The organism is Pedobacter sp. GR22-6, assembly GCF_037402555.1.
GTDB lineage: Bacteria > Bacteroidota > Bacteroidia > Sphingobacteriales > Sphingobacteriaceae > Pedobacter.
In genome coordinates this window covers 115343-173013 of sequence record NZ_JBBEUC010000007.1, presented here as the reverse complement: position 1 = coordinate 173013, position 57671 = coordinate 115343, and the positions used below count along the sequence as shown (strand labels likewise).

Annotated in this window: 49 protein-coding genes (2 of these 49 running past the window's edge); 30 read left to right on the top strand and 19 right to left on the bottom strand. The window is 41.9% G+C overall.

Annotated features, from left to right (window positions below; genetic code table 11):
* From WAE59_RS24705 to nhaA, 8 genes are all read left to right on the top strand, one after another.
* Nucleotides 1–402, top strand: the final stretch of a protein-coding gene (locus WAE59_RS24705) for a TlpA family protein disulfide reductase (protein WP_337858686.1). It extends 894 nt beyond the left edge of the window; the window shows 402 of its 1296 coding nt (coding positions 895–1296); its start codon lies beyond the left edge, outside the window; the stop codon is at nt 400–402.
* A 967-nt stretch (nt 403–1369) separates the two neighbouring features.
* Nucleotides 1370–1969 carry an RNA polymerase sigma factor gene (locus WAE59_RS24700; RefSeq protein WP_337858685.1) on the top strand — a complete coding sequence of 200 codons (600 nt, stop codon included), beginning with the start codon at nt 1370–1372 and terminating at the stop codon, nt 1967–1969.
* A gap of 72 nt (nt 1970–2041) precedes the next feature.
* Nucleotides 2042–3244 (top strand): FecR family protein, encoded by a 1203-nt coding sequence (locus WAE59_RS24695; RefSeq protein ID WP_337858684.1) that lies wholly within the window; start codon nt 2042–2044, stop codon nt 3242–3244.
* 286 nt (nt 3245–3530) lie between these two features.
* Complete coding sequence (locus WAE59_RS24690; RefSeq protein ID WP_337858683.1) at nt 3531–7019, top strand: SusC/RagA family TonB-linked outer membrane protein; 3489 nt, start codon at nt 3531–3533, stop codon at nt 7017–7019.
* Between the two features lie 10 nt (nt 7020–7029).
* Entirely contained in the window at nt 7030–8433 is a 1404-nt protein-coding gene (locus tag WAE59_RS24685) for a RagB/SusD family nutrient uptake outer membrane protein (RefSeq protein WP_337858682.1), read from the top strand.
* A gap of 10 nt (nt 8434–8443) precedes the next feature.
* Complete coding sequence (locus WAE59_RS24680) at nt 8444–9541, top strand: TlpA family protein disulfide reductase (RefSeq protein WP_337858681.1); 1098 nt, start codon at nt 8444–8446, stop codon at nt 9539–9541.
* A gap of 95 nt (nt 9542–9636) precedes the next feature.
* Nucleotides 9637–12054: a sugar-binding domain-containing protein gene (locus WAE59_RS24675; RefSeq protein WP_337858680.1), complete on the top strand. Its 2418-nt coding sequence runs from the start codon at nt 9637–9639 to the stop codon at nt 12052–12054.
* A 139-nt stretch (nt 12055–12193) separates the two neighbouring features.
* On the top strand, nt 12194–13378 hold the full coding sequence (gene nhaA, locus WAE59_RS24670; protein WP_337858679.1) for a Na+/H+ antiporter NhaA: 1185 nt from the start codon (nt 12194–12196) through the stop codon (nt 13376–13378).
* A gap of 418 nt (nt 13379–13796) precedes the next feature.
* On the opposite strand, the gene WAE59_RS24665 is transcribed toward nhaA, so the two are convergent.
* Nucleotides 13797–16427, bottom strand: coding sequence for an AAA family ATPase (locus WAE59_RS24665; RefSeq protein ID WP_337858678.1), 2631 nt, complete (start codon nt 16425–16427; stop codon nt 13797–13799).
* 214 nt (nt 16428–16641) lie between these two features.
* On the opposite strand from WAE59_RS24665, the gene WAE59_RS24660 reads away from it, so the two are divergent.
* Nucleotides 16642–17253 (top strand): ATP-binding protein, encoded by a 612-nt coding sequence (locus WAE59_RS24660; RefSeq protein ID WP_337858677.1) that lies wholly within the window; start codon nt 16642–16644, stop codon nt 17251–17253.
* Nucleotides 17254–17278: 25 nt separating this feature from the next.
* Nucleotides 17279–17449, top strand: a complete 171-nt coding sequence (locus WAE59_RS24655) for a hypothetical protein (protein ID WP_337858676.1) — start codon at nt 17279–17281, stop codon at nt 17447–17449.
* 370 nt (nt 17450–17819) lie between these two features.
* Here the strand turns inward: WAE59_RS24655 and WAE59_RS24650 are convergent, their stop codons facing one another.
* Nucleotides 17820–18389, bottom strand: a complete 570-nt coding sequence (locus WAE59_RS24650; RefSeq protein ID WP_337858675.1) for a sigma-70 family RNA polymerase sigma factor — start codon at nt 18387–18389, stop codon at nt 17820–17822.
* A gap of 442 nt (nt 18390–18831) precedes the next feature.
* Here WAE59_RS24650 and WAE59_RS24645 point away from each other — a divergent pair, with 442 nt between their 5' ends.
* Nucleotides 18832–19194: a hypothetical protein gene (locus WAE59_RS24645; protein ID WP_337858674.1), complete on the top strand. Its 363-nt coding sequence runs from the start codon at nt 18832–18834 to the stop codon at nt 19192–19194.
* A gap of 83 nt (nt 19195–19277) precedes the next feature.
* Here the strand turns inward: WAE59_RS24645 and WAE59_RS24640 are convergent, their stop codons facing one another.
* Complete coding sequence (locus WAE59_RS24640; protein WP_337858673.1) at nt 19278–19901, bottom strand: hypothetical protein; 624 nt, start codon at nt 19899–19901, stop codon at nt 19278–19280.
* 564 nt (nt 19902–20465) lie between these two features.
* Here WAE59_RS24640 and WAE59_RS24635 point away from each other — a divergent pair.
* The 6 genes from WAE59_RS24635 to WAE59_RS24610 all read left to right on the top strand — a co-directional run bounded on the left by WAE59_RS24635 (nt 20466) and on the right by WAE59_RS24610 (nt 27605).
* Nucleotides 20466–21272 (top strand): type IV toxin-antitoxin system AbiEi family antitoxin domain-containing protein, encoded by an 807-nt coding sequence (locus WAE59_RS24635; protein ID WP_337858672.1) that lies wholly within the window; start codon nt 20466–20468, stop codon nt 21270–21272.
* 108 nt (nt 21273–21380) lie between these two features.
* Complete coding sequence (locus tag WAE59_RS24630) at nt 21381–22055, top strand: nucleotidyl transferase AbiEii/AbiGii toxin family protein (protein WP_337858671.1); 675 nt, start codon at nt 21381–21383, stop codon at nt 22053–22055.
* A gap of 1 nt (nt 22056) precedes the next feature.
* Entirely contained in the window at nt 22057–23694 is a 1638-nt protein-coding gene (locus tag WAE59_RS24625; RefSeq protein WP_337858670.1) for a restriction endonuclease subunit S, read from the top strand.
* The gene (locus WAE59_RS24620; protein ID WP_337858669.1) at nt 23691–25292 is read left to right on the top strand and encodes an AAA family ATPase; all 1602 of its coding nucleotides are present in this window, start codon (nt 23691–23693) and stop codon (nt 25290–25292) included. The genes WAE59_RS24625 and WAE59_RS24620 overlap by 4 nt, the downstream gene beginning before the upstream one ends.
* Nucleotides 25276–26118 carry a hypothetical protein gene (locus WAE59_RS24615; RefSeq protein ID WP_337858668.1) on the top strand — a complete coding sequence of 281 codons (843 nt, stop codon included), beginning with the start codon at nt 25276–25278 and terminating at the stop codon, nt 26116–26118. Before WAE59_RS24620 ends, WAE59_RS24615 begins: the two co-directional genes overlap by 17 nt.
* 32 nt (nt 26119–26150) lie before the next feature.
* Complete coding sequence (locus WAE59_RS24610; RefSeq protein WP_337858667.1) at nt 26151–27605, top strand: type I restriction-modification system subunit M; 1455 nt, start codon at nt 26151–26153, stop codon at nt 27603–27605.
* A gap of 138 nt (nt 27606–27743) precedes the next feature.
* Here the strand turns inward: WAE59_RS24610 and WAE59_RS24605 are convergent, their stop codons facing one another.
* Nucleotides 27744–28979: an IS256 family transposase gene (locus WAE59_RS24605; protein WP_337858666.1), complete on the bottom strand. Its 1236-nt coding sequence runs from the start codon at nt 28977–28979 to the stop codon at nt 27744–27746.
* Nucleotides 28980–29254: 275 nt separating this feature from the next.
* On the opposite strand from WAE59_RS24605, the gene WAE59_RS24600 reads away from it, so the two are divergent.
* Nucleotides 29255–29437, top strand: coding sequence for a hypothetical protein (locus WAE59_RS24600; protein ID WP_337858665.1), 183 nt, complete (start codon nt 29255–29257; stop codon nt 29435–29437).
* Nucleotides 29438–29477: 40 nt separating this feature from the next.
* Here the strand turns inward: WAE59_RS24600 and WAE59_RS24595 are convergent, their stop codons facing one another.
* Nucleotides 29478–29939: a hypothetical protein gene (locus WAE59_RS24595; RefSeq protein WP_337858664.1), complete on the bottom strand. Its 462-nt coding sequence runs from the start codon at nt 29937–29939 to the stop codon at nt 29478–29480.
* A gap of 53 nt (nt 29940–29992) precedes the next feature.
* On the opposite strand from WAE59_RS24595, the gene WAE59_RS24590 reads away from it, so the two are divergent.
* Nucleotides 29993–30223: a hypothetical protein gene (locus WAE59_RS24590; RefSeq protein ID WP_337858663.1), complete on the top strand. Its 231-nt coding sequence runs from the start codon at nt 29993–29995 to the stop codon at nt 30221–30223.
* 316 nt (nt 30224–30539) lie between these two features.
* Here WAE59_RS24590 and WAE59_RS24585 read toward each other — a convergent pair whose 3' ends face one another.
* Nucleotides 30540–31001, bottom strand: coding sequence for a JAB domain-containing protein (locus WAE59_RS24585; protein ID WP_337858662.1), 462 nt, complete (start codon nt 30999–31001; stop codon nt 30540–30542).
* On the opposite strand from WAE59_RS24585, the gene WAE59_RS24580 reads away from it, so the two are divergent.
* The 3 genes from WAE59_RS24580 (at nt 30996) to WAE59_RS25905 (ending at nt 32171) form a co-directional block, all read left to right on the top strand.
* Nucleotides 30996–31199, top strand: coding sequence for a hypothetical protein (locus tag WAE59_RS24580; RefSeq protein WP_337858661.1), 204 nt, complete (start codon nt 30996–30998; stop codon nt 31197–31199). The two genes, WAE59_RS24585 and WAE59_RS24580, sit on opposite strands and share 6 nt — an antisense overlap.
* A gap of 46 nt (nt 31200–31245) precedes the next feature.
* On the top strand, nt 31246–31848 hold the full coding sequence (locus WAE59_RS24575; RefSeq protein ID WP_337858660.1) for a hypothetical protein: 603 nt from the start codon (nt 31246–31248) through the stop codon (nt 31846–31848).
* A 107-nt stretch (nt 31849–31955) separates the two neighbouring features.
* On the top strand, nt 31956–32171 hold the full coding sequence (locus tag WAE59_RS25905; protein ID WP_443147274.1) for an HlyD family efflux transporter periplasmic adaptor subunit: 216 nt from the start codon (nt 31956–31958) through the stop codon (nt 32169–32171).
* A 190-nt stretch (nt 32172–32361) separates the two neighbouring features.
* Here WAE59_RS25905 and WAE59_RS24570 read toward each other — a convergent pair whose 3' ends face one another.
* A complete protein-coding gene (locus WAE59_RS24570) occupies nt 32362–32493 on the bottom strand; it encodes a hypothetical protein (RefSeq protein ID WP_337858659.1) in 132 nt (43 codons plus the stop codon).
* A 133-nt stretch (nt 32494–32626) separates the two neighbouring features.
* On the opposite strand from WAE59_RS24570, the gene WAE59_RS24565 reads away from it, so the two are divergent.
* A complete protein-coding gene (locus tag WAE59_RS24565; protein WP_337858658.1) occupies nt 32627–33166 on the top strand; it encodes a hypothetical protein in 540 nt (179 codons plus the stop codon).
* Nucleotides 33167–34727: 1561 nt separating this feature from the next.
* Here the strand turns inward: WAE59_RS24565 and WAE59_RS24560 are convergent.
* The 4 genes from WAE59_RS24560 to WAE59_RS24545 form a co-directional block, all read right to left on the bottom strand.
* Complete coding sequence (locus WAE59_RS24560; RefSeq protein ID WP_337858657.1) at nt 34728–35771, bottom strand: NAD(P)-dependent alcohol dehydrogenase; 1044 nt, start codon at nt 35769–35771, stop codon at nt 34728–34730.
* A gap of 44 nt (nt 35772–35815) precedes the next feature.
* Entirely contained in the window at nt 35816–36427 is a 612-nt protein-coding gene (locus tag WAE59_RS24555; protein WP_337858656.1) for a cupin domain-containing protein, read from the bottom strand.
* 112 nt (nt 36428–36539) lie between these two features.
* On the bottom strand, nt 36540–36749 hold the full coding sequence (locus WAE59_RS24550; protein ID WP_337858655.1) for a hypothetical protein: 210 nt from the start codon (nt 36747–36749) through the stop codon (nt 36540–36542).
* Nucleotides 36750–36806: 57 nt separating this feature from the next.
* Nucleotides 36807–39164: a TonB-dependent receptor gene (locus WAE59_RS24545; RefSeq protein WP_337858654.1), complete on the bottom strand. Its 2358-nt coding sequence runs from the start codon at nt 39162–39164 to the stop codon at nt 36807–36809.
* 121 nt (nt 39165–39285) lie between these two features.
* Here WAE59_RS24545 and WAE59_RS24540 point away from each other — a divergent pair, with 121 nt between their 5' ends.
* The 5 genes from WAE59_RS24540 (at nt 39286) to WAE59_RS24520 (ending at nt 47145) form a co-directional block, all read left to right on the top strand.
* Entirely contained in the window at nt 39286–39840 is a 555-nt protein-coding gene (locus tag WAE59_RS24540) for an RNA polymerase sigma factor (protein WP_337858653.1), read from the top strand.
* Nucleotides 39841–39993: 153 nt separating this feature from the next.
* Nucleotides 39994–41058 (top strand): FecR family protein, encoded by a 1065-nt coding sequence (locus WAE59_RS24535; protein ID WP_337858652.1) that lies wholly within the window; start codon nt 39994–39996, stop codon nt 41056–41058.
* Nucleotides 41059–41239: 181 nt separating this feature from the next.
* On the top strand, nt 41240–44518 hold the full coding sequence (locus tag WAE59_RS24530) for a SusC/RagA family TonB-linked outer membrane protein (protein ID WP_337858651.1): 3279 nt from the start codon (nt 41240–41242) through the stop codon (nt 44516–44518).
* A 20-nt stretch (nt 44519–44538) separates the two neighbouring features.
* Nucleotides 44539–46137: a SusD/RagB family nutrient-binding outer membrane lipoprotein gene (locus tag WAE59_RS24525; protein ID WP_337858650.1), complete on the top strand. Its 1599-nt coding sequence runs from the start codon at nt 44539–44541 to the stop codon at nt 46135–46137.
* A 117-nt stretch (nt 46138–46254) separates the two neighbouring features.
* Nucleotides 46255–47145: a pirin family protein gene (locus tag WAE59_RS24520; protein WP_337858649.1), complete on the top strand. Its 891-nt coding sequence runs from the start codon at nt 46255–46257 to the stop codon at nt 47143–47145.
* On the opposite strand, the gene WAE59_RS24515 is transcribed toward WAE59_RS24520, so the two are convergent.
* Both WAE59_RS24515 and WAE59_RS24510 read right to left on the bottom strand, forming a co-directional pair.
* Entirely contained in the window at nt 47142–48032 is an 891-nt protein-coding gene (locus WAE59_RS24515; RefSeq protein WP_337858648.1) for a sterol desaturase family protein, read from the bottom strand. The two genes, WAE59_RS24520 and WAE59_RS24515, sit on opposite strands and share 4 nt — an antisense overlap.
* Nucleotides 48033–48112: 80 nt before the next feature.
* Nucleotides 48113–49228 (bottom strand): metallophosphoesterase family protein, encoded by a 1116-nt coding sequence (locus tag WAE59_RS24510; RefSeq protein WP_337858647.1) that lies wholly within the window; start codon nt 49226–49228, stop codon nt 48113–48115.
* A gap of 105 nt (nt 49229–49333) precedes the next feature.
* On the opposite strand from WAE59_RS24510, the gene WAE59_RS24505 reads away from it, so the two are divergent.
* On the top strand, nt 49334–51379 hold the full coding sequence (locus tag WAE59_RS24505; protein ID WP_337858646.1) for a M13 family metallopeptidase: 2046 nt from the start codon (nt 49334–49336) through the stop codon (nt 51377–51379).
* Between the two features lie 3 nt (nt 51380–51382).
* On the opposite strand, the gene WAE59_RS24500 is transcribed toward WAE59_RS24505, so the two are convergent.
* From WAE59_RS24500 to recJ, 4 genes are all read right to left on the bottom strand, one after another.
* Complete coding sequence (locus WAE59_RS24500) at nt 51383–51811, bottom strand: CBS domain-containing protein (protein ID WP_337858645.1); 429 nt, start codon at nt 51809–51811, stop codon at nt 51383–51385.
* A gap of 125 nt (nt 51812–51936) precedes the next feature.
* A complete protein-coding gene (locus WAE59_RS24495; RefSeq protein WP_337858644.1) occupies nt 51937–53448 on the bottom strand; it encodes a GH3 auxin-responsive promoter family protein in 1512 nt (503 codons plus the stop codon).
* 18 nt (nt 53449–53466) lie between these two features.
* Nucleotides 53467–54201 (bottom strand): LPS export ABC transporter ATP-binding protein, encoded by a 735-nt coding sequence (lptB, locus tag WAE59_RS24490; RefSeq protein WP_337858643.1) that lies wholly within the window; start codon nt 54199–54201, stop codon nt 53467–53469.
* Nucleotides 54202–54244: 43 nt separating this feature from the next.
* The gene (gene recJ, locus WAE59_RS24485) at nt 54245–55945 is read right to left on the bottom strand and encodes a single-stranded-DNA-specific exonuclease RecJ (RefSeq protein ID WP_337858642.1); all 1701 of its coding nucleotides are present in this window, start codon (nt 55943–55945) and stop codon (nt 54245–54247) included.
* 115 nt (nt 55946–56060) lie between these two features.
* On the opposite strand from recJ, the gene WAE59_RS24480 reads away from it, so the two are divergent.
* A complete protein-coding gene (locus WAE59_RS24480; RefSeq protein WP_337858641.1) occupies nt 56061–56825 on the top strand; it encodes an MBL fold metallo-hydrolase in 765 nt (254 codons plus the stop codon).
* Nucleotides 56826–56827: 2 nt separating this feature from the next.
* Here the strand turns inward: WAE59_RS24480 and WAE59_RS24475 are convergent, their stop codons facing one another.
* A complete protein-coding gene (locus WAE59_RS24475) occupies nt 56828–57229 on the bottom strand; it encodes a response regulator (protein ID WP_337858640.1) in 402 nt (133 codons plus the stop codon).
* 145 nt (nt 57230–57374) lie between these two features.
* Nucleotides 57375–57671 carry the 3' portion of a YceI family protein gene (locus tag WAE59_RS24470; protein ID WP_337858639.1) on the bottom strand. It continues 291 nt past the right edge of the window, so 297 of the gene's 588 nt are visible here — the last part of the coding sequence; the start codon falls outside the window, past its right edge — the gene reads right to left on this strand; it ends in the stop codon at nt 57375–57377.

The following is a 57671-nucleotide window of genomic DNA, read 5'->3' as shown; positions in this document are numbered from 1 at the left end:
GGCAATATCATTAATCTGACGGATTTAAATGGCAAAATAGTTGTACTTGATTTTTGGGCTACATGGTGCGGACCCTGTAAAGCGGCGTTTCCTGCAATGCAAGCGATGGTAGATAAATATAAAGGTGATCCTAATGTCCGGTTCTTTTTTATCGATACCTATGAGCGGGGGGACAGTAAAGAGAAGAATGCCAGTGATTATATTAACGGGAAAAAATATACATTTACAGTGCTGATGGATAATTTTAATGAGGTAGCCCAGGCATACAAGGCTAAAAACATCCCTGCGAAATTTGTAATAGACAGAAATGGAAAACTCCGTTTCAAAGCTGCAGGTTTCAGCTCTGATGCGGACCTAATGGAGGAAATTGAAGCAATGGTTACCTTAGCTAAGGAAAAATAAATATGCACTCACTAGTTGATCTCGAGCGTATTTGAGATTATTAAATTTAGATAGGAGGCGGGTAAATTGAAGGATGGTGGTATTAAGGACTGATTGATCTGATCTCAGGTTCACCTCGCTAAAGCACTGAGTCGGATTTTATAGTAATTGTGTAACCTTTCTCTCAATGTTTCATCTCAATAACAACATTATTGAAGGCAATAGCGTATTGCAAAATAACAACGTATAATATATAATGTTGCCATAAAACATCAAAGGCAGTGAATTTTTCACTGCCTTTGTGCCAAACCTGACATGAAATGTGCACGATTGTACATTTGAATATACTTATTGTTTATCAGATATTTAGACGATGAGTCACTGGAGAGGTCCGATAATACAATAAAACGAAGAAATCAACGGTGCCGTGTTTGACAAGCTAAATGTATTCGACATTAGACCCTGCCTCAGACTGTGGAAAATACGAAGATTAGCCAACGCTAATAGAGAAATGAAGATAGGATCGAACTCCTCAATTTGTTTTGTTTAACGCCGAAATTATGTGAAATTTTATCTCGATCCAGTAGATTTTCTTAACCACTCTGCAATGGTTTTAGGCCGACGTCCGAAGACCGTTTTCACATCATCTCTAATCTTATTTTGGCTGGATTAATACCGGCAGCATTCACCTCTATTGGGCCTCAAAATTCTGATCTCTTGGGGGGGTAGACACCAGTTGCCGCATCAAATGGTATACAACCCATACCTGACAGTTTTTTGATCTCTCTGAGAGGGCGTGATTATTGCAAGACGGTTGAATCCCAAAAAACTGGCTGAGAATTGATCAGGTTGTTAAGGTGAAATATACTGAGACAGTGATTTTTCAATGTCTCTTTTTCTTTAGATATTTTGCAGATAAGTGCTCAAAACATGTACATTTGATATCTCACATCCCTGAGTGTCATAATTAACCAAATAAAAGCCATTAGTGGGAGCAACGGAGAAATATACAGATGAGCAATTGAAGTTTTCACTCGAACAGGAAGATCTTGCTGCATTCGAATTTCTTTTCAAAAGATATTATCCTCAATTAGTTTATTTCGCTGACAAGTTCATCAACAATATACAGGAGGCAGAGGATGTAGTGATGGAGCTGTTTTCAAAACTTTGGCTCAAAAAGGTATTTTGCACTGAAATCGGAAACCTGTCGTCCTTTTTGTATCGCAGTGTCCGCAATGCATGCCTCGATTATTTACGTAAAGCTTCACGTTCACCGTTGCTGCTTCAGGAAGTGGGAGATGCGTTATCAGTGGAAGATGATATCATGGAAGGGGAAGAGGTTTTTGCCCGGCTCCTACAGCTCGTTTTGGAACATATCGAAAGTTTGCCCAGTCAATGTAGAAGGGTTTTCAAATTAATTTATATTCAAGGGAAGACTACCAGTGAGGTGGCGGAGATATTAGGTTTATCTGTACAAGCGGTCAGAAATCACAAAGCGCGGGGTCTAAGCCTGCTTAGGTCAAGGATAAAACCAACCCATTTACTATCAATAGTGCTGATGCAGATAGAAATCATGCATAAGTTTTAATTTTTTTTAAAAAAATCTCAATTCATTGGGTTGTTTCTGAATTTCTAACGTCTTACTGGAAATAGACTAATCATGAAGCAGATTCCTGAACATATAGCTCATTTACTTTTTCTGCATTTGAATGATGCGCTGAAGCCGGAACAACAGATCGTGTTTGATCGATGGCTTTCTGAGTCGCCTTACAATGAGGCGATCCTGGACCGAGCTCAGAAGGAAAATCTTTCTGAAGAATTGAAAAGACTAAAATCGATCGATAAGGAGAAAGGGTGGGGAAAGCTATTGCAGGCTATTGGTGAGAAGCAAATTCCTAGAAGTCAATCGAGGATGCAGAAAGTTAAATTTAGAATGTTTGTTGGCTGGGCTACAGCTGCTGTGCTGTTCCTTTGTCTTTCCTATTTCATTTACCAAGACTTATTGCCAAAAACCGTGAGCAAGGTTCTAAGTGGTGATATTTCGATGGATCTTAAGCCGGGAACTCAGGGTGCTGTTCTAACGCTTTCAAATGGTCAGAAGGTATTGCTGGACAGTTTGAAGAGTGGGGAAGTTACTGTAATACAAGGACAGAAAGCTAAGCTTGTAAATGGTGTACTAGCTTATGAATCCGGAGCTGGGGCACCTGTCTTTAATGTGGTGAGCACGCCTAACAGCCGGCAGTATCATTTGATCCTCCCCGATGGCACAAAAGTATGGTTGAATTCGGCCAGTTCAATACGTTTCCCTACCAGATTTGTATCTGGCGAAAGGAGAGTAGAGGTCAGTGGAGAAGCTTACTTTGAGGTTATGAAAGACAGCAGACAGCCTTTCCGAATTATAACCAGGGACAAGGTAGAAGTGCTGGTATTGGGAACCCATTTCAATCTGAATAGTTATGAAAATGAAGCCAAGGTGAGTACCACGCTTCTTGAAGGTTCTGTGCGCGTCCAGCACAATACTGACGAGGTTACCATTAGGCCAGGTCAGCAGGCACAGGTAAGTACATTGAACTCCCAAGGAAAGTCAAGTATACGTACGTTTAATGATGTCAACCTAGAGAAGGCCATTGCCTGGAAAAACGGGCTGTTCAATTTTGAGGGTGCGGAACTGCAGGAAGTGATGCGCCAGTTGGAGCGATGGTACGGCATTGAGGTGCGCTATGAAGGTCTGGTACCCAAAGTGAAATTCTTTGGAGAAATCAGTAGGAACGAAAATCTTTCTGATGTCTTGAAGGCATTGGAGGAATCACATATCCATTTCAGGTTAGAAGCAGAAAGGAGGTTAATTGTCTTAGCAAATTAACTGTTGAGCGTTAGCATCGCCCGTGTATGTAGTCAGAGATCCGGAAGTGTTTAGACCACTCCCGGAATATTGGTCCGATACAAACGTCATTACACATTATACTAAACCAAACTATTTCAAAAGTATGCAAAAAAAAACTACTTTGGCCCAACCAGCCCATCCATTTTTCCGACCTCAAGGGTCAGGAACATTAATCTTAGGGATTATTAGATTGCTGATGATCATTCCTTTGATGTTCTGTTTCGAAGCAGCTACATCGCAAACTATCAATCTTAAAGCAAAGGACATGCCTTTACCAAAGGTCATTTCCACAATTAAAAAGCAAACGGGTTATTCTGTATTCGGAAACATAGAGCTTTTGAAGCAGGCTAGTCCGGTGACGATAACAGCGAAAAATATGCCTTTGTCAGAATTCCTAACTGCGGTCTTTAGTGACCAACCTTTAAACTTTCGTGTGGCAAATCGTACCATATTCTTATCTGAAAAAGTAAAGACTGAGAAGCCCTATCAAGATTCCAATCCACAGGAGCAGAAAAAAACGATCACAGGGCAAGTACTAGATTCACTAGGTAAACCCTTGGCTGGAGCAACGGTAAGCGTCAGAGACAGAAAGCAGACTGGCTTCACTGATGTTGAGGGTAAATTTCGTCAGGAAGTTTATGACAATGATGTAATGGTGATTTCCTATTTGGGTTACCGCAACTATTTGCACATCATCAATAGCAAGAATCTGTCTGCAAGTACACCGATAATGATTAAACTTAGCCCGGATGTCAGCCAGTTGAATCAGGTTAACGTAACCATTAATACCGGTTACCAAAATATAGATCGGGCACGCAGTGCAGGTTCGGTGGCTAAGCCTGATATGGCCATTTACAATGACCGTGTGGGTACGATGAATGTGATTCAACGTCTGGATGGATTGATCCCTGGCTTGACCATCAATAATGCTCCTAATGCTGACCAATTTCAGATCCGTGGACTAACTACGGTAGGTAGTACCATCAATATTGGTGGCTTTGCCGTGCCCACCACGAGTCGATCTCCGCTCTTCGTTGTGGACGGGGTGCCCTATGAAGACATCAACCTGATCAACCCAAATGATGTCATGGATGTTAACGTATTAAAAGATGCCACCTCGGCATCGATCTGGGGTACAAGAGCAGCTAATGGAGTGATTGTCATCACGACAAAAAGTGGCAAGAAGGGCGGTAAACTGAAAATTGATTACAATACTTTTGTACGATTCCAGGCTAAGCCGGACTTGAACTATCTGCCAGTGTTGAATAGCCGCGACTATATTCAGTCCGCAAGGGAAACTTTTGATGCATCCCTGGTTCCCTGGGCAACGATTAATGGAGGCACTTCACCAATTGTAGCTCCTCACGAACTAGCTTTGTATGACCTTAGCAGAAATCTAAGCACTCCAGATGCTACAAATGCCAAACTGGATAGCATGTCGAAGCTCTCGAATTTAGACCAGATGTCGAGGTTATTTTACGCCAATAGTTTAGTCACCAATCATTCTCTGGCGCTAAGTGGAGGTGCCGATAAGTATAGTTATTATGGTTCGTTTAATTACACCGGTAACAGGGGAAATGGCAATCGTCCTGGTAATAACAGTGATATATTTAAGTTGAACCTGCGTCAGGACTTCAAATTTAATCAACATATTCAGGCTTATTTAGTTACTGATGTAACCAATAGCAATTCTAAATCTACACCCCTGCCAACATTTGATTCCAGATTTACACCTTATCAAATGTTCCAGGATGCTTCTGGTAACAATCTTGATCTCTCCTGGAGATACCTAACTGACGAATTGCGGGCCTCTACAGAATCAAAAGGTAAAATTGGTCTCAGCTATGTTCCGCTTGATGAGGCGGGATTTGGATATACTAATGCCAATGCTCTATCGGTGAGGCTGAATTCAGGACTAACGGTCAATATTCTTAAAGGATTGCGCTTTGAAGGAACTTACAGTTATGTCAGGGGAAAGAACGATACGCGGCAATTTGAAGATCAGAAAGCATTTTTGGTCAGGCGGGAAGTGTTGAGTTATGCAACCTACAACCAGGCTTCTAGTGCGGTGACTTATAATTTCCCAAATACTGGCGGCCGTTTAACGACGACAAATAGTTCACGCGAAGACTGGACCATCAGGAATCAACTCAGCTACAATAAGAACTGGCTGGACAATAAACACCAGGTGACTGTTTTGGCTGGAAATGAGGCTCAATCTTCAACAGTGAAAAATACGAATCAATTGACCAGAGGATTTAATGATGACCTGAATACGCTCCAGCTGATCGACTATAAAGCGCTCACAACGGGGATATCAGGTGTGATATATCCTACAACTGGTGGTGTCAATAGTTACTTTCCGGATTTACTATCGGTTCAGGGTATTGATACCAGATCACTTTCCTATTATGCTAACCTGGCCTATTCATTTCTGGAAAAATATGGGGTGAATGCAAGTTGGAGAATTGATCAGTCTAACTTGTTTGGTAAAGACAGATCTGCACAGAATAAACCTGTTTGGAGTGTCGGAGCACTATGGAATGCAAATAGGGAAAGTTGGCTGAACGATTTGGATTGGCTTAACGAACTTCGCTTAAGAACCACTTATGGTATTACCGGGAATTCTCCATCTCCAGGTACAGCTGCCTCTACAGATATTTTGCTGGCGAGTGCCCCTTCAGGCTTTTCAGTTCCTGGAGGAACCATCTATAGGATCAATAGCCCTGCAAATAAAAGGTTGACTTGGGAATTGACAAAAACCAAAAACCTGGGGATGGATTTTAGGGTGATAAAAAGCCGGATCAGTGGATCTTTGGATTTATATTGGAAGAAAACAGAAGGCCTGTTGGATCAATTACTAGTCAACCCCTTCGCGGCTGCAACATCCGCGACCATTTTTGGTAATGCGGGTGAATTGAGGAACAGGGGTGTCGAACTATCGCTAACCACCATCAATCTGAGTACTTCCGATTTTACCTGGAGAACATTAATCAATGGTGCGTATAATACCAATAAGATCACCAAGTCATATGCTGCCGCCTCTAATAGTGGTGCTGTTCGCAGTACTGCGACTGTCGTACAGGGTTTTTCATCTTATCCATTATTCGCCTATGATTTCGAAGGTTTGGATGCAATGGGCGATCCACTGATCCGTCTAAGCGATGGTCAGGTTGTTAAAACACCTAATATCACTAAACCGACCGATATCTTATTTATGGGTACTACCCAGCCCAAATGGTCAGGTGGATTCAACAATACTTTCAGGTATAAGTCTCTGGATCTTCAGGTAAACATTGTTTTTAATGCTGGTCATGTCATGCGTCGGGATGTGAATAGCCGTTACACTGGGGTAAATGCCCAGAACAATAATTTTCATGCGGAATTTAAGGATAGATGGAAACAGGCTGGTGATGAAAATTTCACAAATGTACCTTCTTTCGTTCCAGTATCGAGTTTGAACACATCCCGAAGATCTACTTTCTATTACATGCTGGGCGATGTGAATGTAGTGGATGCTTCTTTTGCTAAAGTCAGGGATCTTACTTTAAGTTACACTTTGCCTATTGCTTTTTTAAATAGGTTCCACATTAATCAATTCCGTGTCTTTACTCAGGTTGGCAATATTATGCTTTGGAAAGCAAATGATGAAGGGATCGATCCAGAATTCCAGACCGTTGGAAGTTTCGGTGGAGCCAGAACATTGAGAACTGGCCAAAATACATTTTCAGTCGGAGCTAATGTTTCATTTTAATAATTGAGTTATGAGAATTTCAAAAATATACCTGCTAGGATTATTGATTACTGTGATAAATGCTTCCTGCGGAAAGGATTTTTTAGAGGTGGCGCCAAAAGGAAGTTTGATCGCCAGTCGTACCGTTGAGTATGAGAATATGATGTACAATTCCCTGGCACTAGGTGCTGATGTTCCAACGGTCGCTTTAGGGGATGATGCTGCCATGTTGAGTACCTATTTTGAGTCCTCTCCATTACGTCTCCAACGCATCTTTCGCTGGGACAAGGATTTCTATGAACCTGAGCAGACTGCTGCTGAACTTCAGTCACCCATCTCCAGTATCTACATCTATAACAAAATCATCAATGAGGTGATGGATTCCAAAGAGGGTGATGAAGCTTATAAATTGAGAATTCGTGCGGAGGCTAAAGCATCACGTGCATATTTTAACATGTTACTGATCAATTATTATGGAAAACCTTTCAACCCCGCAACTGCTGCTACCGATCCGGGAATTCCCTTGGTTAAAGAGGCAGACGTTTCCGCCACATCATTCGGTAGGGTATCTGTCAAAGAGGTTTATGATAACATGATTTCAGACTTAACTGATGCAATTCCAATGATACCTGTTAATCAACCGCACCGTCAACGCATGACTAAGGCAGCTGCAGAATTCACGCTGGCGAAGTTATATTGGTATCAAGGCGACTATACTGCGGCACTCAACTGGATTAAAGAGGGTAAAGCGCATCTGCCAACAAGTTTCGAAGTGGGAATCTATGACTACAACGTGACCTATGCTGTGCCCACCTGGACAGTTACTTCGGGATTTAACAATATTGAGAGTCTTTTGGCCAGAACAAGTTTGAGCTTTTGGGTCAATACCTCTAACAGTGTCTTACTAGCTCCCTGGGCCTTCGATTTATATACTGCTTCGGACAAAAGGCTTAAGTCATTTTCTTCAGTACCTTACCAGGGAACAGGTACTTTTCCAGCGCGATTGAACAGAAGGACTGGGCCATTCGGTGCACAGGTATCCCAGGGAGTAAATTTGGCGGATGTAGAGTTGATGAAGGCAGAATGTGAGGCAAGATTAGGTCAGTTAGCTGAGTCGAAGGCTACGCTACTGGCTTTTAGACTTAAACGGATGTCCAATACTGAGGCCCCTGTAAATGTTGCGCAAAAAGACGATTTGATTCGCTTTGTGATCGAGGAACGGGTTAGGGAGTTTGCATTATATGGCCTTAGGTGGTTTGATATGCGTAGACTTTCCAATGACCCACTTTTCCAGTCGGCTACTTATAAGCACATAGTTTTCGATGGAAGTACAGGTCTTGCTAAAGATACCTATACACTTGAAAAGGACCGCCTGACTTTGCGCTTTCCATTAAACGTGATGTCTGCGAATCCAGGCATGCAAAATAATCCATAACTATAAATTAATGATGATGAAAAATAGCTTATATACGCTGATCTTATTGTGCTTTAGCACTATGTTAAAGGCACAAGATAAACTGGAATTGAGTTTTGGAGACCCCGCTCCGGCACTGAGGTATTCTAAATGGATTCAGGGAACGCCGGTAACCTCATTAACCGGCGACAAAATCTATGTATTGGAATTTTGGGCGACCTGGTGTAAACCCTGTATCGAAGCGATGCCACATTTGTCTGACCTTGCAGAAAAATATGCTGATCGGATGAAAGTAATTGGTGTTAATGTATTCGAACGAACTAGCGGACAAACTTATGAGTCTTCTTTGCCGTCTGTAGAAACGTTTTTAAAGCAAAATGCAGATAAAATGAGGTTCGATGTAATTGCAGATAACAATGCTCGCGAAATGTCAAATAATTGGTTACAAAAAGCACATGTCGTTGGCATCCCTGCAACCATCATTGTAAAAGAAAATCAGGTTCTTTGGATAGGTCACCCGGCTTTCTTAGATAAGGTGTTGATAGAAATATTTGAAAATAAGTATGATTTGAAACGTAGGAAACAGGAGTACGAAGAAGGTATGCTCAGTTCTATGAGAGTGAGAGGGATTTACGATACAAATATGAAGAAGATTGACGATGCACTGGCTAAAAAGGATTACAAGGCTTCAATCTTAGCTGCCGACGAAGCGATCAAATCTGATACCAGCGCCGCTTTCCAATATAGACTCAAAAAGCTACAAGTGTTACTGGTTCAGGCAGATAAAAAAGCGGTTGAAATTATGTTGAAGGAGACTGCAAAATATGATCAAAGCCAGGGATTGGCACTGGCAGGATATATTTCCCATCAGGATAATTTGCCAAGAGAGTATGCTTTGACGGCTATCGAGATTATCGATAAATCCAAGACTGCTAATGCCTACTACCTCGACCTAATGGCGACTATGCAAAGTAAATTAGGTGATTACAAGGGAGCACTGGGTACGCAGCAGCGTGCTCTGGAGGCAATGAAGCAGAACGAACTGAAATCGCCTGGTAAAATCAAGCCTGAGACTTTTGCCGAGTTTGAGAACAAAATTCAAAAATACCGGGATGCACTAAAGAAGTAATTTCTTGTAAAATAAATGTACGAATTCGTCTACTCGATTAATAAATGTTATATTGACGTTTATTAATCGAGTATATTTATTTCTGTAATAACCAAATGAAATATTCCTACAAACCCTTTTGCTTTACCATTTTATGTTCCTTGCTTTTTGCCCATGCTTTTTCACAGTCAGCAAAGAATAGCAATGGAAAGACCCTGTTTGATTACGATTGGAAATTCCAGTTGGGAGATGACCCTAAAGCTGTGGAGCAAAATTTCGATGATAGCAATTGGCGCTCACTAAACTTGCCGCATGATTGGAGCATCGAAGGAAAAGTAGACGCTAAAAATCCGAGTGGTAATGACGGTGGGTATTTCCCTACTGGCCTTGGCTGGTATCGCAAGACCTTTACAGTTCCGGCAGATTTGAAAGGAAAGAAAGTCAATATCTATTTTGGAGGCGTATACATGAATGCCGAGGTCTACATTAATGGGAAGAAATTGGGAATTCGGCCATATGGCTACTCCTCGTTTTTCTATGACCTGAGTCCACACCTGAACTATGGGGCAAACAATGTGATCTCCGTAAGAGTGGACAATTCTGCTCAGAAAAGTTCCCGCTGGTATACTGGTTCCGGGATATACCGCCATGTATGGTTGCTGGTCAACGATCCGGTTCACATTGCACCCTGGGATGCAGTTGTGCAAACCATGAGCGCTGACGTAAATAAAGCTGAGCTGTTGTTGAAGGTAAAACTGACCAATGACAGTCCCACCGAACAGAAGGTGTTGTTGCGGAGTACGCTGCTGTATCGCTCGAAAAGTAAAGCCAGTTCAGCGCAATCAATAAGCATTGCCCGGGGATCAACTAAGGACATCAGTCAACAGTTGCAATTGACTAATCCAATGCTTTGGAGTCCTGCCTCCCCGGCCATGTACCAGTTAAAGATTGAAATCTTTAAAGAAGGTAAGTCGCTTGGACAGCAGGTAGTTCCGATGGGCATCAGGACCTTAGCATTTAATGCGGAGCAAGGCTTTCTGCTGAATGGCAAGCCTATCGAAATTAACGGCGGATGTGTGCACCATGACAATGGTTCATTGGGCGCGGCAGCATACGATCGTGCAGAATTCCGGAAAGCTGAAATCTTGAAGGCCGCTGGTTTCAATTCGGTGCGGACATCACATAATCCAACTTCCGAAGCTTTTTTAGATGCCTGTGATCAATTGGGACTGATGGTGATGGATGAAAGTTTTGATGGCTGGCGGACCAAAAAGACCGATCATGATTATGCTAAATATTTCGATCAGTGGTGGAAGGCAGATGTAGAAGCTTTGGTACGGCGCGACATCAATCACCCTTCTATCATCATGTGGAGTGTGGGCAATGAGATTATCGAGAGAAAAGAGCCACAAGCGGTAGAGACCGCCAAGAGCCTGGTGGCCTTGGTAAAAAGCATTGATGTCTCGAGGCCTGTAACTTCTGCGATCACTACCTGGGATAAAGATTGGGCGATTTTTGATCCTTTGTTTGCCGCACATGACATTGGTGGCTACAACTACCAGTTGCACAGATCTACAGATGATCACCAGCGCGTCCCTTCCAGGATCATGGTACAGACGGAATCCTATCCCCGCGATGCCTTTGCCAACTGGAAGTTGGTCAGGGATCACAAGTACATCATTGGCGATTATGTCTGGACTGCTATGGATTATCTTGGGGAATCAGGTATCGGTCGGTTTTTCTATGAAGGGGAAACTAAGGGCGAGCATTACGAACGTGATATATTTCCATGGCACGGTGCCTATTGTGGAGATATAGATTTACTTGGCTGGAGGAAACCCATCTCACATTACAGGGATTTGCTCTACAATGAAGATAAAAAGCTCTATATGGCAGTCAGGGAACCGGATGGTTACTTTGGTAAGATTAAGGAAACGCTTTGGTCTGTGTGGCCTACATGGGAAAGCTGGAGTTGGCCCGGGCATGAAGGCAGGGAGATTTCAGTAGAAGTTTATTCCCGATACCCGGCTGTTAGACTCTATCTTAATGGACAGCTGGTCGCGGAAAAAGCTACCTCAGAAGCCGAACAATTTAAAGTAGTTTTTACCCTACCATACGTAGCCGGCACGCTTAAAGCTGTAGGGGTAGTGGATGGTAAAGAAGTCGGACAGCAGAAACTTCGTTCTGCAGGTGAGATTGCAGCCATCAAACTTAAGGCAGACCGCAAATCGCTTGATGCAGACGCGCAGGATCTGGCCTACGTTCAGGTTGAATTGGTAGACAAGGACGGATGTATCCAACCCAATGACGATCGTAAAATTTCATTTGAGGTAGTGGGAGCAGGAGAGATTATCGCCGTGGATAATGCTAATCTGAAAGATACTGATGCTTACATAGCAAAAGAGCGGAAATCCTGGAAGGGCAAAGCAATGGTGATCATCAGGAGCAAGAAACAATCTGGAAAGTTAAGGCTCAAAGTGACTGCTGATGGTGTTGAGTCAAAAGAATTAACTATTTTGGTTAAACACAGATGATTTGATGTAAGTTTCTAGTCCACAACATCCGACCAAGTTGTGAAATACATCTGATTTTAATAGTCTCGCAAATATGAATCGTAATTAAGGTTATCCTGTATATTGCAAAAGTTTACTAAAATTATTTTCCGTTCCAAATATGGCCAGTCATATCAATCTCAACATCTTTAAGCAATTTTTCAAGTCCGGCTCTGCGTCTGGAATTATTATATTTGGCTGCGTGATACTGTCAATTATCGGCGCTAATTCATCCCTTGCCGGTGCTTTTCAATCGTTTCTCGGTACGGAGATTGGCTACAGTTCTGATCGTCTGCATCTTCGATATCCTATTCAACTATGGATCAACGATGGTCTTATGGCCATATTCTTTTTGATGGTAGGCCTCGAAATCAAACGCGAAATGGTGGAAGGTGAATTGAGCTCTCCTAAAAAATCGTTATTACCAATATTATGTGCTTTAGGTGGCGCAAGTGTTCCAGCTCTTATTTACACCGTGCTAAACAGGGATCAGCCAACTGCAGAAGGATGGGGAATTCCTATGGCAACCGATATTGCCTTTGCACTGGCCATTGTTGCTACTCTGAACAAACGTGTACCGCCATCTCTGAAGATCTTTTTAGCGGCTCTTGCTATTGTGGATGATTTGATGGCAATATTCGTTATAGCAATTTTTTACGCTGGAGAATTACATAGTATCTATCTGCTATATTCGGGTGTTATCCTTCTGCTACTTTTTCTTCTGAACCGGTTTAAGGTCACCAGTCTTGCTTTTTATCTTCTCCCCGGTGCAGTTCTATGGTATTTCGTCCATCATTCGGGTATTCACGCAACCATTGCCGGTGTTCTTACTGCCCTTTTTATTCCAACTAACACCACTTCCGATGAGTCTCCTTTAGAAAAGTTGGAACACTTCCTTACAACACCTGTCAACTTTCTAATTGTTCCAATATTTGCATTCGCAAATACTAACATTACTTTTCAAAATGAAATGATCGGCGGACTGGGATCCACGCTTGGAATGGGCATTATATTAGGCCTCGTTTTGGGTAAGCCCACCGGCATCATGCTGATGTCCTGGATCAGTGTAAAGACAGGCTTGTGCCAATTGCCTGAGAATGCAAATTGGAAACATGTTCTTGGTGTCGGTTTTATCGCAGGGATTGGGTTTACCATGTCAATCTTTATGGCAGTATTATCATTCTCAGATGCATTGCTCATTTCAGAAGCTAAATTCTCCGTATTATGTGCGTCGGTTATCGCTGCATTGACTGGTTATCTGATACTGAGAGGACCAAAGCGACTAACCTCAAAATATAATAGATAATTTCACCTATTTATTTGTTTTTATTTTGAGGCAGCCATAGCATCTTACTGTGAGACTTTCTGGATACTGAGGTAGTTCACACGTTAATGACTTAAGATGTACATTTGATCTGTTTTCATTGATGTTATTAGAATTCGAATGGGCATTCAGGACGTATACGAGCATAAATGGAACTATTCTAGTCACAAAAAAAACCGATCTTAAAAGAATCATAGAAATTAGCATAATGGAAAGTACTACCAATTGTCATATCAGAAAACTCTTTTATTGAAATCTTCAGAGAATTTCTACTAGCGTATAAAGAAATTGACCTGGATGATAAAGACATCTATACCAAAAACCCTACCTTACCACTTGGTCCATCAGTTCGAAGCTTTGTAGATTCGAAGATCAAAGCCATGAGCTAGTGGGGTAGAGACTACTTTCCTGTCCTCCGCTTACGCATATCAGCAATGAATTTTTCAAGGAGTAGCACATCCGCTTGAACCTCTGCGGCGTCAGGGATAGATTCAATTAGTGCGCCTGCAGTATCGTGTCCTAAAAAATATGTGGAACACTTCGACATGTTGTCATCTATTACTTTATAATCCGTTTCCGTCAGATCAACAATCTTTGATAATCTCTGCGTTTGCACTGTCCTCCCAAACCGCTGAATTGCACCGTTTAAGACCACTTCCTCAATACATCTTTCCCAGGCTTCACGTAATTTCCCATAAGCATGCTGTGCTTGTAATTTATACTCCTCTTCTGTTTGAGTACGCTCAGTTTTATCAAGCGTTTGACAAGCAGCATTTAATAAACCAACTCTTTTACTCACCGGCAAGGTATCCCATGGTGGATTTGCGGCAATGATACCTGTTTCCTTTGGTTTACGTGTCAGCCCTTTAACATCAATTGTAAGTCCCAGTTCACTACAGTGCTCCTCTAACATAAGCAAGAACGCAATATCATGGGTGAAAACAATGACCTGTCTAATTGCTGATTCTTCCACGATTCTTTTTGCAATTTTATTCCGCCACTTATGATCAAGGGAGGAAACGGGGTCATCAAAAACGATGGTACTCTTGTGATCCGACAGTGTTAATTCAGATAAAAAAGTAGAGAGGGCAATACAACGATGTTCGCCTTCACTGAGTATATCTTTTAAAGAGACATTTCCTGCGTGTGGCTCACTTAACTTCAAATAATGATGTTGTTTACCACGAATACCCTTTGTGCCGGTATCAACAAGTATGTTTTTAAAGCCAAATTTTGAGAGCTCTGCCTTGAAGGCATCCTGAAGGTTCTGAGTAATGTAGCGTGCAGTAAGCTGATTACTGAATAGGGTTACCGATCTGGTAGCGCAATTACTTACTCCTGACTTCACTAGGTTGTGCTTTTTCTGGCGAAATATTTCCCTGGCTATTTTAGGTTTGAAATCATGTATCTTCTTTTCATTAATTAGCTCCCGAACTTCATTCTCAAGCGGCAACACTTTTTCATTGATTGAAACTTGCTGGAGCACCTCATTTTCAGCCTCAATCTTTGCGATGATTTGGTCAATCTCCATTCTGGCATTTAATTGCAATGTAGGTACATCAATTTTATCAACGGAAGATTTTGCGTCAAGTTTTGCTACCAGTACCTCTCTTTGTGCTTCCAGTTCTCCCAAATATTGAGATTGATGCTGCCTGTAGTTTTGATCGTATAATTCCAATTCCAGTACCGTAGTCTCAAAATCAATATAATCAAACGACAAACCATTCAGGGTCTGTTTTAATGTCAAAAGCTTTGCAGCCGATGAATCATATTTTTGCTGGGAATCATGGGAGACAAAAGATTCAAAATCAAGAAATCGCTTTTTAGCATCCTCGTCAAGATGCTGTAAGCACAGCGGACAATTTGAATCCTTACTAGTTTCAGGAAAGAGGTGCTCGTTCGTACTTTCATTATAGAATTTACGCGCACTTTCCCAAAGCTGTTTCCACGAAGCTCCTCCAATCCCATTTAAGGGTAAATCATCAAAACTATTGGACGAACTGGCCTTTAAGGCAACTGATGTTGCCAAATAATCATCAATATGTTGTTTTACTGAGGTAAGTGCTGAAACAGTGATGAGTGAGTTTTCCAACAATTCAAATTTATTCCTTAAGGTTCGGAAACGGGCGACCTTTCCATTATTCAATACTACTGTGTTAGCCGGGTCGGAAGCCTTTAATTCAGATATAAGTTTCTGTAGATCTGCCACACGTTTTTCCTTACTTCTACTCCACATCGATCCGGCCCTTATGTTGGCAAGATTTGAATTTCCGTTTAGACCATCAATAAATACCTTCGCCGCCGTACCATCCTCGATCTGTAAAACTGATAGATCGAATTTTGATAGTTCCAAAGCTTGTGATTCACTAGTCAATAGTGCCTCGATCTGGCTTAACGCCACAGCAAATTTTTCAATCAAAGACAAACCGTGAGGAATAAAAGCGATTTCATCCTCTCCAGTAATATAATGGGTCGCGCTGTGCGAATCAAAGACGTCGACACCTTTCAGAGTCGCATCTGAAACAGAGAGGTTATGCAAGGCGACCGACTGGAATACTGTTCCATTAACGGAATACTCGACTTCGGCTTTTCTATCGATATTAGAACTGGCTGCATTGTAGACATTGCCGTTAATAACCGGCTTTGACCCACGAGTATTACATACGTGTTTAAGTATACCTACATAGCTTGATTTCCCGGCACCATTGTCTCCGTATATTGCCGACAGTCCTGAATGTGCAAACTCTAAAACACTTGATCCTGAGAGAGCATTAATGTTTTGCAGTCCATGTATTTTTGATAAGAATAGGTTTTTAGCACTTGTAGTGTGTGACACGTAGGCTCTTAACGATACCAAATTTACCGGAGTTACTCTTGCGGTAGTCAATCCGCATTCAGATTTACAGATCGCAAGAAGATCATTTAAATCCCTTTGCATCAGGTTTCCCTGGCGAATTAACTTATCCATTGTTGCTTGCCAGAACTGTGGTTTTCCATCAATCCAATCAACAATATCATTTAATATACTCATCGGTTTAGGTTTGTTTGGTGAGAACTTGGTTTAGTAAAAATAGATATTTAATTACGAAATAAAATTAAATAAAATGTGCTTGATAATATAAGGTATCCCGTAAAAGCCTTTCGTAGTATACTGACCAATTTTGCTATTTCTTACTCTTTTTATCAGTTTCATCCATATTCTTGTTTGTGTACCGAATGTGCCTGAATTGTTATAGAACCTTCAGTTGGTCAATGCTGATGGGGAATTGAAAGCCGCTGCTGTTTTACTTTTTGGCAAAAACCCGAAGAAATTCTTTGTTACCAGTTATTTCCAGATAGGCCCTTTTGATAAAACAGATTCGGATTCCAAATTCCAGGATTTAGTTGAAGGATATATTTTTGATAAGGTAAAGTCTGTTATGAGCCTACTTAAACAGCGCGACATTCCTCCAGTGATAAGTTATGATGGCATTCAGCGAATTGAACGCCCGGAATATCCGGAAGCAGCAATACGTGAAGCGATTTTGAATGCTATTGTACATAAGGATTATACTGATTCCACGATACAAATGAGTGTTTATGATGACAAAATTATACTTTGGAATCCGGGGAAGATATCAGAAGGCTTAACTATCGAGAATCTAAAAGCGAAGCATCCATCTAAAGCCCGCAACAAAAATATTGCGGAGATTTTTTTCAAGGCCGGATATATTGAAACCTGGGGACGTGGAATTGAAAAAATGATGAGTGCCATGCGTGACTATGGCATGCCGGAGCCGGTATTTGAGGAGAACAGCGGAGGTTTCCAAGTTACTTTTGTTAAAGAGATTTATAATGCGGATACTTGGATGAATTGAAATTAATACTACACAAACTGCTGCTGTGAGGTACCTTCAGGAATTCCCTCAGATGAGCAGCGCCAAATACCAGAAACTAAACGGTATTGGAAAAACCCTTGCATCGCAGGACATCCAGGAGTTGATCGACAAGAAGGTATTACTCAGAATCGGAAAAGGACCTCGAACTACCTATACGTTAAATAAGAATGTATGATTAGCAGCCGTTCCTGATCGTTATCCATCTGGTCTGTGCTGGAGCGAAAACAATTATATACCGCATTGGAAATTCTAAATGTTGCCTACTAAGTAACACGAAAACTAGGACGCTATAACTTCAGACATAATTGGAAATCGACTATGAATTGCTGGCCATCACCATCTATTGACATCGACAGGAAAATTCTGCCGAAGAATACTACCCAATGAGGCAATAACTAACCATAGTTATTGCCTCAAATATTAAAACAATATATCATACTCAGATTAACACGATAACACACTCCGGCTGTCCGCAGCACAATCACCACGTGTTGGAACAACATCACGGATCGATCACATCAAAACTCTAGAAATTAAATAAGCCATCAAAAGAATAACGTAATCATTGTCAACCTTGATTTTAACCGTTTAATCGCATTAATCATTTGAGCATTCACCGTACGTTCAGAAAGTCCAAGTGTCCGAGCAACCTCTTTATGACTTAGACCCGAATCCACCCTCAATTTGTAAACCTCCTTCATCTTTTCAGGCAAAGATTCAACCGCATCGTTGATATATGAAATCCATTCTTTCTCCCTGACCAGATAATCGGTATGGGCAACCTTACCACTATTCACATAATCCCGTAAGGAAGAAGTATACCTTGCCTCAACCTCGCGATGCTCAAAAAAATTGAAAACAGCATTCTTCGCACAATTGATCAGATAACCCGCAAGATTCCGGATCACCGGCAACCGCTCCCGTTTTGCCCAAAGCGAAGCAAACACATCCTGAGCAGTGTCAGCCGCATAGTCCTCATCGCCAAGTTTTTTCAAACCCTCTGAAACAACCAAACGCAAATACCTCCTATAGATCAAAGAAAAGGCATCCTCATCACCGCCTCTCAGAAGCCTTAAAAGTTCATCATCAGAAAATTCATCGTAATTTACACTCATAATCACTGCTCATTAATCAAAATAATGCGCTTCAGTGAAGAGAGAGTTGTAGTGCGAAAAAGCAATAGGGCACGGCAACTTGCTATCCTCTATCGCTAGGCTCTGGTGGGCCGCCAATCCTTTCGGAAAGGGAGATTAGAGAATAAGCAAGCACCGTGCCCCATAGCTTATAGGGAACAAGTGCTGTACTTACTTCGATCTCTTAATTTACCAGATTTAGCGTCGAAGCTTGTTAGCAGGGCTTAGTTTTATTTTCGTCCTGCAAATCTATTAATATTTACACATTCGACAGCATCCATCTTATTAGTGCAGCGAAGTGCGAATGTCTTAGTAATCGAAGATAGCAAAAATGGGGGTTAACTACAAAAATATTATAGTTAAATATATTTTTGCTGTAGTTAACTTTACTGCTCTTGTCTATATTTTTGGAGATTTTTGATTGATGGCGATTCACATTGGTAAAATCATACAAAATTTAGTCGATAAAAGCGACTTTTCCACTCAGGAGGTTGCGAGCTACATGAGTATGACGACATCCAATTTATTCAATATATATAACCGTGAAGCTATCGATGTTTTCAAGCTGGCTAAATTCTCAGAGCTATTTAATACTGATTTGTTTGAATACTACTTGCCGAAAGATAAATTGGATAAAATACGGGGAGAGGAAGTTGTGAAGTTAACAGCAGAGCTCGATTTATTGAAAGCAAAGTTAGCCAATCTTGAAATAACGGTTAAGCGACAGGATGAGACAATTGAAGCTCAAAAGCTAACAATAGCACTGTATAAGAAAAAAATGCAATGAATTCGAGAGTTAGCAGTTATTTTTTCGGATAGGACTAAACCACTATTTGGTTTGCCTTTTCAATCCAGGAATATCCTTTATCATCAACGCCCCAATATAGAAGCCCACAGCAGTCTGGAATTAGTGGTTTTCTGTGCCTTTATCATCTCCCTGTTCTGCTGTATCATTTGATGATTTTGCTGGATTTGAAATTGCTGACGTTGAATCTGGCTATGTCGGAAAACCTCTTCCTCATATAGATTGATTGCTTCCTTTAGGGACTCCGCCCGTTTATTCAACAGATAACTTCTAATGGCATTGACAGCCTGGAGGGTACGGTACTTTTCTGGTAACATAGAAAAGCTATCAAGTGTCTCGACTAGCACATTCATCTGCGCAGATAAGTGCTCGACCAACGGCCCGGCATGTTGGATCGCTACCTTTCTCCCCTTGTAATTAAATGCAGATCCTATCCCGAATCGGACAAATATATAGGTAATTGGTAATACGGAGAAAAGTACGGCTATGGCAGATGATATGCCATCAGTAGCTAGGTAGAGCGAAGCAATGAATGCGCCGACACCTATTCCCAATATATTGAATAGTCTATTTCTATTATAGTTGTGTGCATTGAATTGAAGCTGCCAGGACCTGTTATGCAGTTCGGCATATTCTTCGATTAATGTCTTAGATTGTTTAAGATTATTAATTAATTCTTGTAATTGCATCGTGGGATGATTTATTACGATAAAGATATCATTTTAGATTAATTTCCTGAAGTTGTTAGGAAGATTGGGTTTTAAAATTCTATTTGAAAAATTCGATTATTAAAGCGTTCGTCAATTAAATCACAGAGTGAATTTCGAACACTAAATTTGTTATGCCCTTAAATTTATTTAATTAAAAGGTTGCTGGTAACATCGCCCACTGAGCATGGAGAAGAAGATTATGACTCTTCTAACCTAACCGCCCTATTATGAGGCAAAATGCGCTTTTCTGACTTACAGAAGCAATTTAAGAAGTATTTTTGAAACCTCAAAATTTTGCTGTGTTACGCATTTGTTACGGTTTTGCAGAGAATTCGAGTGGCGCCTACGCACATTGGAATCTAATTGCAATATTCTGCTTCCCAAATAATGTATAGTTACAAAAATTGTAAGTCCGTTACTAAGCTATTCATTGGTGAAATAATAACATAATCGTTGTAGAAATTGGCTCTAATGAAAATAATGATTAAGTTTACATGTGCAAAAAGGGATAAACAACATCCCTTTTGTCAAACAAAAACTTAAATGATTGGGCAATACGGTTACTTAGAGGACTTTATTAATGAACTGCGTTCCAATGGAAGGTATGCCTTTTCATTGCCGGAGGTACGAAATAAGTTTGAACAATCCGATGAGGCGATTAAAAAAGCTCTACAAAGGCTTAAAAAGAAGAGGGAGATTGCCTTAATAAGAAATGAGTTCTATGTAGTGATTACTCCAGAATATCGGAGTAAAGGAATCCTTCCGCCATCCTTATTTGTTTCAGAGTTGATGAATTTTTTAGAGAAAGATTATTATGTAGGTCTGTTAAATGCAGCTGCTTATTATGGAGCCGCCCACCGGCAACCGCAATCTTTCTCGGTAATCACAATGAAACCGAGTTTAAGGAATATTGATAATGACAACCTGAAAATAAATTTTTACATAAAGAAGGAATGGTCAAAAAGTGATATAGTTCAAAAGAAGGTTGATACAGGATATATAAACGTATCATCTCCGGAGTTAACCGCATTGGATCTGGTAAATTATTTTGAACAGGTAGGTGGTCTTAATAGGGTTGCAACAGTGTTGGAAGAACTCTGTGAAAGCATTGATGCTGATAAAATGCTTGATCTTGTGAAACGGTACTCTCCTATAACTGCGATTCAGCGTTTAGGCTTTCTGCTTGAAGAGATTTTGAATATGCGGGATTTAAGCGATCCAATAAAAGACTACTTAAAAACAGTGAATTACTTCCCGGTATTATTGAGACCGCAAAAGGAAAAGCCTGAGATGATAACCGGGAATGACTGGAAGGTGGTGCAAAATATAGAAATAGAAACAGATTTATGATCCCACAGGCATATATAACCGCATGGCGTAAGAAAGCTCCCTGGCAGGAGGATTTCCAAGTAGAACAGGATCTGGTTATCGAGCGGGCTTTAATGGCAATATATAGTGATGAATATTTTTTTAAAAAAGAGATTTGCATTCAGAGGTGGAACTGCATTACACAAATTATATCTGGCACCAGCCGCAAGGTACTCTGAAGACATCGATTTAGTGCAAATTACGGCGGAGGCATTCGGGCCAATTATGGACAAGCTTCGTGAAGTATTATCTTTTTTGGGAGACAAACCAATACGTAAACAGAAACAACATAATAATACATTAGTATACCGCTTTGATTCAGAAGGAGGAATTCCGCTAAGATTAAAAGTGGAGGTTAATTGCCGTGAGCACCATACCATTTACGGAATCAAGGAAGTAAAACACGATATGCAATCCGACTGGTTTACTGGTGACGTTCTTATACCCACCTATGAATTAGCGGAGTTATTAGGGACGAAAATGCGTGCTTTATACCAAAGACGAAAAAGAAGAGATTTGTTTGATATGTGGTTTGCAATTACACAGGCTGATGTAGATTCAACTAGAATTATCGAAGCTTGGAAATTTTACATGAAACAAGAAGATAACAGTGTGTCGCAAAAAGAATTCTTAGAAAACATGGAAAAGAAGATTTCAGATCAAGATTTTTTAGGTGACATGCAAGGGTTATTACGACCTGATCTTTCATATAAAATTACTGAAGCTTATGAATTTGTAAAAACAGAGTTGTTGGAAAAAATATAATATGGGTAAAGAAGATATGAAATATAAGTTGCCTGAAGGTTGGGTTTGGACAAAACTCAGCGAGATTACTTTGCCTATTCGAAAAACTAATAGAAATCAAGAAAACTCGGATGATGAATTTCAATACATTGACATAGAAAGTATTGATAATTCGTCACAGTCAATCAAAAATTTCAAATTATTAACTTGGGGCGTAGCGCCCTCACGGGCTCAACAAATAGTCGAAACTAATGATATCCTCTTTTCCACAGTACGACCATATTTAAAAAATATTGCACTTGTGACTGCTGGTTACAATCTACAAATTGCTTCATCAGGATTCTGTGTACTAAGAGTTAAAGGTGTAAACTTTAAGTATGTCTATTACTACGTTTTAAGTGCGGAGTTTATTAGTCGAATCAATAAATTGGCAAAAGGAACAAGCTATCCAGCTGTAACCAATCAAATAGTTCTTGATCAAAATATTCCTATACCTTCTCTAGTTGAGCAAGATAAAATAGTTTCACTGCTGGACGAATTATTAAGTGAACTTGAAAATGGAAAAGAACAACTATCGACGTCATTAAAACAATTAAAAGTTTATCGACAGTCGATTCTCAGAAACGCATTTGAAGGTGTACTTACAAAAGAATGGAGAAGTTCAAAACAGAATATTTCCACAACTGAAACTTTTCCAAAGTTATCTCATGAAACACTTTTTCAATTAAAGCGACTACCTGAACCTTGGGTTTGGACTCAACTGAGAGAAATATCAAACAACATAGAATACGGATATACTGAAAAATCAACAAAAGAGCCTATTGGTCCCAAATTTTTGAGAATTACAGATATACAAGACAATAATGTCGATTGGGGATCTGTCCCATACTGTAAAGTATCAGATGACAAAAAAGGGAAATATCTACTTCGATCAGGGGATTTGGTTTTTGCGAGAACTGGTGCTACAGTTGGGAAAAGTTATTTAATAAAAACGAATCCACCGGAAGCAGTTTATGCTTCATATTTAATACGTGTTAGATTAATGGAAACGTTCATTCCAGAATATATCTATTATTTTTTTCAGTCTGAATTTTATTGGAGACAAATAACAGACGGTCAAGTGGGAATTGGGCAGCCTAATGTTAACGGTACTAAATTGTCAGAACTGTATGTGCCAATTACTTCTATAGCGGAACAAGAAGAGATTGTAAAAATACTTGGAAGTGTTCTGTCTAAATGCGACAATTTAGAAAATACAATTAAAGATAATACAAAGCTTATTGAAAATTTCAAACACATAACATTAAATAAAGCCTTTGAAGGTAAATTGACAGAACAAAACCTTAGTAACGAATCTGCGACGGCTTTACTGGAAAGAACAAGAATAGAGAGAGAAATCTACATAAATGGCGAACAAAAGAAAAAAAATACTACACCTGCTAAAATAAAAATGATGGCTGAAGAATTAAAAGATATTATTGACATATTAATAGCTACTAAAAAGCCTGTGGCGGCGAAAGAATTATGGCAATCATCAAATCTTAGGGACAATATTGATGACTTTTATGCGCAATTAAAAAAACATATTGAAGCTGGAGAAATCGTTGAAATGCCACGCAACGGCAAAGAGTCATTTCTAAAAATATCTGAAAAAAAATGAGAATAGATAAGGTATATATTAAAAAATTCAAAAATTTGATTGAATTTGATATTGATATTGATGAAAATCAATGGGAGAACATTTTTCTTGGTCAAAACGCAACTGGAAAATCAAATTTCTTTGAAGCATTAGTATTAATATTCAAAAACCTTGATCTAAAGAAGGAACCACCATTTGACTTTAAGATTATTTATACGTGTAAAGCTAAAAAAATAATTGTGGAAGCTATATCTCAAAAATATGAATTTGAAGTTTGGGAAAGCAAAGATGGAATAGATTGGATTGATAAAAGAATATTATCAAGAGCTGAATTCGAAAGAAGAAAGGAAGAACTATTGCCCAACCATGTATTCATATATTATTCTGGGACAAGTGATAGATTACAAAATGTATATATTGAGCACCAAAGAAATTACTATTTGGATATTATAAGAGATGAATCAAAAAATAAAAGAATAGATACTCTGAGACGAATATTTCTTGTTCAAAATATACATTCAAAATTTGCTATTTTATCTTTTTTTATATTCTCTGACCAAAAAGAAAAGGTTCTTAAATTCTTAAAGGAGGAACTCGGTATCTTAGATTTACACTCATTATTATTAGTTTTAAAAAAGCCTATATGGAGTAAGTCTAGTTCAGACAAAGAAATGTTCTGGAACTCTAGTGGATTAGTCAGATCATTTTTGGAACAGCTTTGGTCTTTTTCCTTAGCTCCGATTTACAATAAAGAAACTACCCAGGTTGGGTATAAAAAGAGTGAAGTTCAAGATAGACTCTATTTATTTGTAGAAGACAAAAAGAAGCTTGCTGATCTTGCCACAGAATATTATAAAACAGGAATACAGTTTTTCAATGCTTTAGAAAGTACTCATATATCCGACTTAATAGAAGATATTAAGGTTAAGGTCGAAAAGAAAACTTCTTCGGATAAGATACCTTTTAGTGAGATGAGTGAAGGTGAGCAGCAATTGCTAACTGTATTAGGAATGTTGAGATTTTTAAAAGACAGGGAGTCCCTTATTCTTCTTGATGAACCAGACACCCACTTAAATCCTATTTGGAAATGGAAGTACCTTGAATATTTTAGAGATTATGTAGGCCGAGATGAAACAACCCAAATTCTTATCAACACGCATGATCCATTAGTAATTGGCGGCTTAGTAAAGGAACAGATCCGGGTATTTAGAAGCGACGAAAAAGGAAAAGTAACTGCTTTGCAACCTGATATTGATCCTATTGGACTAGGCGTTGCCGGTATCCTTACAAGCGAATTATTTGGACTAGCAACAACCTTAGATAAACCCACTCAAGAACTACTTGATGAAAGAAATAACCTTATTTACAAAGAGTCTATAGGTGAATTATCAGAAGATGATAGATCACGTCTAACAGAGCTATTTTTAGAAATCAACTCGCTAGGGTTCACATACACCTTCAAGGATCCCCTATACTCAAAATTTCTCGCAAATGTGGCTAATCTAGATGAGTTTAAAAATAGGAAGTTAGATAAAGAGGATATTAAAAAACAAAATAAATCTGCGCTTGGAATCTTAGAAAAATTATTTAAAAAAGAAAAAGATGATTTACGTAAATAATAAAACGGTTCCTCCAAGTGCCAAATGGTTAAAAAAAGCAAAATCAATTACTGATGCGATGATTGCAGCAGCGGACGATAAAGAGCGTTATGAGATAATTGATAAAAATCATAGGGTTTGGAAACTTCTAAAACAGACATTAAAATCGATTTCCTACGGTAAATGCTGGTATTCAGAAGCCAGGGAGCTTTATTCGCATTATCATGTAGATCACTTCAGACCTAAAAAAAAATCTATTGGAATTGACAACTCGGATATGGGAGGGTATTGGTGGTTGGCCTTTGATTGGGAAAATTACAGGTTAATGGGAAGTGTTGGCAATAGTAAAAAAGGTGATTATTTTCCCGTTAAAAGACACAAAGCCGCTCTATATTCTGATCCCGTCCAAGATGAAATATATTATTTGCTAGACCCTTGTAAACTAGAGGATGTCAAATTGATAAATTTCGAGGAAACAGGAAAAGCAATACCTACAGCTAATGAAAAAATTGCCAACTGGTCATACATAAGGGCTAAAGAAACAATTGAATGGTATGATCTGAATTATGAAGACTTGAAAGAAGAAAGAAAAAGGATATGGCGAACAACAGTAGATCAAATTCTGGAGACTCAATATTTGATTGACGAATTTGAATTAAATCAATCCGCTAAAACGGAGGAGAAAATCATGTCCAAATTTGAATCATTCAGAAAAATGATAGCACCATGTACAGAACTTTCAGCAACATATAGAAGTTGCCTTAGAAGTTCAGGATTTGATTGGTCACAGCGCATAATTGAAGAAAGCATTGATTCATCGGTATACTGCAAAGATTATACTAATTAATGTATTCTGTCCACTTATATCAACACAAATATATGTCTACAAACAACATAGCACAAAAAATATGGTCATACTGTGATACTCTCCGAGATGATGGCCTTGGTTATAACGACTACCTTGAACAACTGACTTATATTCTTTTTTTAAAGATGGCAGACGAAAATCAAGATAAATACAACTTACCTCCAATATGCAATTGGAAAAGTCTTATTGCGACGAAAGGAGGGGATTTGTTAGATCAATATGAGAAAATACTTAAGTCTTTAGCCAGTACAGGTGGAATGTTGGAGAAAATATTTGCAGGAGCTCAAAATAAGATTCATGATTCTACTAAGTTAAAGAAATTATTGCAACTAATCAACGAGGACAATTGGTCATCTACTGATTCAGATGTAAAAGGTGAAATTTATGAAACATTATTACAAAAAAACGCAGAAAATAGCGGAGCAGGGCAATATTTCACCCCACGTCCAGTAATACAGGCAATGGTTCATTGCTTAACACCAAAACCAAAGGAAACAATTGCAGATCCTTCTTGTGGTACTGGTGGTTTTTTTTTAGGAGCCTTAAACTTTCTTGACAGCAATTATACCCTATCATCGGAAGAAAAACGCTTTTTGAAATTTGACACATTTCACGGGTGGGAAATTGAAAAAGCTACTGCAAGATTATGTTTAATGAATTTATATTTACATGGTGTAGGTGATTTAAAAAAAACACCAGATATACAAGTCTCAGATAGTCTTAATCCTGCTAAAATTGGAAAAGAAATTCCGAAGGTAAAAATTGTCTTAGCGAATCCTCCATTCGGAAAAAGTAGTAGTGATGTTCCTACTACTGATGAACAACTTGCAGAAAAAGACGGATATTTTTTGCGAAAAGATTTTTGGATTACTACAAGCAATAAGCAATTAGCATTTCTACAACATATTATTTCGATGTTAGCGGATGATGGGCGCGCTGCCGTAGTTCTTCCCGATAATGTTCTATTTGAAGGCGGCGCCGGAGAGATAATACGCAGAAATATTTTAGAAAATGTCAATCTTCATACTATTCTCCGACTGCCAACGGGAATCTTTTATGCGCAAGGGGTAAAATCAAATGTTTTGTTTTTTGAAAAAAACGAGAATAAGAAAGGTACTAAAGATATATGGTTTTATGATTACAGGACAAATATTCATCACACTCCTAAGAACAACCCTATTGCTTTCAGAGATTTAAAGGATTTTATCAATTGTTACATGCCTGGTAAAGAAAAAGACAGAGTTCAATCTTGGAGTAAAAATACACCATCAGGTAGATGGCGAAAATACTCTAAGGATGAAATTACTAGTCGAGACAAAGCTAGCTTAGACCTATTTTGGCTAAAGGATGATAATTTTATCGATTTCGAAAATATTCCAGAACCAGATGTCCTGCTTGGCGATATTATCGAAAACATTGAAAGTGCGTTAGCGAACTTCAAAACAATAAGGGATTCTGTAACCTAGCATTATAATGGATGACGAACAAAAAATAAGAATATTTGAATCGGAGATACTAGTGGAGATTTCAACAATAGTTTGGGCTATTCTTCACTTTTGGTGGGAGTGTAACGTGAACTGTGTCAGTTTCAAAATTAACGCCTCTCAGAATCCTCTATTCTCCTGAAGAATTCTGTCACCAAATTTAATATAAAGCTGTGAAAATGCCAGTCCCCAGTTATGGATTGGCATTGTCCATTTTTTACTGATATTTTTAATGACCAAATACATGAGTTTCATCAGCGCCTGTTTGGATGAGAAAGCCCCTTTTGTCTTGGTTATTTTACGGATCTGGCGATGCACGCCCTCAATTGGATTGGTGGTGTAAATGACCTTTCGGATCACCTGGTCGTACTCAAAGAATGCAGAGAGGTTTACCCAGTTGTCCAGCCATGACTTACAACTCAGGGGATATTTCTTACCCCACTTCTCTTCAAACTCCAGCAGTCTTTCATATCCCTGCTGTTCGTTATTTGCCTGATAGATTGGTTTCATATCAGCCATTACGACCTTCTTGTCTTTCTCAGGGACATAGCGCATGGATGCACGGATCTGGTGAACAATGCAAAGCTGTTCCCTTGTCTTGGGGAAAATCGCCTCCACCGCTTCAGGGAAACCTTTCAATCCATCAATGCAGGCAATCAGGATGTCTTCTACACCACGCGCTTTCAAATCGGTATGCACTGACAGCCAGAATTTGGCGCCTTCGTTTTCGGAAGTATAAAGACCTAACACATCTTTCTTGCCCTCAATGTCCACACCCGGTATATTGTAGATGGCACGGGTTTCCACCGCTCCGTTTATCCGAACCTTGAAGAACATACAATCCAGGAATACAAAGGGGTAAACGGCCTCCAGCGGACGATTGCGCCATTCCTGTACTGCTGGAAGCACACTGTCAGTAATCCTTGATATCTCTGCAGCAGAGATATCCATAGCGTACATTTCCTGCACATAATCCCGCATGGCACGCGTACTCATGCCCATGGCATACATCGAGAGAATGTTACCTTCCAGTTCCTCAGTAATGATCAGCTGACGCTTGGGGACAACCTTAGGGTCAAAGGTGCCCAGACGGTCCCGGCCGGTTTCAAGCTCAAATTCTCCCGAGCTTAAGCTCCGTACTGTCTTCTTGCTTTTGCCGTTCTTGCGGTTAGCCTGACCAGCCAGTTTACTCTCGGAAATATGGTGCTCCAGCTCACCGGTCATCATAGATTCCAGAAAGTGTTTCATCATCGGGGCTAGTACTCCGTCCGTGCCAGTCATTTTCTTGCCGGCATATGAGCCAGCGATAGCTTCCTTCTTAAAGCTTTCAAAATCAAAGTCTTCTTGTGTTGCCATACTTATGTCGATAGTTTAAAGTTACACTATTGACACAGTTTGTGAAACACCCTCCTTTTGGTGGTAATTATGATAATTGAATAATTGTGGTCGTTAGAAACTAATGAACCTTACGAATCTAATATTCTCTTCTGCTGATGTATTTAGGGTTATTTTGGTAGATAATCAGTCTGATCAGATAAATATATACGTTCAGAGTCGGCAGAAAATATGTTTATGTCCGAACTGCTGCGACTAGTGCAGTGGGAGGGATAGTAAGTTGAAAACTTGCTTAAATGAAATATAAAATGAATCGTTACCTGGCTACCGGAGCTGCCAGTATGCGGATGCTCGCTACGGCCTTAGTGACCAGAGCAGATGAACCTGAACGCCGGCCAATTCGTTCCCCAGCAATCAGGTCAGCACTTGCAGGTAAATATCACACCGTATATCTGATATGTGAAGATGTAACCAGCTAGGGGAGGCCTGTTGGTGCATTGCCTACTGCAGTAATTGGTGTCAATATTTCAAAAAGCAGACTCCGACGGTAAAAACTCCACCGGTATAAAAGAACAAATGGTAACCTGATCTGATCTTGTCGGCGTTCTTAAGGACAAACTTTACCAGGTTCAATTTAGGTTTGCCATACCTGCTATGGAAGCTCACTTGGGCACCGACCATCAAATTAATGATGCCGTAAATAAAATTGAACAAGCAAAATCCCGCTACTGACATCAACAAAATTTTAAGCCAGCTGTCTGTGAAAGCCTGATTGTAAATCGGGCGCACATAGTCAAACCAGATTTTGATCGGGTAGATGCTGGCTAAGAAGAGAAGTGGGTAGCCGATTAATATCCATTTATTCCCCATTCTTCTGTTCAGGATAAAATAGCAGTAAGTAAAGATAATGAGGTACAGCAGGTAGCCAATGATTTTGAGTGTCATATTAGCTAACCGGGGAGCCCATGAAATGTTTTCCATGCTTTGATTAAATTCCTGTTCGGATTTATGTTCCCCAATCCTATATTCGCAGTATGAGTCTGCCACTTCGAATTCACTTTGAGCAAAAGGATTACAGCTATACCATCCTGACCAAGCCCATTACCAGGGACATGCTAGCCATTCGGATAGAACTGGATGGGGAGGAATACGAATTCACTAAGGCCCCTGACAAATATTGGCGCTCGGATCCGACCATATCCGGGCGGGCCGAACTACTGGCTGCTATCGCAAGGAACCTATCGCTGCGTTTCCGAATCTATTAAGGATTAGCCCATTGCTGCTGGTTTGAATTTTTGCGCCCTCATCGACAGTATTTGATGTCAAGGAGAACCTAGAACAGCCCAAAAGGAGAGCAGCAACCGGCCCGTTTGAAAATTTCCCGTACGCTCAATCCCAACGGCAAATGGTCCTAACTTATAGAGCTACAATGAGGCCGGAACAGTGTATCAGGAGGAGATTAAAGATGAGATGAAATCAAAGAGCTAAGGAATGAGGAATCAAAGTTTTTATACTGAAAACCAGCGACAAGATATTTTACTCAAGAAGGTTCCGCATAATTGTCAACTAATTTTGTCGGACTCAAATGAGCCCCTCATCTCCGAAGGAATAGTAACCGCGTTTGGTCAGGATCAAATGATCGATCACAGGGAGTTCAAGTATTTTTCCGGCTTCGACAAGCTTTCTGGTAATTTGAAAATCCTGTTGACTTGGCATCAGGTTTCCGGAAGGGTGATTGTGCGCTAAGATGATACCAGCTGCATTGGCTTTCAAAGCAACCGAGAAGATAATTTTCGGATCGCAGACAGTACCCGCCTGTCCGCCGATGGAAACATCATAGATCCCTAATACATGGTTCGCTCTATTCAATAGCATCACCTTCATTTGTTCCCGCATTTCTATAATGCCCTGATCCCAGTTATTGGATAGGATTTCATAAGCATATTTGGAGCCGTTAATTTTCGGCCGCTCAGTGGCCCGGAATTTCGGAAGGTAACTTACTTTGATCTCAGAGAGCTGGAATAGATTGGTTTGCGCATGCATAATTTTAAGGGTTTAGGGTTTACACGATTTAATTATGAAGCTTTATTGATGGTCTGTTCTACACAGGAAAAGTGGAGATTTAAAAATGTGGAGGCTCCTGACAGGATACCCATTTTTGTGAAATACTACTTTGGCGTAGCTTACCTGAAAGAAAAGACCGTTGAGATTAGTGAGGAATTAAAGCAAGGAAGCCCTTAAAAATTCAATTTTTGAGTTATATTCATGTCATTATTATCATTCTCAAATGACGGAAGCAATATTTGGCCTGGTTGGTGTTTTAATTGGTGCTGGCTTGACTTGGTACCAGAGCTATTGGATGAGCAAAAAAGAGAGCGAGCGAGCTGCGAGATATTTGGCTATCCGCATTGTATGCATACTCGATCAGTTCATGGAACTTTGTGCAGAGGTAGTCAGGGAGGACGGTCTGCATTTCGGTCAGCCAGATCCAGAAGGTTTTAGGGTGCCAAAAGTACAGGCGCCAGATGCACCAAGATATCCTGATGATGTCGACTGGAAAAGTATTGACCATGAGCTGATGTACAAGATTCTGGCTTTCCCATCTGAAGTAAATGGATCGGCACGGCTTATTAGCGACCTTTGGGATATATCACAAGGAGTAAACTATTTACATTGGTACTCGGAACGCGCATTTTGGTTTAGTAGTTATGGATTGCAAGCTTTCAAACTCTCAAAAGAATTAGCTGCCAGGTATGGAATTCAACAGAAAAGCTATCCCGGTTGGGATCCCGAGAAAGAATTTAGCGAGAAAAATGCAAGGTTTTCAGTTGAAAGAACTCAGAGATTGGTTTCGTACCACAGCGCTTTGAGAGGATTTTATAATCGTTGACAAATAAATTTAGATTTTGCCCCAAACCTTTTTGAAAGTAATGAATCTACCCCAGTAACAATATAGGTTTTATATTGTGACAATATCGGGGAAATTGGAATCGCAACATACAGGAATATCAAACAGTAAATTCAGGTAGTGAGCTATTTATTGTGAGTCCAAAAGGAACCGGTTTTTTTGGAGAAGTCCATATTTCGCAATATAATATGGGAAAGGTCAAGGTGGGGCAGAAAGCTTTGATAAAATTGAAAAGTTACCCATTTGAACAATATGGAATGTTGAAAGGCACCGTAACCTATCTTTCTTTAGATAAAATTGGTTGAGCGTCTATCCGTATTAGAAACAGGAATATTTATGCTCAAAAATAATCGCCAGCACTGGAAAAACATTTGACAAAGGTCAAAAAATCAGTAAGACTGTAGGTCGATCTTCATTTTACGTTTGAGATGGTCTCAATGGCGGTCAAATGCGCCTTCATTTTCTCTTTGATCTTTGTTTTTCTGACCGCGCGGTTTAGCTATTCAACTGCCTGATCAGCTCTGGGGATTTGAGATCATTGTCCCAACCTGGTAAGCGACCAACACTGATCCCGTATTTCTTTGCCATGCCGATTGGATCATGAACCTCTAATTCGACTGCTTTCACCTGCATGTTATATTCAGGATTGTTATAGATACAATTTTACTTGTGTTAATAATTTGATAATGTAAAACATACATGCTGTGGGGAATATGATCATATTTTTGGTGTTAAAAATCATCCAAAAATTAAAGCTCAAATGTTCCTCAAAAAAAGTTTCCTGTTATGTACACTGTCAGTGTTAACACTGATTCTCTCCTGTAAAAAGTCAAATCAACCCGATCAATTGCCTGAAGTAAGTACAGAGGGTAAAAATACTTTTGGCTGTGTGATTGACGGAAAGGTGTTTGTGCCAAAGGTACGTTTCAATATTGCGCTCAGTTTATCGGCGTATTATGCTGGTGTTCCGATACCTGAATTGAGTATAACCGCTCCCAGAAATGAAAGTGAGCGTAGCTGGATTACCTTATATTTCCAGTCGCAGGGAATACTGCTATCCGAAGGTGTTACATATAGATTGGGGAGTCCAGGAACGACTGGGGTTGTTTATGCCAAGTATGTTCATACCGCTGACCTGGAGCGTATGTCTTACGACAGCTCTTCTGAATTGAATGGCCAATTGCATATCCTGAAATTAACATCTAAAATAATTTCGGGCACGTTTACGTACGACGCGATCTCTCCAGAGGGAAAAAAAGTTGAAGTCAGAAATGGCCGTTTCGATCTTTCATTAAATTGATTTTCACAAATTATCGATAAATTATGTATCTCAATTACGCTTTCAGTGGTAAATCCATGTTATTTATGTGGGCCTTACTTTGCTTTGCCTTGCAATCTTTTGGACAGGAAATGGGCGGATCAGTAAGAAATGGACAATGCCAATCCATAACAGGGGACAGGCATGCTCGCAATTATATATTAAATTTGGTGACAGAATTCTTCAGGAGAGTAGAGGCTTCTGAGGCGTTAATTTATTAACTGACACAGTTCACGTTACACTCCCAATATAAAGTCCCTGATGCAATACAACAGGGGCTTTCCCAAAACACCATTAATTATTTTGTGCTATTTTTCTTTTCTGTAACCTCAGTACGATTTCCTGCGCCAGGTTTTTTAAATCGCTCTACTAAGTCTAATATCCCCTCGATCTGCGAATCTTTGAATTAAGGACGCAGAAATTACGCTTAGGGGGCTAAAGGCAATTATATACAAAACATTTTTCCAAAGAGGTGTCATCCATAAGTTTACTATTGTTCCGAATAGTATGGTTAGAGCTACCAATATACCTAGAAATAAAAGTATTTTCTGTAGAAGGGACAATCTGTACGATTTACTGAGATGAAAAAGGAGTAAGTTATAAGGAAGTAGTATAAATATCAAACTTAAGACAGGCATCATTAAAATCACTTCCCAATTAGCCATTATATAACTTGAAAAACTTCCTGAAAACTGTTTACTATTATTTAACACATCCATCTCTATGAATGATTTCAATAGTGGATACATTGGGAAAATAATAAAGGCTATAAACAAGTTAACTAATATTCTTTCTTTCATATTTCAATGTTTAATCAGGACAGTCCCTAGATAAGGAGGAACACATTTAGATCATCCGGAAGCGGGGCAGTTACAGGGTGATAAATAGATATCGAACCTGTTTTACGATCGTTTTACAGCCGAGACAAAGCGAGTCATAAGATACAGAAAATAAATAACATACAAGCCTTGTAAAAAGGACTGAAATCCATGTATCGGGATCTTCGTCTATATAAAGATATTTACTAATTTATTATCGGCCACATTTTGGAATAAGAGCCTATTTTTGTATATTAGTAATAATAAACAAAACCGTAACAAATACGTAACAAAGATTTCTTATGTCGTTATAAATACTTGATAAACATACTTTTATAGATTGGGAGCTCCTGTCTGTTAATCAGAGGGTCGCTGGTTCGAGCCCAGCAGAGGGAGCCAAATCAAAAGCCTTACAGAAATGTAAGGCTTTTTTGGTTTAGGCCAATTTCTAATCTCGCAATCCCCACTCATGGATATGATAATTGCTCCTGTATAGTATCGCTGATATGCTTGCTGTATACCATCAAGTAGAATGGTGTTTACGTAATGCGGATCTCACCCGGATATGACTGGAATCTAACAGGCAAATTACAGCCATTTGCCCCTGTTAAGTCCCTGTTATCCCCCTGTTATATCCCTGTTGGTTCCCTGTTACGAAAGAACCGGTTCCGAAGCAGTGATATACGTGTCCAGAACCGGTTCGCAAGATGAAAATATTCGTCAGTTTATAGGGTGGCAATATCGATTACAAAGCGATAACGCACGTCGCCTTTTTCCATGCGCTCATACGCATTCTTGATATCCTTAATGTCGATCATCTCGATGTCTGATACAATACCATGTTCTGCGCAGAAATCTAACATTTCCTGAGTTTCAGCAATGCCCCCTATGCCTGAACCTGCAAGGCTTTTACGACCTCCAAGGAGGCTAAATGCGGCCACTTCTGCAGGTTTTGGTGGTACACCTACACAGATCATTGTTCCGTTCGTTCTCAGTAAGGATAAATACATATTGAAATCGTGTTCGGCAGATACGGTATCCAGTATAAAATCAAAAGAACCACGGGCTGCTTTCACCTGGGCCTCGTCTGTGGTGACTACAAAATGATGGGCTCCCAGTTTCTTTGCATCTTCCTCTTTTTTAGGTGAAGTACTGAGTACGGTCACCTCAGCGCCAAAGGCTACGCCAAATTTCACAGCCATATGGCCCAGTCCACCTAGTCCTAGTACTGCCAGTTTATGACCTTTTCCTACTTTCCAGTGCCTCAATGGTGAATAGGTAGTAATGCCGGCACACAACAGCGGTGCCACAGCCGCAAGGTCCAGCTTATCTGAAATGTGCAATACAAATTCTTCCCTTACCACAATGGTATTGCTGTAACCACCATAGGTGGGAGAAGAGCCGTCACGTTCCATACCATTGTAGGTTTGGGTATTTCCTTCCAGACAGTATTGTTCCAGGTCCTGTTTGCAGTTCTCGCAAGTCTGACAAGAGTCAACCATACAACCTGTTCCGGCGAGGTCACCTACTTTGAATTTGGTCACATGGTCGCCTACTTTTACTACGCGGCCTACGATTTCATGGCCGGGTACCATTGGGAATATGCCTGGAAACCAGTCGTTCTTGATCTGGTGCAGGTCCGAGTGACATACACCACAGTATAAGATGTCGAACTGTACATCATGCGGTCCTACTTCACGTCTCTGGAAATCCCAAGGGGCCAAATCGCTGACTTCATTTTGTGCAGCGTATCCTTTTGCTGATATCATAATTATGTTTTTTAAAATAATTCACTTTCTAAGGCGCGCAAGTATCAGGCCGCAACCCTTTGAAGAATAACCTTGCAGGGCTTTTCTGATGTTACTATGACATGATGTTTGCTGTGCAGGGGAATTTGAAGATAGTCCCCTGGATTCAGATGATAGATCTGGTCTTCGATATAAATGCTGCAGGTACCTTCAAGAATCAAAAAACGTTCATATTCCTGGTCATGTACCTCCTGTGGAGCCATTTCTTTGATCCATACAATGGCTGTAATGGCTTCGGGGGTGTAACTGAGGATCCTGGCATGAACATCTTCAAAATCCGCTGGCAATACCATGTCTGGCCGCTCCAGCCATTGCTGGTAATCTTTTGCGGAAGCATGTTCGTTTAAAGTCGGCGCAAGAGAAACGGGTTCGCCGGCTTTTAATCTTGTCGTGTAATCTATGGTAGCTAATAGAAAAGGTTTAATGATCGGATCTGGCTGAATCGCATGATTGAGGGCGTATTTTTCTAAAGCAATGCCGATTTCATTGATTTCCCGCTGGATTTCCGGATGAAGTGCCGACATTTTTTCGATATAAAGATTTTCCTCCGCATTAGTTTCACCTAAAACGTATAAATCCAGTAATCCCGAATCAATCAGTTCCTGCCAGTCTTCCATGATGTTGTTGAGATGATTGTCTGATGTTTCCCGTTAATACGGAATGGCCAGTGCTATGCAGATGGCCATTCCGTACAATCAAAAATAAGCATTTTAATAATGGGTTTTTGATTTATTTTTTTGAGCTGGCTACCACTACGATTCCGCCCAGAACGAGTAATCCTCCGAGATAGGGCGGCCAGTTTACACTTTTTTCCCGGTCGGCAGAAACCTGTATCGGGCCGGCATCTATAATCTTTTCTTTTTTTGTATAGGTAAAGCCTGTCCAAATGAGCATCACTGCACCGAGTACAATGAGTACAATTCCAATAGATCTGTTCATAACTAAGTATTTCTTTAGATAACTACCAGAATGCCAAATTTGTTTATTCAGCCGGGTTTAAAATTCAAGACGGTAATTGATGGTCGGAATGATGCCAATCCATTTAATCGGTTCTATCACGCGTTTACTTGCATTGTAATGGGTCCCTATGGTATTTTCCCTGTTCATCACATTTTGTATGTCCAGAATGATCAGATGGCTCACCTTTTTGCTATTGATGCGGTAGCTGGAAGAAAAATCGATCCGGAAATAGGGATCTGCAGTCAGTGTATTTACCCTGTTTTCATCGATGACTTCCTCATCAAGTCTGAAAGATTCCTCTACCAGTACAGGCGAATATTTTCTTCCCCCGGCATAGATAAACTTCGAATTCAGACCAAACAGATTGCTTTTTCCGCTCTTCCATTCTTTTCCGAGTACAAGATTGGCAGAATACCTGGTGTTGAATGAAGTATTGAATGCTTTGCCGCTCAGGGCCTTGAATTTGGAGTCGAACAGGGAAGTGCTGAACAGGTAGTAATAGCCTTTGCTCAGGGATTTTTCCAGGGAGACTTCCAGTCCATAGTTTTTACCTGTTCCTTTATTGACCAGCGATTGAAAAGAAGAAGAGGTGATTGCATAGTTGTCAGACACGTTCAGTAAGGAAAAATTAACCGAGGGGTCTGAAGATACAGGTACATCATACTGGTGCTGATAGTAGAGCTCTGTTTTAAATTTCAGGTTGCCGGAGAACAGTTTTTCATAACCGACTACTGCCTGGGCAGATTTGGTTGGCTTCAGTTTTTCTGGATTGGAGGGAGCTGTATTCACTTTTTCATTTTTTGCAAAGTAAAAGGAAAGGGGTTCAATTCGGCTGTACAAACCTGCCGCGAAGGAGATGGTTTGTCCGCCACCTGGTTTCCAGTTTAAGCCAAGTCTGGGTTCGATGATCCAGGAATCGCTCAGGTTGAAATAGTTGGCATGTATTCCTGTGTTGATCGTCAATTGGGCACCGAGTTCTGCTTTATACTGTACAAAAGCATCGTAACTGCTGGTATTACCTTCCTGGTTCAGTAGTTCCTTCAGCCGTTTGAGTTCTGCATCATAAATCCTGGCCCTTAAGTTATAGCCAAGAAGGCTGGCGTTTATTCCGGCACGCAGGGAATTGGCCGCGTTGAAATTGTAGTTCAGTACGCCTGCATACCGAATGGCTGTATTGGTAAAACCGGTCTTTTCATTCAGGCTGGGTGTATAGTCATTGGATAGGGTGTCTACAAGACTTGAACTTCGGCTGCCGGAGTAGGAGATGATATTGCTCAGGTAGAGTTTGGAGTTGGCAATGTATAGGTGTTTTAGGCCGGCACTCGCTGCATCAAAACCAAAATTCATGTCGCGGCCGTCCATGCGTTCCTCCCATTTGGTGTAATCCCGTTCTGCATCTGTTTTCAGATCGCCTGTTCCGCCGATGCCGAAGAGCGAAAAGGTACCTGCTTTTTTGGTGGGAACCACGACATTAAATGACAGGTCCTGGTATTTGGGCACACCTTCATCAGAGATGTCGAGCCCGGCTTTTTCCAGAAGACTAAGTGAGGAATAGCGGTAGCTGATCAGGTAGGAGGCATCCGAGCCTTTTTTAAAAGGACCTTCCAGGGTAAGGCCTGCACCCAGTACACCCACTGTCAAGGCATATTCCCTTTTTTCGGTGTTCCCTTTTCTGAATTTGAGATCAAAGGCACCGGCGGAAGCATTGCTGTATTCTGCAGGTAATGCGCCGGTATAGAAATCAGAGGTGCCGAGGATCCCGGTATTGATCATACTGACGGCGCCACCTGATGAACCTTCTGCACCAAAATGGTTGGGGTTGATGATCTCAATGCCTTCAAGCCGCCATTGCAGACTTTTGGGTGAATTGCCCCGTACGATGATCTCATTGTCATCGCCTCCGGCTACTACACCGGCGAAACTTTGGGCCATTCTTGCGGGATCGAAAAAACCGCCGGCATAGCGGTTCGTCTCCTCAGGGGAGAAGGAGCGTGCGCTGGTCAGGGCCATCTGGTTCAAGGGTTTTTTGCCGGAATTTGCGTTTACAACGACCTCTTTGAGGTTATTCAGCTGCTGTTCCATTTCAATATTGAAAACGGGTTCTTTACCACTGGTCACCAATACTTCAGAAAGTGTGCTGGTTTGATAGCCCATTGCACTTGCCTGCAGGATATGTCTGCCCAAAGGAACACTTGTCAGCTGGAACTGACCTTTCTCATCTGTGCTGCTCGCTTTTACAGTAACATCGGAAAGCAGTTTGATGCTCACACCTGACAGGGGGAGCCCCGAGAGCCTGTCGGTCACCGTCCCTTTAATGATTTTGTTGTTCTGGGCACTCAGTAATGTGGCCTGGAAAAGGAAAAAAATGATAGGTAGAATTCTGACTAATTTCATGTCAATATGGATTTGTTTTTCCTTTATGACACCGAGTTTTCATTTTACCCCTATGTCTTTAATTTCAGTTTAGGTAATATTCAATGGATTTCTTAACATTGTTATCATCTAAACCAAACTAATGGACAATAAGTTAATGCATCATCTGTTGTGGGAGCGCATGCGCTTGGGCGATAAGGATGCATTTTTCGACCTTTACCGTACACTTTATTACGACCTGGTAAATTTTGGAATCCGTGTTTGTGGCGATTCAGAAACAGCTGGAGAGGCCACCGACCAGGTATTTGTAACCATTTGGGAGAAACATGCACAACTGGACAGGGTAGATAATGTACCAGCTTACCTGCGTACTTTTCTAAAACGCAAAATATTGCGCATGCTGGAGCGTAAGCGAAAAATCAACGATGCTTTGCAAAATGCCGGTGCCGAAGGTGAGTGGATGGAAATGTCTTACGAAGAATTCATTGTGAAAGTACAGACAGATGAACTAGTCAAATATAAATTGAAAACTGCGCTGGAGAAATTGACCTTCCGTCAGAAGCAACTGATCCACCTAAAATTCTTTGAAGGACTCAGTTACGAGCAGATTGCCGAACAAACCCAACACACCATCAAGACTGCGTATAATACCATTTATGATGCAATTAAAATATTGCGTAAAGAGCTTAAAGATTAGCCCGGTGCTGGAGTTTCTCTTTAATTCCAAATATAGTTTTTGATAATCGCAGTACCCCGAAATTGGCCTTTAATCGACGAAATTAAAAAAATGTGAAATTTCTTTAGGAAATCTCCTGTTTTTCTGGCACTGGTATTATATAAAACAAAACTTATGATTGATCGTAGTCTTTTTCATGTTGAAGACTTTCTGGTAGACAATACTTTCCAGCTTTATTGCGCAGGTAAGGATCAGCTTTGCATGAATTACTGGGAAAATTACATCCGGACGCATCCTGAGCAGGCAGCAACTATAGCAGAAGCAAAAAAGTTGTATGTAATCCTGAGCGGAAATAAAAAACCGGTAAATACGCAATTGGATGCGATAAAAATTCGCCTTGAAGATCATCAGGACCTGGCACTACTTGCACCAAGGCGGTACCTTTGGTTACAGGTTGCTGCAGCGGTACTGGTTTTACTGGGCATTGCATTATTTTTCTTTAGGCCTGAAAAGGCGGCCCCGGCGCGGCAGTTGGCACAGCATTTCAGTACAAAAGCAGCTGAGCGCAAAAAAATTACCTTACCCGACGGCACGGTCGTTTTGCTCAATGCCAAGAGTAAACTGACCCTCCTGGACTGCTTTAATGAGAAAAGCAGGGAAGTCAACCTTGTTGGAGAAGCTTTTTTCGACGTGGTACATCAAAAGCAAAAACCTTTCAAGGTGCATACAGCAGATTTTGACATCAATGTACTGGGCACTGCCTTCAATGTGAAGATCTACCCTGGAGAGGCCACTTCTGAGGCTACACTCATCAGGGGACTGATAGTCATGGAAGGGAAGGGCAGTAAAGGTAGTTCGATCACGCTAAAGCCGAGCCAGAAAGTCACTTTTTATAAGAAGGAACTCCAGGATCCGACAACTGCGAAGTTGAAAAAGCCAGCTTTACAAACTCCTGAGATCAGCATCAACCATTTTACCCAGGTGAGTGATAACGTAATTGCCGAAGTAGCCTGGACCCAGAACCGGCTGGAAATCTCGGATCAGAGTTTTGGGGAACTGAAGGGGGTACTGGAACGCTGGTTTAATGTAGAACTGAAGTTTAAAGACAAAGAAGTTGAGGGATACCATTTTACGGCTTCCTTTTCCAATGAAAATATAAAAGAGGCACTAAAGGCGTTGCAAGACGCAGAACATTTTAACTATGAAATAAAAGGAAACCAGATTACCCTATCAAAATAAAAAAAGGAACGGTGTTGACGCACCGCTCCTCTAAATTTTTTTGATATGAAGCAATGGCAGTTAAATGCGCAAACAGACTGCTGCCAAATACTTACGCAACCAAAAAAACAAAAATATGATTAATTATTACTTACTGCAAGCACGCTTTAATTCCAGGGCGTTCTTAAAATTCATTATTTTAATGAAATTAACGTGTATTATAATTTTCATTACCTGTCTGAATGTATCGGCATCGGTCTTTTCACAGCAAAAGATTACGCTGGATGTGACGAAAACCAAGCTCAGCAGGGTGTTGAAAATTATAGAAGAGCAGAGTGATTATCATTTCGTTTACAGTTCATCCAGTGTGCCTGTCAACAAAGATGTGACCCTGACTGTCAAAAATACACCAGTGGCCGAGGTGCTCGCGACCATTTTCAGCAGTACCAATTTAAAGTATTCCATCTCTGAGAACGGACTGATCGTCATTAGCCGGCGGCGTGATACGAAGATCACGGGAACAGTAAAAGATGCCAACGGCGATCCTTTGCCAGGGGCCTCTGTGCGGGTCAAGGGTACAGGTACGGGCTCGGCAACGGATATCAACGGAAAATTTTCCATCATGGTGCCCGCCAATGCAATACTTGTGGTCTCTTTTGCCGGCTTCCAGACCAGGGAGGTTTCAGTAGAAGGTAACCTAAACATAGAGGTGGTGCTCCAGGAGGACACCAAGATGCTGAATGAAGTGGTCGTGACCGCTTTAGGCATCAAAAAGGAACGCAGGGCGTTGGGTTATTCTGTATCACAGGTTCAGGGTGAGTCATTGACCCAGGCCCGTGAAAATAATGTGGCCAATTCCCTGGTGGGCAAGGTGGCGGGCCTCGACATCAGTTCGACTTCAGGAGGCGTGGGTTCCTCAACCAGTGTACTGATCCGCGGGGTTTCCAGTTTAAGCCAGACCAATCAGCCGCTTTATGTGATCAATGGCGTTCCCATGGAAAACAAACCTACAGGCTTAAACAACCTGAACCCCAATGGAAACTCAGGCAGTCAATGGGACAACGCACCGGATCTGGGTGATGCGGTTGGAAACTTAAACCCTGACGATATCGAAAGCATTTCTGTATTGAAGGGTGCTGCGGCCTCCGCACTGTATGGCTCCAGGGCGAAAGCCGGTGTCATTCTGATCACCACCAAAAGTGGTAAGGGAAATAGCATCGACTTCAATAGCAATTATGTCGTGGAGCAAGTCATGGACCGTACCGACTGGCAGTATGTGTACGGTCAGGGTGCAAATGGTATAAAATCTCCCGATGCGGCCGCTGCAGCCCAGGTGGGCGGATCAAGCTGGGGCGCATTGCTGGATGGCAGTAGTGTCGTACAGTTTGATGGTGTATCCCGGCCCTATACTGCGCAAAAAAATAACATCGAAAATTTTTATAAAAACGGAGGGACATGGACCAATACCGTTGCCCTCAATAAATCATTTGAAGGCGGTGCGATCCGCTTTTCTACCAATGATGTCAACAGCAATTCAGTAGTGCCCAATTCAGGGCTGAACCGGCAGTCGTTTAACCTGGTGGGAACTTTTGAGCCGGTGAAGCGCCTGACCATAGATGCCCGGACTAACCTGATCCTGGAGCAGGCAAAAAACAGGCCGATGCTTTCGGACGGTGCGGGTAATGCCAATTACAATGTGGCTTTTCTGCCTACCAGCATCAATGTCAATGACCTGAAGCCAGGAAAGAATGCGGCAGGCAACGAAATCCAGTACAACACAGGAAATGCGTATGCGACTAATCCCTGGTTTGCGGCCAATGAGTTCGTTAACAATACCAAAAGGGACCGCTCCATCAGCTCCTTTAGTGCAAAATATACCCTGGATAATGGATTGTTTTTTCAGGGACGCGGAGGAAGGGATGCCTATACCGATACTTACAAGAATGTGGTGCCTTCGGGAACTGCATACTATGTCAACGGAAAAATTGCGGAGCAAAAAACAAAATTTGAAGACATCAATGCAGATCTGCTCCTGGGTAAATCTTTTCAACTGGACGATGATTTCAGCCTGACCCCAAATGTAGGTGCCAGTTTTCGCCATACCAGTGTCAATCAGGTCACCAACAACGGAACCGATTTCGCTGTGTTTGGGATTTACAACATCCTGAATGCAAAGAACAAATCGGTAGGTTATGTACAAACAGAATCCGAAACCCAATCGGTTTATGGAACGCTGGAATTTTCCTACAGGGATATTTTTTACCTGACAGGTAGTGGCAGGTCAGATTGGTTCTCTACACTGGCAACACCGGGTAAAGACAATAAATTGAGCGTGTTTTACCCTTCAGTGAGCGGTTCATTGGTGTTCTCTGAATTATGGAAACCATCCTTCCTGAGTTTTGGAAAACTGCGGGCAGGCTATGCGATTGTTGGTCAGGCTACAGATCCTTATCAGACCATGTTAACTTACAGCTTCCGGAGTGAGAGCCTGAATGGCAGTCCGCTAGGCATCATCAGTAACCTGAGCATTCCCAATCCGAGCCTCAGAGCTTCTAAGGCCAGCGAACTGGAGATCGGTACGGAGATGAAGTTTCTCGGCGACCGGCTGAGCCTCGATCTTACCTGGTATAAAAAGCACTCTGAAGATGAAATTTCCATTGTGACGACCAGCAGTACTACAGGCTATAGCGGGGCGGTACTGAATGCTGGTGACCTGGAAAATAAGGGTGTAGAAGCCCTCATTACCGGAGTAGTCCTTAAAACTGATGATTTCAACTGGACTTCTTCATTGAATGCAACTTACAATGAAAACAGGGTCTTATCGCTGGCGGAGGGCATCACTTCGCAGTTACTGGCCACTTCGCGCACAGGCGCAGGTTACCTGCAGAACATTCCCGGTATGGCTGCTTCCCAGGTAATGGCCTACGATTTTAAATACGATGCCAATGGCAATATAGAAAAAAATGCCCTGGGCGCTCCTTTGAGGGGCGAACTTAAAGCCTATGGCTCTGCCTACAACAAATGGTTTGCAGGCTGGAACAATGAGTTTACCTATAAAGGCTTGAAACTTTCTGTACTTATCGATGGCAAATGGGGAGGCAAAGTCTTCTCCGCAACCGATTATTACGGTTACTTCTTTGGCTTACATCAAGCAACGCTAGAGAACAGGGATGCGCTGGGCAACAATGCCGCACTGTTTTACCAGAATACCGCAGACAATGCCTCCCATAAATTTGTGCAGGACGCCAGTTTCATCAAGCTCAGACAAATGACCCTTGGTTACAATTTTCCGGTGAAAATGTTCGACAATAAAGTCAAAAGTTTCAACCTGAGCCTGGTGGGCCGTAACCTGTTCATCTTAATGAAAAAAACCGACAACATCGATCCTGAGTCGAGCTACAATGCCACTTTTCCGGGAATGGAACTTGGTGGTGTGCCGCCCGTGCGGACCTTTGGTCTCAACCTAAGTGTTAAGTTTTAATTATTTAAAGACAAAGAACGATGAAAACGAATATATCCAACACCTCTAAACTGATGGTCATGCTGACGCTTTTGTTAATGGCCTCATGTACCAAAGATTTTAAAGACATCAATACCAATCCTGTTGCTTACGGGCCTACCAATTTTGATCCGAATTATACCCTGAGTACTGCTCAGCTGACCTATACAGGCAGTACAGATTTCGCCTACGATACCTGGAGGGGCAACCTGATCTACGCTTCTACCATGATGCAGGGCTTATCATCCGTAGTGAGCTACTGGGCGGGAGACAAGTATTTGTTAAATGAAGGCTACACCGCCGCTTACTGGGGAAATAATGCCGTAGGGGCCTATATTGAACAGGTGAGGCCAATTGTTGATGTCGTTGAAATGACCCGGGGCAATGAAAAATATGCCAATGTACACCAGGTTGGCAGGATCTGGAAAGCTTTGGTCTTTGCCAGGATCACTGACCTGTATGGTGATGTGCCCTATTCAGAAGCCGGACAGGGTTACTACAAGAGTATTTTTACACCAAAATACGATTCCCAGCAATCGATTTATACAGACCTTCTTAAAGAAGTAGAAGAGGCCACCAATGCCTTGAATCCGGCAGGAGACAAGGTAACTGGTGACGTGATCTACAAGGGTGACATTGCCAAATGGAAACGTTTTGGAAATAGCCTTTTGCTGCGCCTGGCGATGAGACTCACGAAGATAGATGAAAATACAGCTAAAGCATATGCGCAAAAGACAGTGGGTAAGACAATGGTCGACAATGCAGACAATGCTTTTTTGGTGCATGATGTATCTGGTGCCAGGGTAACTCAAAACAGGAACAGCCAGGTATTGCTGGGAGACGGCGGACAGGAGAATTATTACACCAAATGGTCCAACACCTTCATCAATCTCCTGAAAGGTGCCAATGATCCGCGGCTGAGCAAGGTTGCTGTCACCAAACTGTGGCTGGCAGAGGCTGGAAAAGACCAGAACGCTTCCTATGATGCCAGCCCGGCGGTACAAAAAGGGATGCCTAATGGAAAAGACCTGAGTGGTTTGGCCGGACGCGACATCAGGCAGGATGCTTCCTACACCAGTATCCCGGACTATTCTTCTCCACATCCGGGAATGCTGAAAAGAAATGGTGTCACATTTATCATGACCTTTGCAGAAACAGAATTTTTGCTCGCTGAGGCCGCACAGCGCTGGGGGATTGCCGGATCTGCAGCTACGCATTACAATGCAGGCCTGAAAGCATCGATCACTTATCTAGGGCAGTATGATGCTACAATGGCAGTTGCAGATGGCGTAGCACAAACCTTTGCTGATGCCAACCCTTACAATGCGGCCACAGGTTTGCAAATGATCAATACCCAATATTGGCTGCATACCTGTACCATGCTCGATTTTTATGAGACCTGGTCCAACTGGCGCAGGACAGGCTTCCCCGCACTTACGCCGATCAATTATTCCGGCAATGCCACTGCGGGAACAATTCCGCGCCGTTTCCCTTATCCGGTGGAAGAGGCAGCTAAAAACGGAGCGAATTACAGTGCTGCATCTGCCTCGGTACCTGGAGGGGATAACCTGAAGGGTAGAGTATGGTGGGACAAACAATAAAAAGTAACAGTAGGAAAGCCCTTCAGTCTACACTGAGGGGCTTTTTAATTTTCGAAGCTTTTGCAAAGCCATTTCAAATCTGTAATTTCACTTTACATTCTATTAAAACGCAGAAGCATGTCAAACATTCAGTTGATCATAGAGGAGAGACCCAGCAATATTGGTAATTTTATGGTGGGCAGGTTACTGCCATTCCGGGAAAAACGGATGGTGGGGCCTTTTGCTTTTATAGATCATATGGGACCGGTCTCTCTCAGCGACCATGAACAGTTGGATGTGCCGCCACATCCGCATATTGGCCTTTCTACATTGACCTACCTATTTGAAGGTGCGATCATGCACCGGGACAGCCTCGGCACTGCTATAGAGATCAAGCCGGGACAGGTCAACTGGATGACAGCCGGAAAGGGTATTGTGCATTCTGAGCGTACGCCTGATTACCTGCGTACTTCGAGCAAGATGATGCATGGGCTGCAGATCTGGGTGGCATTGCCTAAGCATCTGGAAATGATGGAGCCCGAGTTTTTTCACATCAATGAAGAAGAAATGCCTGTATGGAAGCAGGGAGAAGTTGATTTTAAATTGATTGCAGGAGAGGCATTCGGTCATCGTTCCCCCGTTCCGGTGTATAGCCCCTTGTACTTTTTAGAACTGAAAAGCAAAGGACGGCAAAAATTGAACATTGGAGATGAACTGTTTGGAGAAAGTGGCCTCTACATTCTCGAAGGTTCCATAGAAAGTGAGGGACATGTTTTCCAGCCCAAACAATTACTGGTGGCTAACAACAGCAAACTCTGTGAATTCGAGATGGCTGAAAATACAACTGTTTACATATTTGGTGGAAGCCCTTTTTCCGAGGAACGCTTCATTTATTGGAACTTCGTTGCTTCCAGCAGGGAAAGAATTGAAGAAGCAAAAGCACTTTGGCTGGCGCAGGGATTTGTTCCCGTACCAGGCGAAACAGAATTTGTTCCCCTGCCTCCCCAGAGCAGAAATGCAAGAAATTAGGATCGGCCTGTGAGTTCCCGCTGCATGACCTTTGCGGTCTGGCTGCTCCCATCATGGCTCCATCCCGGAGGATAAAAGATGTATTTGAGCTTATCACTGAAGCTAGGTGCATTTTTCACATCCTGATAAAGCGCTATGAATTCATGAAAAATAATGTTCACTGCACCTTGATCTTCGGGCTGTTTGGTTAGCCCATACCTTAATTCTTCTTCCGGGATTTCCGCCTGGAAAGTGCCAAAAATCCTGTCCCAGATGATGAGTACCATACCCATGTTTTTATCCAGATACCTGAGGTTACTGGCATGGTGTACCCTATGGTGGGAAGGTGTCACGAATAGGTATTCGTAGACCGGGTGTAGCTTTTTTATCGCCTGTGTGTGCACCAGGTTGCCATAAATCTGGGTAACCAGGTAAGCAAAAAGGATGTCGAAGGCATCAAAGCCCATCAGTGCCAGGGGAAGGTAAAAGAAAACCCGGTAGAGTGGTTCAAAAACGGTAGAACGGAAACCAGTCGTCAGGTTAAAATGTGCTGAGGAATGGTGCGTTACATGCATGGCCCAGAAAAAGCGGACGTAATGCCCGGTGTAGTGTAAAAACCAATAGAGGAAATCCTGGGCGAGGATCAATACAACCCAATAAAAAATAGCATTGGAGATCTGGAACAAACGGTAATGCAAATAACAGTATTGGAGCAGCATGAAAGTCCCAGCCTTGGTCAGGATATTGACCAGAAAAGCAATACCCATTAAATAAACATTAGTCCAGGTATCTCGTCCCTGATACTGTTTTTTGTCATGTACATAACTGTAGTACATTTCCACAAAGGTCAGGGCTATTACGATACTAAACAGGGCGATCACCGAGATGCTTTTGTCCAATTCCGTCATTTTGTATGATTTTGCCAGCAAAGTTAGCGGTAAATCAATAAATGAGCCAATTGGCAAGGGTCATAAAATTCACATTTTAGCTACCTTCCGGTCAGGTCTATATTGAACTGATCAAAAAGAACAGCATCCTGCTCAGGGTTTTCCGGTACAATGAAATATTCACCCTGTATCTGGAAATTAAATGGGCTTTTTTGTATGGCTATTTTTAAGAAACCATGGCTGTCGTCACAGTATTGCTCCAGCCGGATGCCTTTTAATAAGTCGTTCTCTGTTTGGTAGGTAGGATCACAGGGATCCGCCAGTTGGTGCAGCTCATCAAACCCTCCGGCTCCGGCTACGATGAATGGGACACTTTTCCCATCGCTGTAACTTTTGCTGAACCGCTGGTAATTGTGGACATGGCCACTAAATACCACGTCGGGCTTTACTCCAGATTCTTCAAAAGCTTCTTCCAGGAAACTGATCATTGCCTCGCTGGAGCCATGGTTCACGTCAGCGGAGTAAGGAGCGTGGTGCATGCATACGATGATGGCTTTTTCCTGATGAAAAAGGGCAGCATGGCGTAGCTCTTTGATGAACCAGTTTTTTTGTTCCCGGTCTACATAGCCATACTTGGGCACATTGGTGTGTAGCCCGATAATTGTTGCCAGAGGTGCCTGCATAGTCCAGTAGACATGTGGTTGTACCTGACTTTTCCTGATGTTTCCCTTTCCGAAATGGATGGTCTTGGGAGCAACGTTGCAAAATGCAGTATAGAAGGCATCTAAAGTCTCGTAGGGCTCATTGCTATTCAGGTTGACATCAGTATCGTGGTTGCCGGCAATGGCGTAGATCTGGCCTGGATAGGTATCAAAGGGTTTTAGAAATTGCTCTGCATATTGTTCTGCTTCACCATAATGATACACGATATCGCCCAGGTGGTATAGAAATGCCGGAGGTTGGTGGCCAGCCAATGCACAAAGGTATTGCTCGGCCATTTTTCCTGCCATTCGCTGCTGGCAGCCCGGGGAATTGGTGCCACCGGTATCACCAACCATATGAAAGATCATCTCCCTGCAGTCGCCCGCGTCCTGGTGGTCTACGCTTAGTCGGTATGGATAGCTGCCGGTAGGCTTGGGTAGGGCTTGGAATTTATCGAGGTCATCCACTGCTTCTGTTTTAAAAACAGCATTGTATATGATTTTTGTGCTGATCATGATCTTCCTGTTTGGTGACAGCATAAAGTTAGCGGGCCAATATTAAGTGATCATTAAAAAGCGATTATTTTACTAGATTTGATATACACTAATTTATTCCTAATCATGATGAAGAAAACGAAATCTTACGCTGCTCCGTTGCTGGCAGGGACGCTGTTGCTGCTGTCAGCTTGTAATAATGATAAAACTAAGGAGACTGAACTGAAATCGGGAATCCTCGTACAAAATATGGACACCACAGTAGTTCCGGGTAATGATTTTATGGCTTATGTAAATGGGACATGGTTGAAAAACACCAAGATCCCGGCTGATAAATCGGGTTATGGTGTAGGTGCGATCATCAACGACCAGGCACAGGAAGATGTGAAGGCCATTATTGAAAATGCGGCGAAAACCGGGGGAAAAGAGGGCTCAGAGGAACAAAAGATCGGCGATTTTTATGATTCCTTTTTAAATACCAAGCTGCGTGATTCCATTGGTTTGAAGCCCTTGCACGAAGAGTTTAAAAAGATTGATGCAATAGCTTCTCCCAAAGACCTTTCGGCCTACATGGCTTATGCAAATAAAGTTGGCTATGCGATTCCGTTCAACATTACGGTAATGGAGGACCTGAAAAATCCCAAACAATACATGCTGATGACCTGGCAGGGCGGTCTTGGTTTGCCCGAGCGGGAATATTATTTTCTAAAGGACGCGAAGTCTGCAGAGATCAGGGCAAAGTACCTGAGCCATGTGGAGACCATGCTTGGTCTGGCCGGTATTCCCGATGCCAGTACCAATGCAGCGCAGATCTTAGCCCTGGAAACACAACTGGCAGCCAGGCACATGAAGAAGGAAGAAACCAGGAATATTGTGGGCTTGTATAACAAATATGCCATCAGGGATCTGAACAAACTGGCTGCTGATTTCGACTGGAATGCGATGATTACTGCAGCAGGGATCAAGGGTACAGATAGCATCGTGGTGGCGCAGGTGGCTTACACCAAAGCCTTGAACGAGATCTTTAAAAAGACGGATTTAGCCACATGGAAGACTTATTTGAAATGGACTGTGGTCAACGGATCGGCATCTTTCCTGAATACAGCTTTGGATAAAGAACACTTCAATTTTTATTCGAAAACCTTAAATGGGATCAAAGCGCAGAAGCCACAGTGGCGCCGTGCCGTGGACCTGGTCAATGATAACCTGGGTGAAATGCTGGGTAAATTGTATGTAGAGAAACATTTCTCCCCTGAGGCCAAAGAGCGGATGCTCAAACTGGTCGGAAATCTCTTGAAGGCTTACGAATCCAGCATCAAAACACTGGATTGGATGAGTCCGGAGACCAAAAAACAGGCATTGGATAAGATCAGTAAATTTACCCCCAAGATTGGATATCCTGATAAATGGAGGGACTATAGCGCATTAAAAGTAGTCAAAAACGATTTGTACGGAAATAAAAAGCGTGCTGCGGAATTTGAATACAACAGGACGATTGATAAATTGGGCAAGCCTGTAGACCGCAGTGAATGGGGCATGACACCTCAAACGGTCAATGCCTATTACAATCCACCAATGAACGAAATTGTATTTCCGGCGGCCATCCTGCAGCCTCCCTTCTTTGACATGACCGCTGAAGACGCTGTAAATTATGGCGCGATCGGTGCGGTAATCGGGCATGAGATCGGACATGGTTTCGATGACCAGGGCAGTACGTTTGATGGCGATGGGGTCATGCGCGATTGGTGGACAGCTAAAGATAAATCTGAATTCAAGAAAAGAACAAATGCGCTGGTCGCCCAATACAGCAGTTTTAAGGTGTTTCCGGATCTGAATGTCAATGGTAATTTTACCCTTGGCGAAAATATTGGGGATCTTGGCGGGCTGAGCATCGCAATCAAAGCCTATAAGACCAGTCTTGCCGGAAAACCAGCTCCAAAGATGGATGGCTTTACCGGGGAGCAGCGGGTATTGATCGGCTGGGCGCAAGTCTGGGCCAGTAAGTCTACAGAAGAAGGACTAAGGACACAAGTGAATACAGATCCGCATTCCCCTGCCCGGTTCAGGGTCAATGGTGTGGTCAGAAACGTTCCTGAGTTTTATGAAGCCTTTGGCGTAAAACCTGCAGATTCATTATATCTTGCTCCGGATAAAAGAGTGAAGATCTGGTAGTGATCAGCTATTGATGTAGCTTTCCAGTTGCGAAATGGTCTGCTTCTGGTCTGCAATGATGAACTTGACCACGTCACCGATAGATACCATTCCGAGCAGTTCGTCATCTTTCATTACCGGGAGGTGACGAATGTGCCGGTCGGTCATGATCGACATGCAGTGTTCGATACTGTCAGCAGGCAGTACAGTAATCGGATCTGGAGTCATGACTTCAGTGATGGAGGTTTCTGCTGATGATTTTCCATACAGAATGATCTTTCTGGCATAATCACGCTCTGTAAAAATGCCTTTGAGCCGGCCATCTTCAACGATCAGTAAGGCACTGATATTTTTCTCCATCATGAGTTGCAGCCCTTCTAAAACAGATGTGTTTTCAGTAACAGAAAAAATGTTGATGGGCTTTAGGTTGAGTATTTGCTGTACAGTTTTCATCAGGATCGTATTTGGTTTTTCACAACGCCGGACCGCCAAAATTTGTCGGTCTGTAAGCGCCTAATATTTAGCTAATTAAACTTAAGCAAAAAATATGAAATTCCCTCGCCCCCTCAGAAAATATATCAGCTCAGCAATGGCAGTATTTCCTCCACGTACTTTCTGTCGTTAGATAGGCGCGGCACCTTATGCTGGCCACCCAGTTTGCCTTTTGCTTTCAGCCAATTGTAAAAGGTATTGTTTGGTGCATTGTGTACCTTAGGCCTCCTTAGGGCCATATCTTTGAAACGCTTGGCATCGTAATCGGAATTGACCTCCCTGAGTGTTTGATCCAGTACATCTACAAAACGTTCAAAATTGTTCGGCTGCTGGTCAAATTCAATGATCCATTCATGGCCGCCTACTTCTTCGCCTTTGAAATAGATCGGACAGGCTGTATAGTCCTTAAATACTGCTCCTGTCGCATCGCAGGCTTTACAGATCGCCTGCTCGGCATTATCGATGATGACCTCTTCCCCAAACGCATTGATGAAGTGTTTGGTCCTGCCAGTAATCTTGATGCGGAAGGGATTTAAGCTCGTAAACTGAACAGTATCTCCGATCATATATCGCCATAGCCCTGCATTAGTAGAAATGATGATCGCATAGTTTTTAAACAGCTCTACTTCGTCCAGGGAAAGTGTTGCAGGGTTTTCATCTTCCAGCTTTTCCAGGGGCAGGAACTCGTAATAGATCCCGTAGTCTAGCATCAGGAGCATTTCATCGGAATTGACCTCGTCCTGTATGCCAAAGAAGCCTTCAGAGGCATTATAGGTTTCGAGGTAATACATATTGTCACAGGGGATCAGTTCTTTAAACTGTTCCCTGTAAGGTTTGAAATTAACTGCGCCGTGGATATACAGTTCCAGGTTCGGCCATACCTCCAGCAGGTGTTTTTTACCTGTCATTTCGAGTACCTTCTTAGCCAGTACAATGGTCCAGGTAGGTACGCCTGCAATATTGGTTACGTTTTCTTTAATGGTGGCTTCTGCCATTTTTTCCATCTTTTCTTCGTAATTGTCCATTAACGCAATAGAGATGTTTGGTGTCCGGTAGTATTCGGCCCACATGGGCAGGTTTTTGATCAGGACGGCCGATAGGTCGCCATAAAAGGAATCTTCGTTCAGTTGGTTGATCTGGTGACTTCCGCCGAGGACCAGCCCTTTTCCGGTAAGGATCTGGTTTTCCGGCCTGTTGTTGCAGAAAATGGAGAGCATGTCCTTGCCACCTTTAAAATGGCATTCCTGTAGGGATTCCTCAGAGACAGGGATGAATTTGCTGCGGTCATTGGTCGTGCCCGAGGATTTTGCAAACCATTTGATCTCAGAAGGCCAGAGGATATTTTGCTCCCCTTTGAGCATGCGCTCAATATAAGGCTTTAGGGTATCGTAATTTTGTAGCGGTACGCGTTCTTTGAACTGTTTTGCAGTCTCAATCGTGCGGTACTGATATTTTTCTCCCCATTCAGTATCCTCAGCACTGGAAATGAGCCTCTGGAACCATTCTTCCTGTACATCATGCGGATATTTCACAAAAAGCTCAATCTGGTGGACGCGCTTTTTCATGTACCAGGTAAAAATTGAATTTACAAATGCCATAGCTTGCTTTATTGTGAACTATAAATTTTTACTGCGCAGTACAAAATTGGAGCCGAGATACACGCGTCTTACCATCTCGTTGGCTGCGAGTACTTCTGGTGTGCCAGATTCAAGGATTTTTCCTTCAAATAATAAATAGGCCCTGTCGGTAATAGATAAGGTTTCCTGCACATTGTGATCGGTGATCAGGATACCGATGTTCTTTTTCTTGAGCTTGGCCACGATGGTCTGGATCTCCTCGACCGCAATTGGATCTACCCCTGCAAAGGGCTCATCTAGGAGTATGAAATTGGGGCTGGCAGCCAGTGCCCTGGCAATCTCTGTCCTCCGGCGTTCGCCACCGGAGAGCAGATCGCCCCGGTTCTTGCGAACTTTATGCAGACTGAACTCATTGATGAGCTCTTCCAGTTTTTCATGACGCTCTTCCTTGCTCATTTTGGTCATCTCAAGGATGGCCATGATGTTGTCTTCCACAGAAAGCTTTCTGAATACTGAAGCCTCTTGTGCAAGGTAGCCGATACCTTTTTGTGCCCTGCGGTACATGGGGTCAGTGGTGATGTCCTGGTCATCCAGAAAGATTTTTCCTTCGTTAGGTTTGATCAAACCTACGATCATATAAAATGAGGTGGTCTTTCCGGCACCGTTTGGTCCCAGCAAGCCCACAATTTCACCCTGACTGACATCAAAGGAGACATCATTGACAACGGTACGCTGCTTATATTTTTTGATCAGGTTTTCTGCTCTTAATATCATTTATACTTGCAAGTTTAGAATTATGACTTAGTATTCCAAATCCTTAATCCAGTTTTATCGCTTTGATGTTCAATTGCAACCGCCGCTGATCTTTCCAGACATTTTCTTCAATCGTATAACAAACAGAGAAGGGACGGTTTGGTTGTAAAAGGTTTTCATATTCCGCAAAGCCAAAGCCAATGCTTTCAAAAATAACGGAATTTTGTTGCTTTAAGTTTAATTTTAAATGTTTTATCCCAACTACGTAAGGCCTTCCCGTGTAGCTCACATTGTGTGTTACAAATACAGGGGCAGGATTATGTGGTCCAAATGGTGCCATTTGGGCTATAATACGCTGAAATTTATTGTCAATCTGGCTGAAATCAATTTCCGCATCGATCTGGATTTCCGGACAAAGCAGGTCTTCGGTTATGGTAGAAGCCACTATGTTTTCAAAGCGTTCTGAAAAAGAATCGATGTTTTCCGGTTTGATCGTCAATCCGGCAGCAAACTTATGTCCGCCAAACTGCTCCAGCAGATCTTCACAGCCAAGCAGGGCTTCGTAGAGGTCAAATCCTGCTACCGACCGTGCCGATCCCGTAAGCAAGCCGTTGGAAGCTGTGAGTACTACAGTAGGCCGGTAATATTTTTCAGTCAGTCTGGAAGCCACAATACCAATAACGCCTTTGTTCCAGCTTTCGTGATATACGACAGTTGTTTTTTTGTTGATCAGGATTTCGCAGTCATCTATCAGTGCCAGGGCTTCTGCTGTAATGTTCTGGTCAGATGTTTTGCGTTCGGTATTTTGCAGGTTGATGAACAGACTTTGTTCCTGTGCTAAGGCATCTTCGTCGCAGATTAGCATCTTTACTGCCTGGTTTGCATGATCCATTCGCCCGGCAGCGTTGATCCGTGGCGCCAGCACAAAGACCACATCAGTCAGCGTATACACTTTTTCCCTGCCTGAAATTTCCATTAACGCTTTCAGCCCTATGCAAGGACTGGTGTTCAGCTTAATGAGCCCGTGGTAGGCCAGAATTCTATTTTCATCTTCCACCGGAACGATATCTGCTGCAATGCTGACCATGACCAGGTCCAGATACTGTTCGTATTGCGTGGCAGGCAGGCCATGCTGCGTACAATAGGCCTGGGCCAGCTTAAAGCCGATGCCACAGCCCGCCAGCTCTTTAAAAGGGTAGTTGCAATCGGACCTTTTAGGATCCAGGATGGCAACCGCGGCAGGCAGCTCCTCAGCCGGTAAATGGTGGTCGCAGATGATGAAGTCAATGCCCAAAGTATTGGCATAGGCAACCTTATCTACTGATTTGATCCCACAATCGAGCGCGATGATCAGGCTGTATCCATGTTCTTTTGCATAGTCTATACCTGTCGTAGAAATCCCATAGCCTTCTTTATGCCTGTCCGGGATGTAATATTCAATATTTGTGCTGAATTTTTTGAAAAAGCTGTAAGTAAGCGCAACCGATGTCGTGCCGTCTACATCGTAATCTCCATATACCAGTATACCTTCGCCGTTTTGCAGTGCGCGCGTGATCCTGTTAACCGCAAGATCCATGTCTTTCATCAGGAAAGGATCGTAGAGCTGCGATAGCTGCGGCCTAAAGTAATCTTTGGCCTCATCAAAAGAGTGGATTCCCCGCTGTACAAGAATTTGAGCCAGGCTCCGGTTTATATTCAACAGCTGTGCAAGCGTATCTATTGTATCAGTGTCGCCTTTCCCGACCTGCACCCATCGTTTCTTCATTTAATATCTCGTTTTTATCCGGCAACCTGAACCTGATTTCGGAACGGTTCCATATCTTTGCAATGATATCGTAAATATATCATTTAATAAATTTTTTTTCTCAAATCAGAAGACATTGCAAGTATTCACTTTATACGAAGGAACCTATTCCGTAGCTGCCGACAAAAAGTTCATTCCCTTCAATCCGGAGACTGACAATCCTAAAGACAGGCCAGCTTCTCTATTTATCAATATCCAGCCTTTCTTAATACAGCTGGGTACTACACTGATTCTCTGCGATACCGGATTGGGTTATAGCAATGAGGATGGGAAATTGATCCTGCATGAAAACATCAGGAAAGCAGGCTTTGATCCGGAGGACATCGATATGGTACTGATGTCACACCTGCACTTTGACCATTCCGGAGGGATGATCCATAAGGTTGGCGATAAGATCGAGCTTAGTTTTCCACATGCAGTATATGTCATCCAGCAGGGGGAATGGGAAAGTGCATTCACCAATCCTTCTTCTTCGTATAAAACTGAGATATTTGATTACCTGCAGCGTAATGCACAGTTGCAGTTTATCGAAGGTTCAGGTCAACTGACGGATCAGATCAGCTATGAACTGACGGGAGCGCATACGCCTTTTCACCAGACTTTTTTAATCGACGACGGATCTGATAAAGCCTTTTTTGGTGGTGATGTGTTGCCGGAACCGGAGGAACTGCTGCGTAAATTTATAGCCAAGTATGATTTCGATGGAAGAAAAGCGATGGAATTGAGGGAAGAATTTGGCAAAAAGGCAGCCGAAGAGAACTGGTTATGCCTGTTTTATCATGCCAAATCCAAAGCGACAGGTCGTGTCACTTTCAACGAAGAACAGTTCAGGATTGTATAATTTTAAGGGGTGATCAACCGGAGCAGTTCAGAGAGCCGCTCTATGGTCAGGGGTTTTGAAATGAAACCTTTGATTGATTTGTAGGTTTTAGCTTTTTCAATGTCATTTTCATACACGGAGGAAGAAAGCATATACATGTGCGGATCTTTTTGGATGCCGAGTTTTTCATAGGCCTCCAGGAATTCCCAGCCATTTAGAATGGGCATATTGATGTCTACCAGGATCAGGTGTGGAAAATCTGCACTGTCTTCCGGAACGCCGCGTAAATAATCAGCTGCAATCTGTCCATTCCCACGGGAAACCATATTTACGGCGTAGCCGGTTTTCTCTACAATCTTTTTGATGATGAATATATTGATGTCATCGTCATCAATGACCAAAAGGTTAATTATAGAATCCGTCATATATCGTTTAATTGCAATAAGGCATAATACCTATCTACTAAAGGTATAAAATAAAATACAAATGTTTAAACTCCTATTTTTTAATTTTCAACAAAAAAGGCCATCATGAAAATATAATGGCCTTTCTTTCGTTGCGTTTGAATGCTTATTTGCTGGCTACTAATTTGATAGCCAATTCGAATTCATCATAGATCATTTTATCACCTACATCAGGAAACATGCCTTTTGACCTGTATTTGATGCCATATTTGGTTCTGTCAACAACAACTTTCTCTGCAGCAGCAGTTACCGTACCGTCAGCATTCCATGTCAAAGCCGCAGGGAAAGAGATGGAGTTGGTAATTCCTTTGATGGTCAGGTCGCCTGTTACTGTTACAGCGTTCCCTGTTCCGGTTACTTTTTTAATCACAAATGTGGATGTCGCAAATTTATCAGTACCAAA

Coding starts and splice junctions, on each gene's coding strand:
- WAE59_RS24695 (WP_337858684.1), top strand. CDS start 2,042: ATGAAGCAGATTCCTGAACATATAGCTCATTTACTTTTTCTGCATTTG.
- WAE59_RS24690 (WP_337858683.1), top strand. CDS start 3,531: ATGCCTTTACCAAAGGTCATTTCCACAATTAAAAAGCAAACGGGTTAT.
- WAE59_RS24685 (WP_337858682.1), top strand. CDS start 7,030: ATGAGAATTTCAAAAATATACCTGCTAGGATTATTGATTACTGTGATA.
- WAE59_RS24680 (WP_337858681.1), top strand. CDS start 8,444: ATGATGATGAAAAATAGCTTATATACGCTGATCTTATTGTGCTTTAGC.
- WAE59_RS24675 (WP_337858680.1), top strand. CDS start 9,637: ATGAAATATTCCTACAAACCCTTTTGCTTTACCATTTTATGTTCCTTG.
- nhaA (WP_337858679.1), top strand. CDS start 12,194: ATGGCCAGTCATATCAATCTCAACATCTTTAAGCAATTTTTCAAGTCC.
- WAE59_RS24665 (WP_337858678.1), bottom strand. CDS start 16,427: ATGAGTATATTAAATGATATTGTTGATTGGATTGATGGAAAACCACAG.
- WAE59_RS24650 (WP_337858675.1), bottom strand. CDS start 18,389: ATGAGTGTAAATTACGATGAATTTTCTGATGATGAACTTTTAAGGCTT.
- WAE59_RS24645 (WP_337858674.1), top strand. CDS start 18,832: ATGGCGATTCACATTGGTAAAATCATACAAAATTTAGTCGATAAAAGC.
- WAE59_RS24640 (WP_337858673.1), bottom strand. CDS start 19,901: ATGCAATTACAAGAATTAATTAATAATCTTAAACAATCTAAGACATTA.
- WAE59_RS24635 (WP_337858672.1), top strand. CDS start 20,466: ATGATTGGGCAATACGGTTACTTAGAGGACTTTATTAATGAACTGCGT.
- WAE59_RS24630 (WP_337858671.1), top strand. CDS start 21,381: ATGAATATTTTTTTAAAAAAGAGATTTGCATTCAGAGGTGGAACTGCA.
- WAE59_RS24625 (WP_337858670.1), top strand. CDS start 22,057: ATGGGTAAAGAAGATATGAAATATAAGTTGCCTGAAGGTTGGGTTTGG.
- WAE59_RS24620 (WP_337858669.1), top strand. CDS start 23,691: ATGAGAATAGATAAGGTATATATTAAAAAATTCAAAAATTTGATTGAA.
- WAE59_RS24615 (WP_337858668.1), top strand. CDS start 25,276: ATGATTTACGTAAATAATAAAACGGTTCCTCCAAGTGCCAAATGGTTA.
- WAE59_RS24610 (WP_337858667.1), top strand. CDS start 26,151: ATGTCTACAAACAACATAGCACAAAAAATATGGTCATACTGTGATACT.
- WAE59_RS24605 (WP_337858666.1), bottom strand. CDS start 28,979: ATGGCAACACAAGAAGACTTTGATTTTGAAAGCTTTAAGAAGGAAGCT.
- WAE59_RS24600 (WP_337858665.1), top strand. CDS start 29,255: ATGAAATATAAAATGAATCGTTACCTGGCTACCGGAGCTGCCAGTATG.
- WAE59_RS24595 (WP_337858664.1), bottom strand. CDS start 29,939: ATGGAAAACATTTCATGGGCTCCCCGGTTAGCTAATATGACACTCAAA.
- WAE59_RS24590 (WP_337858663.1), top strand. CDS start 29,993: ATGAGTCTGCCACTTCGAATTCACTTTGAGCAAAAGGATTACAGCTAT.
- WAE59_RS24580 (WP_337858661.1), top strand. CDS start 30,996: ATGCATAATTTTAAGGGTTTAGGGTTTACACGATTTAATTATGAAGCT.
- WAE59_RS24585 (WP_337858662.1), bottom strand. CDS start 31,001: ATGCATGCGCAAACCAATCTATTCCAGCTCTCTGAGATCAAAGTAAGT.
- WAE59_RS24575 (WP_337858660.1), top strand. CDS start 31,246: ATGACGGAAGCAATATTTGGCCTGGTTGGTGTTTTAATTGGTGCTGGC.
- WAE59_RS24565 (WP_337858658.1), top strand. CDS start 32,627: ATGTTCCTCAAAAAAAGTTTCCTGTTATGTACACTGTCAGTGTTAACA.
- WAE59_RS24560 (WP_337858657.1), bottom strand. CDS start 35,771: ATGATATCAGCAAAAGGATACGCTGCACAAAATGAAGTCAGCGATTTG.
- WAE59_RS24555 (WP_337858656.1), bottom strand. CDS start 36,427: ATGGAAGACTGGCAGGAACTGATTGATTCGGGATTACTGGATTTATAC.
- WAE59_RS24550 (WP_337858655.1), bottom strand. CDS start 36,749: ATGAACAGATCTATTGGAATTGTACTCATTGTACTCGGTGCAGTGATG.
- WAE59_RS24545 (WP_337858654.1), bottom strand. CDS start 39,164: ATGAAATTAGTCAGAATTCTACCTATCATTTTTTTCCTTTTCCAGGCC.
- WAE59_RS24540 (WP_337858653.1), top strand. CDS start 39,286: ATGGACAATAAGTTAATGCATCATCTGTTGTGGGAGCGCATGCGCTTG.
- WAE59_RS24535 (WP_337858652.1), top strand. CDS start 39,994: ATGATTGATCGTAGTCTTTTTCATGTTGAAGACTTTCTGGTAGACAAT.
- WAE59_RS24530 (WP_337858651.1), top strand. CDS start 41,240: ATGAAATTAACGTGTATTATAATTTTCATTACCTGTCTGAATGTATCG.
- WAE59_RS24525 (WP_337858650.1), top strand. CDS start 44,539: ATGAAAACGAATATATCCAACACCTCTAAACTGATGGTCATGCTGACG.
- WAE59_RS24520 (WP_337858649.1), top strand. CDS start 46,255: ATGTCAAACATTCAGTTGATCATAGAGGAGAGACCCAGCAATATTGGT.
- WAE59_RS24515 (WP_337858648.1), bottom strand. CDS start 48,032: ATGACGGAATTGGACAAAAGCATCTCGGTGATCGCCCTGTTTAGTATC.
- WAE59_RS24510 (WP_337858647.1), bottom strand. CDS start 49,228: ATGATCAGCACAAAAATCATATACAATGCTGTTTTTAAAACAGAAGCA.
- WAE59_RS24505 (WP_337858646.1), top strand. CDS start 49,334: ATGATGAAGAAAACGAAATCTTACGCTGCTCCGTTGCTGGCAGGGACG.
- WAE59_RS24500 (WP_337858645.1), bottom strand. CDS start 51,811: ATGAAAACTGTACAGCAAATACTCAACCTAAAGCCCATCAACATTTTT.
- WAE59_RS24495 (WP_337858644.1), bottom strand. CDS start 53,448: ATGGCATTTGTAAATTCAATTTTTACCTGGTACATGAAAAAGCGCGTC.
- lptB (WP_337858643.1), bottom strand. CDS start 54,201: ATGATATTAAGAGCAGAAAACCTGATCAAAAAATATAAGCAGCGTACC.
- recJ (WP_337858642.1), bottom strand. CDS start 55,945: ATGAAGAAACGATGGGTGCAGGTCGGGAAAGGCGACACTGATACAATA.
- WAE59_RS24475 (WP_337858640.1), bottom strand. CDS start 57,229: ATGACGGATTCTATAATTAACCTTTTGGTCATTGATGACGATGACATC.